Raw genomic sequence first — 55490 nt, forward strand, 5'->3', positions numbered from 1 at the left:
TGGCAGCGCATAGGCTGTGCGGCATCAGTCGGCCGCAGCCGTCGGCTGTCGGTAGCAAACAGTCAGCGACGCCATGCAGGGGGCAACCGCCATGACGACAGGTCGGCTCGGGCAGGACACCGCGCCACCGAACGCGGCCTACGCCGGGCAGGTCGTGCATTTCCCGGATCCGGTCCGTGCGTCCCGTCACCCCCGAGGGGTACGGGTGGACGAGTACGGCCACCCGGACTTCTCGCCGTACGCGCGCGCGGCGGCGGAGATCGCCGATCCGCCGGAGGGCTTCGGTGTCGACGAGCTGCGGCTGACGGACTACGTGTCGGCGAACGCGGCGCTCGCGGCGACCGGTCACGAGCTGTGGGACACGATCCCGTCGGTGGCGACCCCGCACGGCTGGACCTGGCACCACGTGGCGCGTTCGCGGCGGATGGAGCTGGTCCCGGTCGAGGTGAAGGCGTTGCTCCGCCACCACGGCGGGGTGGCGACGGCCGCCGTGGACCAGTCGAAGCGGGGGACGCGTCCGCTGCAGGAGACCCGGCCGGTGCACTTCGGGCTGCCGAAGGGCCGGGTGTCGGTGTCGGAGCAGCAGCTCCAGGGCGTGGAGGAGGACCTCGGCTACCGGCTGCCGGGGGCGTACCGCTCCTTCCTGAAGGCGGCGGGCGGCTGTGCTCCGGTGGGGGCGGCGCTCGACGCGGAGCTGGGGGTCCTGGTGGACCAGCCGTTCTTCACGGTGCGGGAGGAGGCGGGGGTCAACGACCTCGTCTACGTCAACAAGTGTCTCCGTGACCACCTGACGAAGGACTACCTGGGCGTCGCCTTCGTCCAGGGCGGTCTGATCGCGTTGAAGGTGCGGGGTGCGGCGGTCGGTTCGGTGTGGTTCTGCGCGTACGACGACGCGCGGGATTCCGGCGAGGTGGCGGCCGGTTGGACGGTGAACGAGCGGGTGGAGCGGCTGTTGCTGCCCTGCGGCGCGGACTTCGACGCGTTCCTCGGGCGTCTGGCGGGCAATCCGCCGGAGCTGGAGACGGTGGCGAACCTGATGGTGGACGGCGGCTTCGCGCGTGCCGTGCCCGTGGTCCCGGTGGGGGAGTGAGCTGGCTGTGGTGACGTTCGCGCAGGCGCAGGAGCGCGCCGAGGAGTGGATCAACGGCGATCTGCCGGGCTACCAGCACCGTGAGGTGCGGGTGCGGGAGTTCGAGCTGGGTTTCGTGGTGTGGGCGGAGGACCGCGAGGGCGGTCCGACGTCGGACGGCGGGCGGCAGCGGTTGGTGATCGCGCGGGACAGCGGTGAGGCGACGCTGTGGCCGGGGCTGCCGGTGGGCGAGGTGATCCGGCGGTACGAGGAGGAGTACGGGGCGACGGACGAGGTTCCGGCGCAGGCGGCGGTGCCGGCGGCGCGGATCGATCTGAACCAGACGTCCTTCCTGTTGAGTCCACCGGAGTGGTTGCAGGACGCGGCGGACAAGATCGGGTTGCCGAGGGAGGAGTCGCACGCCTCGCAGGAGAGCGCGAGCGCGTCGGCGCCGGTGGACGACACGTCGGACGCGGTGGGTGCGGGGGTGTCGGGGCCTTCGGCTTCGGTCGCGTCGTCGTCCTCCTCCGCTTCGGTGGACTCGTCGGCGTCGGAGGCGGTGACGGCTGCGGAGTCCGTACCGGACGCGGGGCCCGTTGCGGATCCGGCTCCGGTTCCGGCTTCGGCTCCGAGTCCGGCTCCGACTTCGGCTCCGAGTCCGGATCCGGCTCCGGCTTCGGAGGCCGACGCGTACGAGCCGACGGCGATGGACGGCGTCCCGGCGTCGAGCCCGGCGGCGACGCCCGCGCCGGTGGATTCCGCGCCCGTGGCCCCGCCCGTGGTCCCGCCGGCGGCCCCGCCGGTCGTGCCCCCGGCTCCGCCCGCCCCCACGCCCCCTCCCGCTCCCGCGCCGTCCGGTGCGTGGGTGGACGCGAACGCGAGCTCCGGTGGTGCGGACGGGGCGGTGCCGCTGCCCGCGACCGTCTTCGCGCCGCCGCTGTCGGGGACGGACGACGAGGACGCCCCGGCGCCGTCGGTGGGCGCGGACGCGCCGACCGCCCTGATGAAGGGCGGCAGCGCGCTGCCGCCGACCGCGATCGGCCCCCGTCTCGACCCGGCGGCCCCGGCCCCGGGCGCGGTTCCGCCGGCCCCGCCCGCGCCGCAGCCTTCGCCGGCCCCGGCGCAGGCCGGTCCGGGTGCGCCGTTTCCGCCGCCCGCGCCCTCGGCGCCGGGTGCCGGGGACATCGCGGACGCCGCGACCGGCAAGGCCGCCCCGTCGCCGAAGGCCGGGCGCGGTCCGACGCCCCCTCCGCCGCCGGGCGCCCCGGGTGTGCCGGGTGCCTCCTCGGGCGGCAACGCGTACATCCCCACGCAGTTGGTGTCGCAGCTCGGGCCCGAGGGGCTCCGGCCGCCCGGCCCGCCCGCGCAGCCGGGTCCGCCCGGTCCGCCGCCTCCGCCGTCCGCGCCGGGTCCCGTGACGCCGCCGCAGCCGGTGCACCACGCGGCGACGATGCTGGCGCATCCGAACCAGGGCGGTCCGGGTGCGCCTCCGCCGCCCCCGCCGCCGCCGGGTGTGCCGGGCGGTACGCCGGCGGGCGGCATCGCGCACGCCGCGACGATGCTGGCGCACCCCGGCCCGGGGGGTCCGCCGCCCCCGCCCGCTCCGGCGCCGCCGGTCGGCGGGCACACGCCGCCGTCCGCGCCCGGCCCCGTGCCCGGGGCGCCCGTGCCCCCGGCGTACGGCTATCCGCAGCCGACGGGTCAGCCGACGGTCGGCCCGGGCTACCAGGCGGTGCTGCGCTACCGGGCGCCGGACGGTTCGGAGGCGCAGATCATCCGGCGTTCGGCGCCGGGCACTCCGCATCCGGAGTGGCAGATCCTGCACGAGCTGCGCGCGCTGAACGTGCCGCCGCAGCAGGTGCTCGAACTCCACACGGAGCTGGAGTCCTGTGAGCTGCCGGGTGGTTACTGCGCGCGGATGATCCGGGAGACGTGGCCGCAGGCGCGGATCACGAGCATCGCCCCGTACGGCCGTGACCACGCGGGACGTCAGCAGGGCATGCGTCAACTCCTCACCCACCAGGGCGAGTTGCACCAGGTCGCGGACGGTCCGGCACGTCCGGCTCCGGTGCGGGCGCCGCTGCCGCAGGTGCAGCCGGCACCGCCGATCCCCCCGGAGGGGATCGCGCAGGAGCTGGCCGGGGCGTTCGGTCCGGGGATCCTCCGCTTCGACCAGCGGGCGGTGTCCCGACAGGGCGTGCCGGAGCTGGTCGCGCGCACGCTGGTGTGGGCGGGGCTGCCGGCGGACTTCGGTCCGTTCTTCTGGGCGCAGCCGGCGGTGCCGGTGGTGCCGACGCTGGCGGAGCTGGCGGCGCAGCGGCAGGTGCAGGCGGCGCCGGACGCGAGCTCGTACCTGGTGCTCGGTTCGGACTTCGGCCGGGCGATCTGTGTCCAGTACGGGACCGCGCACATCGTGGCGGTGCCGGTGGAGGCCGGGCCGGGCGGGCAGTCGGTGCCGCCGCAGTTCGTGAACACGGGGCTGCCGGAGTTCACGCGGTCGATGGCGCTGCTCGGCCGGATGTGGCGGCTGCGGTTCGGGTTGAACCCGGAGCAGGCGGGGCGCTGGACGGTCGATTTCCAGGCGCAGCTGGCGATGCTGGACCCGGCGGCGCTGGCGTCGCCGGAGAACTGGTGGTCGGTGCTGCTCGAACAGATGTGGGACGGCCTGCTGTAGCGCAGGAGTGTCGGAATGTGATGAAGGGCGCTCGACGTGTGGCCACGTTGGGCGCCTTTTGTCCGTTCTGATGCCGCATTCTTTACGGGTCGAGTTTTACGGGTCGGGACCAGGGAGAAGGGGCGTCAGGGATGAGTTTCGCCGTCGGGCGGGGGCGCGGATACCGCCCCGAGCAGGTCGACCGCCACCTCGCCGCACTCGCGGAGGAGCGCGACGCCGCCTGGGAGCGGGCGGCGCGGCTCACGGTCCTCGCGAAGGAGATGGAGACGGAGGCCGCCGGGCTCCGCCTGGCCGTCACGCAGCTCGCACCGCAGCGGTACGAGTCCCTCGGCGGGACCGCGCAGAAGATCCTGGAGCTGGCCGAGCAGGAGGACGAGCGGCTCGTCCGGGGCGCCGAGGCGGAGGCGCAGGCCCTCGCGGAGGCCGCCGAGCAGGCGGCCCGGGAGGCGACGGAGGCCGCCGCGGCGTACGCGGAGGAGGTCCGGGCGGCGGCGGACGAGGCGGCCCGGACGACCCTGGAGGAGGCCCGCGCGCGGGCCGAGGAGATGGGGCAGATCGCCCGCCGGGACGCCGAGGGCGCCGGGGAGGCCGCGCGGGAGGCCTTCGAGGAGACCCGGCACCGGGCGGAGGCGCTGCTCGCGGAGCAGCGGGAGGAGCAGCGGACCGCACGGGACGAGGCGGAGCGTGCGGCCGAGGCGGAGGCGGCGGCCCTGGACGCCCACCACCAGGAGCTGGTCGCGGCGGCGGAGGCCCGGCTCGCGGAGACGCAGCGGGCCCTGGCCGAGACGGAGGAGCAGGCCCGGCACGGCCAGGAGGACGCCGAGGCCCGCGCGGCGGAACTGCTCGCCGAGGCCAGGATGAAGGCGGAGCGGATCGAGCGCGAGACGGAGCGGGTGCTGCGGGAGCACGAGGAGGCGCGGGACGAGATCCACTCCCACATGGAGCACATCCGCAGTTCGCTGGCGGCGCTGACGGGCCGTCCGACCGCGCCGGAGAAGGCCGGGCCGCAGAAGGCCGGGGAGGAGCCCGGGCCGCAGAAGGCCGGGGAGGGGCCCGGGACGGAGAAGGCCGGGGAGGGGCCCGGGCCGGAGGAAGGGAAGGCCTTCGGGACCGCCGACTAGGCTGCCGCCCCATGATCATGAGACTGGCGGCGATCACGCTCGACTGCGCCGACCCCATGGCCCTGGCCGCCTTCTACCACCGGGCCACCGGGATCTCGCTCGCCGACCGGTCCGACGACGAGTTCGCCGGACTGCGCGGCGCGGACGGCCCCTTCCTCGGCTTCCAGCGCGTCGACGGCTACCGTCCCCCGTCCTGGCCGGGCCAGGAGGTCCCGCAGCAGCTGCACCTCGACTTCGACGTCGACGACCTGGACGGGGCCACGGCCCGCCTCGTGGAGTGGGGCGCGACCGTCCCGGACGCCCAGCCCCGTCCGGACCTGTGGCGGGTGCTCCTGGACCCGGCGGGCCACCCGTTCTGCCTGACGGTCCCGCGCCCGCCCCGGGAGGACCGGGACCCGTCTTCCGGATCCTGACCGGGGCGCCGGGAGGCGTGTCGGGGGCGAGGGCTAACGTCTTCCCCTCTAGGGGAGGGAAGACGTTGAAGCACGTACGCACATCCGGTCGTCGTCTCACGGCGGCGGCCGTCACCGCCGTCCTCGCGGTGACCGGCGGCACGATGGCCACGACCCCGGCGACGGCCGCGCCGGCCACGGGGATCACCCAGGCGGACCAGCAGACCACCACCGTGCCGTTCCCGCGCAACGCGGACGTCGTCGGCGCGGGCCCGAGCGGCTTCCTGTCGAAGACGCGCGGCACCACGCCGGAGTTCCGCTGGACCTGGTACGCGGACGGCTCGTCGGTCGTGCTGCCGGGGACCTACGCGATCGGCGGCGGCTCGGACCTCGTCGTCACCGGCGACGGGGCCACCGGCTACACCAGCCGACGGCTGAAGATCCACGACCTGTCGACGCCCGCCACGGCCGCCGCCGCGCCGGTGGAAGCCGATCTCGACGCGCTCGGCGGTCACCACCTCGCCGGCCTGGCCGGCGGCACCCTCCTCCTGGACAAGGAGGAGGGCGACACCTGGCGGCAGTACACCGGGACGATCGAGGACGGGGCGCTGAAGGTCCGATGGGTGCTCGGCGGGCCGCAGTTCGAGTGCTACTCGGGCGATGAGGGCTGGGCCGACACCGGTTCCGCGGTCTACGACTGCTGGGTCGGCGAGCCGGGCAGGTCCTCCAAGGTCGTCGTCGACTTCGGCGGGGGCGGCTCGTCCACGTACCTCCAGGACGACGACCAGTACGCCCAGCGGGGTGCCGTCTCCGCCACGCACGTGGCCTGGCGCGAGATGCGGCTGTCGGGGGACGGGATCGTCGCCCACCGGCGCGGCAAGTCCGAAGAGCGGTGGATCCCGTCGCCCTACCTGGGCGACCCGCTGTACCTGGTCGGCGGCTGGGTGGCGACCGGCCAGAAGGCCCACGTCGACGCCCCCGCCCCCGACGACGGCCACTACCACCCGACGGTGCGGCCGTTCACCGTCCAGTCGATCGACACCGGAGAGAAGGCGACTCTCCTCACCGCGTTCTCCTCCGCCGTCGCCGGCCCCGGCGGCAGCCTCCTGGTGCGCGGCGGCACCCCCGAGCAGGGCGAGGGGCTCTACCGGATCTCGCCGCGCGTCGACGGCGGCCGGCCGGACGTCGAACTCGTCGCGTCCACCGGCCAGTCGACCGTCGTCGCCCTCACCGGCTCCACCGTCCCGACGACCCTCACCGGCGACCAGCTCGCGGGCGGGGTCGACTTCGGCTGGGACCTGTCCCGGGGGGACGCGTCCGTACAGGTCACCCTGAAGCACGTCCGCAGCGGCCGGTCGGTCTCCACGACGCGCCCCGCCCCGGCCGACGCCGTCGACGGGGCACCGCGCCGCGTCACCTGGCACTGGGACGGCAAGGACCCGGAGCGCCCGGACGGGCTGCTGAGCCCGGCCCGCGCGGGCGAGTACGAGTGGAAGATCGTCGCCTCGCCCGAGGAGGGGATCGGCCCCGACCTCGTCACCACCGGACGGTTCACCGTGACCCGGCCCCAGGCGCCCCACGACTTCGACGAGGACGGCACCGCCGACCTCTTCGGCCGGGAACCCGGCGGCCTGCTGCGGCTCTTCCGGACCCAGCCCGTCGCGGTGGGCGGATCGGTCAAGAGCGCGGAGTGGGACGACGTCGGCGGCGGCTGGCAGGCCTACGACCGGATCGAGACCGCCGGGAACATCGCGGGTACGACCGCCCCCGACGTCCTCGCCCGGGACGGCTCCGGCGTCCTCTGGCTCTACCGGGGCACCGGGGACCGCGCCAAGCCCCTCTCCGCCCGCACCCGGATCGGCGGCGGCTGGCAGACGTACGACCGGATCGCGGCCGGCGGCGACGTCACCGGCGACGGCCGGCCCGACCTCCTCGCCACCGACAGGACCGGCGTCCTGTGGCTCTACCCCGGCACCGGGGACACGACCACGCCCTTCTCCGCCCGCAAGAAGGTCGGCGGCGGCTGGGGCGCCTACAACGAGATCGCCGCCGTGGGGAACCTCGCCGGCGGCCCCGCCGGTGACCTCCTGGCCCGGGACGGGGACGGCGCCCTCTGGCTGTACCTCGGCAAGGGCGACGGCACCTTCGCGGCCCGCACCCGGGTCGGCGGCGGCTGGGGAGGTTTCCTGAACCTCGTCGGCGTCGGCGACGCCAACGGCGACGGTCACGCCGACCTCATGGCCGCCGTCACTCCGAGCCCCACCGCCTCCGGCGTCACCTTCTACGCCGGTACGGGCGACTGGAAGGCGCCCCTGAAGCCCGGCGTGAAGACCAACGTCACGAGCTGGGCGCGGTACGACGTCGTGTTCTAGCCCGGCCCCTCAGGCGAGGGCGCACTCCGCCCACACCGTCTTCCCCGGCGCGCCGATCCTGGGGTACCAGCCCCAGCGGTCCGCGAGCCGCTCCACGAGCAGCAGCCCCCGGCCCCCGTCCGCGAGTTCCCCCTCCGGACGGGGGCCGGGACGCACCGGCAGCCGCTCGCCCCGCGTGTCGCCGACCTCGACCCGCGCGACGGCCGGAACCCCGTGCAGCAGACGCAGGAACAGCTGGAAGTCCCGCCCGGGCACGTGCCCGTGCCGCACCGCGTTCGCCGTCAGCTCGGCCGCGACCAGCACGACGGTCTCGTGCGCCTCGGTCCCGTACGGCACGCCCCACTCGTCCAGCCGGACGGCGACCAGCCGTCGCGCGAGCCGGGCCCCCCGGGCGGTCGACGTGAAGCGAAGGGTGAAGACCCCACGGCCCGAGTAAGGCGAGACATCAGCGGGTTGGGTGATGTCAGCGGGGTTGTCGATGTTGCTCGTCATGCCCTCCACGCTCCTCCCGGTCGCGTAGCGTGACTAGTGGTGACGCACTGACGCGACGGCCTTGTACGTGGGGTGTCGGTGCCGGTACGAGGGGCGGGGCGCGATGACGGAAGAGCAGGCGGGCGCGGCGGCGGACAGGTCCGGCCAGGGCGTGGTGGCGGCGTTCGGGCAGAGCCTGAAGACGCTGCGGCTGCGGGCGAGGATGGAACGCGAGGAGCTGGGCAAGCGCCTGGGCTACTCGGCGTCCACGATCGCCTCCTTCGAACAGGGCCGGAGGATCCCTCCGCCGCGCGCGATCGACCGGTCGGACGAGGTGCTGGACGCGGGCGGGCTCCTGACGGTCTGGAAGGACCAGCTGGAGCGGGCGCAGTACCCGGTGTTCTTCCAGGGGATGGCGCAGCTGGAGAAGCAGTCGATGGAGCTGCTGGCGTACGACACCTTGGTGGTCAACGGTCTGCTCCAGACCGAGGAGTACATGCGGGCACTGTTCGGCAATCGGCGTCCGCTGTTCGACGCGGAGACCGTCGAGCAGCGGGTGACCGCCCGGCTGGCCCGGCGCGACATCTTCGACCGACGCCCGGAACCGCTGCTGAGCTTCGTCATGTGCGAGTCGGTGCTGCGGCGGAAGTTCGGCGGCAGCGGGGTGCTTCGCGGACAACTGGAACAGCTCCTCCTCATCGGCCAGAGGAGAAACGTCGAGCTCCAGGTCATGCCACTCGACTGCGAGGACAACTCAGGGGTGGACGGACCGTTTACCGTCATCACGCGTGAGGACGGTAAGAGGTTCGTCTACTCCGAGGCCCAGGGCGCCAGCGCCCTGGAGACCGATCCCAAACAGGCCGTTCTCGGCGCCGCCCGCTATGGGATCATCCGGTCACAGGCTCTCACCCCGCGAGAGTCGCTGGCGTTCGTCGAGAAGTTGCTGGGAGAGCTATGAACAACACGGAATCCCTCGCCTGGTTCAAGAGCAGCTACAGCGGTGGCGAAGGCGGCCAGTGCGTCGAGGTCGCCACCGGCGCGGGAGCCGTCCACGTCCGGGACTCCAAGGACGTGGCCCGGCCGGCCCTCCGGGTCTCGCGCGAGGCGTGGGCCGGGTTCGTCGGGCTCGCCTCGGCGGAGTAGTACAGCCGCCGCTTGTACGCGGTACGCGGTCAGTCGTCGCCCCCCGTCGCCTCCCTCAACACCGGGAAGCGGCGGGGGCCACGGTCAGGAGGGCCAGGAGGGCGAGCACCGCCGCTGCCGCCGCGCCCAGGTAGACCCAGTCCACCGCCGCGTCCACCGCCCGGCGGGTCTCGTCGGTGGCGTCCAGGGAGCGGGCCAGGGAGTCGAGGTCCGTGTCGGCGCCGAGGCGGGCGGCGAGGACGCCGTTCGCGACGGCGCCGAAGAGCGCCGCGCCGACGCTCTGGCCGACCTGGCGGCAGAAGAGGACGGACGCGGTGGTCGTGCCGCGTTCCCCGTACGGGACGGTCGACTGCACGCCGACGATCAGGGGCAGTTGGAAGAGGCCGAGGGCCCCGCCGAGGAGCAGCATCAGGAGTGCGGGCTGCCAGGGTTCGCCGGGGAACGGCAGGAACGGGAACGCGAGCAGCAGGAGCAGGGCGAGCGAGATGCCCAGGATCGCGGTGAGGCGGAAGCCGATGCGGGTGTAGACCCGGTTCGAGAGCGCGGCGCTGATGGGCCAGCTCAGCGTCCACGAGGAGAGGACGAAGCCGGCGGCGATCGGGCCGAGGCCGAGGACGGACTGCGCGTACGTGGGCAGGAAGACCGTCGGGGCGACCATGAGCAGGCCGAGGGCCCCGAGGGAGAGGTTGACGGCGGCTATCGTGCGGCGGCGCCAGACCCAGCCGGGGATGATCGGTTCGGCCGCGCGCCGTTCGACGGCGACGGTCAGGGCGGCGAGGACGGCGGCCCCGCCGAGGAGGCCGAGGGACGGGGCGGAGAGCCAGGGCCAGGCGACGCCGCCCTGGACGAGCGCGGTGATGAGCGCGGCTCCGGTGGCGAAGATCGCGAGGGCCCCCGCCCAGTCGATGCGGACGCGTGCGCGCGGTGCGGTGCGGGCGGGTTCGAGGAGGTGGCGGCCGATGAGCCAGAGGGCGACCAGGCCGACGGGCACGTTGACGAGGAAGATCCAGCGCCAGTCGGCGTAGCCGGCGAGCAGGCCGCCGACGGCCGGTCCGGCGATGGACGAGGCGGCCCACACGGAGGACAGCTTCGCCTGGATCCTGGGGCGTTCCTTCAGGGGGTACAGGTCGGCGGCGATGGTCTGGACGGTGCCCTGGAGGGCGCCGCCGCCGAGGCCCTGGACGACGCGGAAGGCGATCAGGGAGGCCATGCTCCAGGCGGCGGCGCAGAGCAGGGAGCCGACGAGGAAGAGGACGGTGCCGGCGACGAGGACGGGCTTGCGGCCGAAGGTGTCGCTGAGCTTGCCGTACACGGGCAGGGTGACCGTGACGGCGAGCAGGTAGCCGGAGAACAGCCAGGAGAAGACGGAGAGTCCGCCGAGGTCGCCGACGATCTGGGGGACGGCGGTGGAGACGATCGTCCCGTCGAGGGCGGCGAGCCCCATGGCGAGCATGAGGGCGGCCACGACGGGGCCGCGGCGGTCGGCGGTGGGGGCGGTGACGGTCGTCGGGGCGGGGTCGGATCCGGCCCGGGTCGTCGACGGCTCTGTCACCGCGTCCTTCCTTTCTTCGTACACCTAAATATGCGCGAGTCAGGATCTCACCGGACGGGCGGCCCCGGATAGTCGTCGACGGTCACGGAGTCGTAGAGGCGGGCGCTCCTGGCGGTGAGGCGGACGAGGGCGCGGCCGGGTCCCGCGGGGAGGGCGGAGATCAGGCGGGCGCCCTGGGCCGGCCCCCACACGCCGAGGCGGGACGTGGGGATCGGGGCCCTCGCCGCGCCCGGCGCGGCCGCGCGGCTGCCGTGCACGTGCTCCGCCGCCATGGCCGGGTTCCGCGTCGGTGACCTGGAAGCGCTCCGGATGGTGCCGCACCCGGCCGTGACGCCGTTCCTGGAGTTCGGCGACGGCTCGCCCGTCCTCGACTGTGCCTCCGGGCAGCAGCGGGGATGCAGTCGTCGCCGGCCCCGGGCTCGGGACCGGAGGCGCGGTCCGGGCGCGGGGCGAGAACGTCGAGTGCGTGCAGGTCCGCCTGTCCCCGGTGATCGCCCGCGCGGTCCTGGGCGTCTCTCCCGCCGAGCTCGACGGCGCCGTCGTCCCCTGGGCGACCTGTGGGGCCGGGAGGCGTCCCGGATCCGCGAGCGGCTCGGCGACGTCCCGTCCCGGTAGGACCGTTTCGCGTGGACGGCCGCGCTGCTCGCCCGCCGGTGCGGGGCGGGGCCGCCGGTGGACCCGGAGGTGGCCCGGGCCTGGCGCCGGATCGTCGCCGGCCGCGGCCCGGCCCGGGTCGGCGGGCTCGGCGCCGGGGCCGGGTGGAGCCGCAAGCGGCTGTGGTCCCGGTTCCGGTCGCAGCTCGGCCTGCCGCCCAAGCACGCCGTGAGGCCGGTCCGCTTCGGCCATGCCGCCCTCCGCCCGGTCGCGGGCGAGAGCGCGGCCCGGGTCGCGGTCGACACCGGCTACGCCGACCAGTCCCCTCTGCACCGGGACGTCGTGGCGTTCACCGGGGCGGCCCCCGGGACCCCGGCCGGCGAGCCGTTCCTCGCCGTCGACGACCTCGCGTGGCCGGGCCGGGGGACGACCGCGGGCCCCTGAGGCCGTGTCGAGGCCGCGTGCGGAGAACCGTGCGCGGGTCCGGTCGAGTTCCCGCCCGGGGGCCGGTCTCCCGCCACGGGTGGAGGAGCCCCTAGGGGAATCTCCCCCATGCGGCCCAGGGGCCGTTCGTCCCGGCGGAGGAGGAGAAGTGCCGTGCCCGCTCCTTAACTTGAACTTACAAACCCACCCACTGCTCCAAGGAGAAATCCGTGACTTCGGCTGTGACCATCCCCCGGCACGGGGGTACGGGAGAGGGGACGGCCGTCGCGGCGCGGGCGCGGCAGGTCGTCAAGGCGTACGGCTCCGGGGAGACCCGGGTCGTGGCGCTGGACTCCGTCGACGTGGACATCGCCCGCGGCCGGTTCACCGCGATCATGGGACCCTCGGGTTCCGGCAAGTCGACCCTGATGCACTGCCTCGCCGGGCTCGACACCGTCACCAGCGGGCAGATCTTCCTCGACGAGACCGAGATCACCGGCCTCAAGGACAAGAGGCTCACCCGGCTGCGCCGGGACCGGATCGGCTTCGTCTTCCAGGCGTTCAACCTGCTGCCCACCCTGAACGCCCTGGAGAACATCACCCTGCCGATGGACATCGCCGGGCGGAAGCCGGACGCCGAGTGGCTGCGGCGGGTCGTCGACACGGTCGGGCTCGGGGAGCGCCTCAAGCACCGGCCGGGCCAGCTCTCCGGCGGTCAGCAGCAGCGCGTCGCCGTGGCCCGGGCGCTCGCCGCCCGGCCCGAGATCATCTTCGGCGACGAGCCGACCGGGAACCTCGACTCGCGGGCCGGCGCCGAGGTCCTCGGCTTCCTCCGGGCGTCCGTGGACGAGCTGGGGCAGACGATCGTCATGGTGACCCACGACCCCGTCGCCGCCTCCTACGCGGACCGGGTGCTCTACCTCGCCGACGGGCGGATCGTGGACGAGATGGAACGGCCCACCGCCGAAGCCGTCCTCGACCGCATGAAGGACTTCGACGCGCGCGGGCGGACGTCATGACCGTCCTCAGGACCTCGCTGCGCAACTTCTTCGCGCACAAGGGCCGCATGGCGCTCTCCGCCGTCGCCGTCCTGCTCTCCGTCGCCTTCGTCAGTGGGACGCTCGTCTTCACCGACACCATGAACACGACGTTCGACAAGCTCTTCGCGTCGACCGCCTCCGACGTCACCGTCAGCCCGAAGGGCGCGGCGGCCGACGACGAGGTCCCGCAGGCCGGGCGCCCCGAGTCCCTGCCCGCCTCGCTCGTCGAGCGGGTGCGGAAGGTCGAGGGCGTCAAGGACGCGCAGGGCTCGGTCACCTCCCTGAGCGTGACCGTCGTCGACGCGAGGAATGAGAACGTCGGCCCGACCGGCGGCGCGCCGACCATCGCCGTCAACTGGAGCCCCTACGAGCTGCGTTCGGTCGAGCTGGTCTCCGGCCGTGAACCGCGCGGGCCCACCGACGTCGTCGTCGACGCCGGCACCGCGGAGAAGCACCACCTGAGGATCGGCGACACCCTGCGCACGATCGCCGTCACCGGCGACCTCACCGCGAAGATCTCCGGCATCGTCGAGTTCAAGGTCACCAACCCCGGCGCCACCGTCGTCTACTTCGACACCGCCACCGCGCAGCGCGGACTCCTCGGCGGTGAGGGCCTGTTCACCCAGGTCATGGTCGACGCCGAGCCCGGCGTCGGCGACGACGCCCTCAAGGCGGACGTGGCCGCCGCCCTCGGCGCCGACGCCGAGGGCTACAAGCTGAGCACCGCCGCCGAGGTCGCCGACGCGGGCCGCGAGGACGTCGCCGGCTTCCTCGACGTCATGAAGTACGCCATGCTCGGTTTCGCCGGGATCGCCTTCCTCGTCGGCATCTTCCTCATCGTCAACACCTTCTCCATGCTGGTCGCCCAGCGGACCCGCGAGATCGGCCTCATGCGGGCCGTCGGCGCCGACCGCGGGCAGGTGAACCGTTCCGTCCTCGTCGAGGCGCTCCTCCTCGGCCTCGTCGGCTCGGTCGCCGGTGTCGCGGCGGGCGTCGGCCTCGCCGTCGGGCTCATGAAGATCATGTCCTCGATGGGCATGGAGCTCTCCACCCGGGACCTCACCGTGGCGTGGACGACGCCGGTCGTCGGCCTCGCCCTCGGCGTCGTCGTCACCGTCCTCGCCGCGTACGTCCCCGCCCGCCGCGCCGGGAAGGTCTCCCCGATGGCGGCTCTCCGCGACGCGGGCACTCCCGCCGACGGCGGGGCCGGTCGGGTACGGGGCGTGATCGGGATCGTCCTCACCGGCGCCGGAGCGGCCGCCCTGGTCGCGGCGGCCCGCGCCGAAGAGGCGGGTCCCGGCTCCCTCTGGCTCGGCCTCGGCGTCGTCCTCTCCCTCCTCGGCTTCGTCGTCGTCGGCCCGCTCCTCGCCGGCGGGGTCGTGCGCGCCCTCGGAGTCGTCGTCCTGCGGGTCTTCGGTCCCGTCGGCCGCATGGCCGAGCGCAACGCGCTGCGCAACCCGCGCCGCACCGGCGCCACCGCCGCCGCCCTGATGATCGGCCTCGCGCTCGTCGCAGGCCTCTCGGTGGTCGGCTCCTCGATGGTCGCCTCGGCCACCGAGGAACTGGACCGGTCCGTCGGCGCCGACTTCATCGTGCAGTCCGGTACGGGACAGCCGATCGTGCCGCAGGCGCAGGCCGCCCTGGAGAAGACGCCCGGCCTGGACCACGTCACCTCGTACAGGTGGGTCGACGCGGAGGTCACCGACACGCGCGGGAGGACCACGAAGGCCGACCTGGCCGCCACCGACCCGACGTACGTGAAGGACCTGCGCCGCGAGACCACCGCCGGCACCCTCGCCGACGCGTACGGTCCGGGCGCGATGTCCGTCGGCAGCGACTACGCCACCGAGCACGGCGTCGGGGTCGGCGACGTCCTCGCCGTCGCCTTCAAGGGCGGCGACACGGCGAGGCTGAGGGTCGCGGCGATCACGGCGGACGTCGGCCAGGTCGACAAGGGCGCGATGTACACGAACGTCTCCACCGTCGCCCGCCACCTGCCCGCCGAGCGGATGCCGAAGAGCCTGCTCGTCCTGGCCGGTGCGGAGGACGGTCAGGAGACCGCCGCCTATGAGGCGCTCAAGGCCGCGCTCGCGCCGTACCCGCAGTACAAGGTCAGGAACCAGGCCGACTACAAGGAGGAGCTCCGGAACCAGGTCGGGCAGCTGCTCGACATCGTGTACGGGCTCCTCGCGCTGGCGATCGTCGTCGCCGTCCTCGGCGTCGTGAACACCCTCGCCCTCTCGGTGGTGGAGCGGACCCGCGAGATCGGCCTCATGCGGGCCATCGGCCTCTCCCGCCGGCAGCTGCGCCGCATGATCCGCCTGGAGTCGGTGGTCATCGCCCTCTTCGGGGCGCTCCTCGGCCTCGGCCTGGGCATGGGCTGGGGCACCGCCGCACAGAAGCTCCTGGCGCTGGAGGGCCTCGGGGTCCTGGAGATCCCCTGGCCCACGATCGTGACGGTCTTCATCGGCTCGGCCTTCGTGGGGCTCCTGGCGGCACTGGTCCCGGCGTTCCGGGCGGGGCGGATGAACGTACTGGGGGCGATCGCGAGCGAGTAGCTCCACCGGGACCCGCCCGTCGCGGACCGCACCCGCCCACCCCCGTTGTGGGCAATCGTTCCGCTGGGGCGGCGCCCCCGCACCCCCGTTGTGGGCAATCGTTCCGCTCGAGCAGGGGGGACCCCCTCGCCCAGCGGGACGATTGCCCACACGGGCAGGGGGCGGGGGGCACCGCCCGTGAGGCGGGCCCACACGGGGTGGTGGAAGCGCACCGTCCCGCGGGGCGTAGCGAGCGCGGGTGGTCGGGGCACGTCGTAGGCTGGGGGCGACCGGGTCGTCCGTGCCCGGGACCACCCGGCCCGTGCGACGTGTCGGGCTGTTCGCGTTGCCCGCCGCCGTCGTCCGAATCCGGGATGGAAACCCCATGAGTCTGCACGGTCTGCTCGATGTCGTCGTCAAGGACGCCGCCCTCGCCGAGGCGGTGAAGGCCGCCGCCGACGGGAACCGCCCGCACGTGGACCTGGTCGGACCGGCGGCCGCGCGGCCGTTCGCCGTGGCGGCGCTCGCCCGGGACTCGGGGCGGCCGGTGCTCGCGGTGACCGCGACCGGCCGGGAGGCCGAGGACCTCGCCGCCGCGCTGCGGTCCCTGCTCGACCCGGACACGGTCGTCGAGTACCCCTCCTGGGAGACCCTGCCGCACGAGCGGCTCTCCCCCCGTTCCGACACCGTCGGGCGTCGGCTCGCCGTGCTCCGGCGCCTTGCGCACCCCCGGGACGACGACCCCGCCGCCGGGCCCGTCTCCGTCGTCGTCGCGCCCGTCCGGTCCGTGCTCCAGCCGCAGGTCAAGGGGTTGGGGGACCTGGAGCCGGTGGCGCTCCGGTCCGGCCGGACCGCCGATCTGAACGAGGTCGTCGAGGGGCTCGCGGCCGCCGCGTACTCCCGGGTGGAGCTGGTCGAGAAGCGCGGCGAGTTCGCGGTGCGCGGCGGCATCCTGGACGTCTTCCCGCCGACCGAGGAGCATCCGCTCCGGATCGAGTTCTGGGGCGACGAGGTCGAGGAGATCCGCTACTTCAAGGTCGCCGACCAGCGGTCCCTCGAAATCGCCGAGCACGGGCTGTGGGCGCCGCCCTGCCGGGAGCTGCTGCTGACGGACGAGGTGCGCGAGCGGGCGGCGGCGCTCGCCGAGGAGCACCCCGAGCTGGGCGAGCTGCTGGGCAAGATCGCCGAGGGGATCGCGGTGGAGGGCATGGAGTCCCTCGCGCCGGTCCTCGTCGACGACATGGAGCTGCTGCTCGACGTGCTGCCCGGGGGCTCGATGGCCGTGGTCTGCGACCCCGAGCGGGTGCGGACCCGGGCCGCCGATCTGGTGGCCACCAGCCAGGAGTTCCTCCAGGCCTCCTGGGCCGCGACCGCCGGCGGCGGCGAGGCCCCGATCGACGTGGGCGCGGCCTCGCTGTGGGGGATCGCGGACGTACGGGACCGGGCGGCCGAGCTGGGCATGGCCTGGTGGTCGGTGTCGCCGTTCGCGGCGGACGTCGACGAGGACGCCGACACGCTCACCCTCGGCATGCACGCCCCCGAGTCGTACCGGGGGGACACCGCCCGCGCCCTGGCGGACACCAAGGGCTGGCTGGCCGACGGCTGGCGCGCGGTGTACGTGACGGAGGCGCACGGTCCGGCGTCCCGTACGGTCGAGGTCCTCGGCGGCGAGGGCATCGCCGCCCGCCTCGACGCGGACCTGTCCGAGATCTCGCCGTCCGTGGTGCACGTGGCGTGCGGCTCCATCGACTACGGCTTCGTCGACCCGGCGCTGAAGCTGGCGGTGCTGACCGAGACGGACCTGTCGGGGCAGAAGGCGGCCGGCAAGGACGGGCAGCGGATGCCCGCCAAGCGCCGCAAGACGATCGACCCGCTGACCCTGGAGGTCGGCGACTACATCGTGCACGAGCAGCACGGCGTCGGCCGCTACGTCGAGATGGTGCAGCGGACCGTGCAGGGCGCGACCCGCGAGTACCTCCTCGTCGAGTACGCGCCCGCGAAGCGCGGCCAGCCCGGGGACCGCCTCTACATCCCGACCGACCAGCTGGAGCAGGTCACCAAGTACGTGGGCGGCGAGGCGCCGACCCTGCACCGGCTCGGCGGCGCGGACTGGACGAAGACGAAGCAGCGCGCGAAGAAGGCCGTCAAGGAGATCGCGGCCGACCTGATCAAGCTGTACAGCGCCCGCATGGCGGCGCCCGGCCACGCCTTCGGCCCGGACACGCCCTGGCAGCGGGAGTTGGAGGACGCCTTCCCGTACGTGGAGACGCCCGACCAGCTGTCCACCATCGCCGAGGTGAAGGAGGACATGGAGAAGACGGTCCCCATGGACCGTCTGATCTGCGGCGACGTCGGCTACGGCAAGACGGAGATCGCGGTGCGGGCGGCCTTCAAGGCCGTCCAGGACGGCAAGCAGGTCGCGGTGCTCGTGCCGACGACGCTGCTGGTGCAGCAGCACTTCGGCACGTTCAGCGAGCGGTACTCGCAGTTCCCGGTGAAGGTGCGGGCGTTGTCCCGGTTCCAGACGGAGACCGAGTCGAAGGCGACCATGGAGGGGCTGCGGGAGGGCTCGGTCGACGTCGTCATCGGCACCCACCGCCTCTTCTCCTCCGAGACGAAGTTCAAGGACCTGGGCCTGGTCATCGTCGACGAGGAGCAGCGCTTCGGCGTCGAGCACAAGGAGCAGCTGAAGAAGCTCCGGGCGAACGTCGACGTCCTGACGATGTCGGCCACCCCGATCCCGCGCACGCTGGAGATGGCGGTGACGGGCATCCGCGAGATGTCGACGATCACCACCCCGCCGGAGGAGCGGCACCCGGTGCTCACCTTCGTCGGGCCGTACGAGGAGAAGCAGATCGGCGCCGCGATCCGGCGCGAACTCCTGCGCGAGGGGCAGGTCTTCTACATCCACAACCGGGTGGACTCGATCGACCGGGCGGCGGCGCGGCTGCGCGAGATCGTCCCGGAGGCGCGGATCGCGACGGCCCACGGCCAGATGTCGGAGCAGGCCCTCGAACAGGTCGTGGTCGACTTCTGGGAGAAGAAGTTCGACGTGCTCGTCTCGACGACGATCGTCGAGTCCGGCATCGACATCTCCAACGCCAACACGCTGATCGTCGAGCGCGGTGACAACTTCGGTTTGTCGCAGCTCCACCAGCTGCGCGGCCGTGTCGGCCGGGGCCGCGAGCGGGGCTACGCGTACTTCCTGTACCCGCCGGAGAAGCCGCTCACGGAGACCGCGCACGAGCGGCTCGCGACGATCGCCCAGCACACCGAGATGGGCGCCGGCATGTACGTCGCCATGAAGGACCTGGAGATCCGCGGCGCGGGCAACCTGCTGGGCGGCGAGCAGTCCGGTCACATCGCGGGCGTCGGCTTCGACCTGTACGTGCGGATGGTCGGCGAGGCCGTGGCCGACTACCGGGCCTCCCTGGAGGGCGGGGTCGAGGAGGAGCCGCCGCTGGAGGTGAAGATCGAGCTCCCGGTCGACGCCCACATGCCGCACGACTACGCGCCGGGGGAGCGGCTGCGGCTCCAGGCCTACCGCTCGATCGCCTCCGCGAACTCGGAGGAGGACATCAGGGCCGTGCGCGAGGAGCTCACCGACCGGTACGGCAAGCTGCCCGAGCCGGTGGAGAACCTGCTCCTGGTGGCGGGCCTGCGGATGCTGGCGCGCGCGTGCGGCGTGGGCGAGATCGTCCTCCAGGGCTCCAACATCCGCTTCGCCCCGGTGGAGTTGCGCGAGTCGCAGGAGCTGCGGCTCAAGCGCCTCCACCCGCGCACGGTCATCAAGCCGGCCGTCCACCAGATCCTGGTGCCGCGACCGACGAGCGGGAAGATCGGCGGGAAGCCGGTGGTCGGCCGTGAACTCCTCGCGTGGACGGGCGAGTTCCTGACGACGATCCTCGGCGGCTGAGACCCGGCGGCGCCCCGTTCCGGCAGGACGGGCCGGGACGGGGTGCGGACGCCGTCCGTCCCGACCCGGTGGGCGGACGGCCCCCGGGGTCAGAGCGCGTCGAGGTCCAGGGCCCGGGCCATCGCCCGGTAGCCCGCGTCGCCCGGGTGGATGTGGTCGCCCGAGTCGTAGGCGGGGAGGATGCGGTCCGGGTCGGCCGGGTCGGCGACGGCGCGGTCGAAGTCGACGACGGCGTCGTACGCGCCCGAGGTGCGGACCCAGGCGTTGAAGGCCTCCCGCTTGGCCTCGTTCTCCGGGGTGTCGTAGAAGGAGCCCTTGATCGGGGTGAGGGTGGCGCCGACGACCTTCAGGCCGTGGGCGCGGGCCTGCCGGACGAGGGTGCGGTGGCCCTCGACGAGTTGGTTCACCGACACCTCGGGGGTCGGGCCGCCCGGGAAGGCCGGGCCGCTGCCGCCGATGTCGTTGATGCCCTCCAGGAGGATCACCGTGCCCACGCCCCGCTCGGTGAGCACGTCCTTCCGGAACCGGGAGAGGGCCTTCTCGCCCGCCCAGGTGGTGTCGTTGACGACCTCGTTGCCGCCGATGCCGTGGTTGAGGACGGCGCGGTTCCGGCCGGTGGCGGCGAGGCGCTCGGCGAGCTCGTCGGGGTAGCGGTTGTCGGCGTCCGTCGTGGAGCCGACGCCGTCGGTGATGGAGTCGCCGAAGGTGACGATGCCGTCGCGGCGGGCGGTGTCGCGGCCGCCGGTGACCTCGACGCCGGAGAGGAAGTACCAGGAGGTGTCGGTCTCCCGGAAGGCGGCGCCGGAGAGGTCGGCGCGGTGGTCGCCCTCGGCGCGGTAGCTGGTGGCCGAGGCGGCGGAGTGGAAGGTCGCGGGGCCGGTCGGGCCCGCGAGGTAGAGGGTGACGGTCAGCTGCTCGAAGGCCTTGACGGGGAGGCCGACGGCGTCGCTGAGGAGGGTCTCGCCGGCCGGGATCGTCACGGACGGGCGGTGGCCGAAGCGGAGCGTGCGCACGGAGCCGGGTTCTGTTGCGCTTCCGGCGGCCTTGCCGGCGGCTCCGGCCGCGGTGCGGGCGACGGTCGCGCCGGTGATCCGCAGCGGGCCGGTGCCGTAACGGTTCGTCAGCTCGATGCGGGTCCGGGTGCCGGCGGCGGTGACGCGGACGACCTGGCGGACCGTCTGGTCGTCGAAGCCCTGCTGCGACCAGTTGGGGCCGAACGGCGCGGACGCCGACTGCGGGGACGCGGCCCAGGCGCCGCGCCAGGCCGGGCCGTGGGAGCCGGTGTCGGCGAGGGCGGTGGGAGCCAGGGCGAGGGTGCCGGTGGTGAGGAGGGCGAGGGCGGCGCGGCGGAGGGTGTTCGAGGTTCGCATGCCGTGATCAATTGCCGACCGGTGCGGGCTATTCCCCTGCCGGTCGTGGGAGTTGGGCGCCGAAGAGCAGTCCGGCCAGGGAGCGGAAGTACTCCTCGGGGTCCTGGTCGCCCGTCGCGTCCCGCACGTTGTGGGTGAGGAGCAGCGTCGCGAAGCCGTGGGCGAGCGACCAGGCGGCGATGCCGGCCTGCCGGGCGTCGGGGACGTCCGGGCGGAGCTCCGCGACGCCCGCGCGGAGTTCGGCGGAGGCGCGCTCCTTGGCGGCGAGGAGGTCCGGGTCGTCGGCGCGCAGCAGCTCGGGCCGGAACATGACCTGGAAGTGCGCGGGGTGGGTGACGGCGAACCGGACGTAGCGCACGCCGCGTTCGCGCAGTTCGGGCGCGTCCGCCAGGGCCTCCGCGAGAAGGCCGTAGCCCTCGGCGGCGATGGCCGTGAGCAGTCCGGCGCGGTCCTTGAAGTGGTGGGCGGGGGCGGCGTGCGAGACGCCCGCGCGGCGGGCGAGGTCGCGCAGGCTGAGCCCGCCGGGCCCGTCGGCGGCGATCGCGTCGAGTGCGGCGGCGAGGACGGCCTGCCGCAGGTCGCCGTGGTGGTAGGTGCTCCGGCTCGTCATGGTCGCAGCCTAGCCGCTGTCTAGTCATTGACAAGTTCGCCGGGCGGGCGCAATCTTGTCAGTGTCAAGTCGAGGGCGACACGAAGAGAGGCCCCGTGGAAACCGCTCGCGTACGTCAGATGTGGCACCTGCTCGAACCCCTGCACGCCGTGCTCTACTACGCCCCCGAGGCCTTCGACGAGGCCGCCGCCCTCGGCTACGACACGGCCGACCGCTGGCCCTCCTACTTCGCCTGGCGCGCCGCCGCCCTCGGCCCCGTCGGGCCGGTCCGCGTCACCTCCGCCTTCTACGGCTTCAGCCCCGAGAAGGTCGCCCGGCACGTCCCCGCCGCCTGGGAGGTCGCCGCCCCCGCCGACGTGCTCGCCGCCCGGCTCCGCGCCGTCGACCGGACCTACCGGGCCGTCCTCGGCGAGGACGTCGTCGCGGGCCCCGAACTCGCCGGGGCCGCGGCCCTCGCCCGCCGCGCCGCCGGGGCGGCCGGCCTCGAAGGCCGCCCGCTCGCCGCCGCCCACGCCGAACTGCCCTGGCCGGACGCCCCGCACCTCGTCCTGTGGCAGGCGGCGACGATCCTGCGCGAGCACCGGGGCGACGGCCACGTCGCCGCCCTGGTCGCCGCCGGCCTCGACCCGGCCGAGTCGCTCGTCTCCTTCGCGGCCGTCGGAGCCGCGCCGGAACCGGTCTTCGAGAGCCGGGGCTGGAGCGCGCACGCGTGGAACGCCGCGCGCGAGCGCCTGGCGGCCCGGGGGCTCCTGGACGCGGACGGCGTCGCCACGGACGCGGGCCGCGCCCTGCGCGCGGAGGTGGAACGGCGGACGGACGAACTGGCCGCCGGGCCGTGGGACGCCCTCGGCCCCGAGGACACCGCCCGGCTCGCCGACCTCCTGGGCGGACCGTGGCTGACCGTCGTCGGCTCCGGCCTGCTGCCCGCCGTGAGCACCCTCGGCATCGGCAAGGTGTGACCCGGGGGCCCCGGTCCGGCCGGTCCGGGGCCGGCGAAAGGCGCGACCCGGTGCGGCGAAAGGCGCGACCCGGGCCCTCGGCCGCCCGGCGCACGACCATCGGTACGAAGCGGGCACAACCGTCCGCCTAGGATTTCAGGATGCTGACGTACCGAAGGACCCTCGCCGCCTCGTCGTTCGTCGTCTCCGTGCTCCTCACCGCCGCCTGCTCGCCCGGGGCCGACGTCCCGGGAGGCGTCGGCGGCACGTCCGCCGCGCGGGGGACGGCGCTCGCCGCCGTGGACACCCTCACGGTCAAGGGCCGCGCCCCGAAGACCGGTTACGAGCGGGAGAAGTTCGGCCGCGCCTGGGTGGACGTCGACGGCAACGGCTGCGGCACCCGTGACGACGTGCTCAAGCGGGACCTGACCGGCGTCCGCTTCACGGACGGCCACTGCAAGGTCGCCTCCGGCACCCTCGCCGACGACCCGTACACCGGCACCACCGTCCGCTACGTCCGGGGTCGCTCCAAGGTCGACATCGACCACGTCGTCGCGCTCTCCGACGCCTGGCAGAAGGGGGCGCAGACGTGGGACGGCGCGACCCGGCGCCGCTTCGCCAACGACCCGCTCAACCTCCTCGCCGTCGACGCCGCGACCAACCGCCGCAAGTCCGACGGCGACGCCGCCACCTGGCTGCCGCCGAACCGGGCGTACCGCTGCACGTACGTCGCCCGGCAGATCGCGGTGAAGAAGAAGTACGGGGTGTGGGTGACGGCGGGGGAGCGGGACGCGATGAAGCGGGTCCTCGACACCTGCCCGCAGCAGAGGCTCCCGTAGCGCCGGGCCGCCACGAAAAAACGTTTGGGCGGCCGGGTGGGCCATCCTTAGCCTGGCCGCATGGACCTGAACGTCACCACCCTCGCCGAACGGCCCGAGCTCGAAGGGGCGATGTGGTCCATGAAGGACCTGTGGCCCGAGTTCATGATGTACGACCCGGTCGGCTGGGCCAACATGGGCCGGATCGTCCGGGAGTTCCCGGAGTACGTGCTCGTCGCCACCGACGCCGGGGGCGCGGTCGTCGCCCGTGGCTTCAGCGTGCCCTTCCGGCTCGACGCGGAGGGCCGCCGCGAGCTGCCCGCCCGGGGCTGGGACGAGGTCCTCAACTGGGCCTTCTCCGACCTGCGGCACGGCCGGGAGGCCGACACCGTGAGCGCGATCGAGATCACCGTCGACCTCGACCACCTCGGCAGGGGCCTCTCGCACCGGATGCTCGCCGCCATGCGGGAGAACGCCGGCGGACGGGGCTTCGCCGAGCTGGTCGCCCCGGTCCGGCCCAACGGCAAGCACCTGGAGGCCGAGGCCCCCATCCACGAGTACGCCTTCCGCACGCGCGAGGCCGACGGCCTGCCGCACGACCCGTGGCTCCGCGTCCACGTGCGCGCGGGCGGTGTGATCGAGTCCGTGGCCCCGGCCTCGATGACGGTCTCCGGCTCCGTCGAGCAGTGGCGGAAGTGGACCGGCCTCCCCTTCGACGCGGACGGCCCGGTCGAGGTCCCGGGCGCGCTGGTCCCGGTCCACTGCGAGGCCACGCGGGGCTACGCGGTGTACGTGGAGCCCAACGTGTGGGTCCGGCACCGGATCCGACCCGTCCGACCCCTGCGCGTGAGGGGGGCCGTCACCGAGTGACGGCCCCCCTCACGCGTGTCCGTCACTCGGTGTCGACGACGTCCTTCGCCGCCGGGGCCGTCGCCTCGACCGGCCTGCCGTACCGCGAGAAGGTGATCGTCCCCGGCTCCTCGCCGCCCTCGGCGACGATCCGCAGGACGTACGGGATGCCTTCCGCGGCCACGTAGACCGTGCTGCTCTCGCCGCCGACGCCCGGCTCCGTCAGGGCCAGCGCCTTCCGGCCGCCGACGGTGGTCTCCGCGCCCTTCACGACCCCGCTCGCGCCCTGCTCGAACCCGTCGAGCAGCTGCTTCAGGTCGCAGAGTTCCAGCACGGCCCTGTTGTCGGGGTCGGAGGCGGGGCCCTTCACCCAGCGGCCCCTGAGCTCCTCGAGCATCGCCTTCCGCGTCTCGGGGTCCTCGTCCTCGACCTGCTCGCGCAGGGAGGCCTCGTCGAAGCGCATGTACACGTTCTCGTGGTCCGGTTTGATCAGCTCGACCGTGCCGGTCGTGCCCGTGGTCAGCGTTCCGGCGCAGCGTCCCCGGGCGTCGAGGGACAGATAGGCCTCGATCGGCTCGGCGGCCTCCCGCTCGTCGACGTCCACGCTCAGCGCCTTCGCGCCCTTCGTCGCGGCGAAGGCCTCGTCGACGATCTGCGAACCGCTCAGCTCCCCGAAGGGCCCGGCCGGCTTCGCGCCGTCCGGGGACGGGCCGCAGGCGGTGGCGCCGAGGGTGAGGGCGGCGCACAGCAGGGCCGTGGCGGCGGTGCGGCGGGGGGCGGCATGCACGGTGGTGTCTCCGGGGGGCGTACGGGGGCGGGGCCCCGAAGGGCCCCGGTTCCTTGGCGGTGCGGTGGTGCGAGGTGCGAGGTGCGAGGTGCGAAGTGGGGGTGCGGCGGTGGGGGCGCGGCGGTGCGGCGGGGGCGTCCGGCCCGGTCAGCCGACCTTCAGCTCCCACTGCGAGGCGTTGTAGTCGAAGCCGGGGTGGACCTCGACGGTCAGGTTCTTGGCGTCCTTGGGGGCGTCGAAGGCGACGGTGACGGTGGCCTTCTTGCCGGGCATGATGCTGCCCTGGAAGCCCGCTCCGACCTTCTCGTCGAAGATCTGCTCGGCCGTGACGCCGTTCTTGCCGGCCCGTCCGGACAGGGTGACGAGCGTGGCGTCGAACTTCTTCTTGCCGCCGTTCTCGATGACGACGGTCACCTGGTAGGCCTTGTTGCCCTCGGTGTGGCCGGCCGCGAACTCGCTCGGGGAGTACGCCTTCGGGTCCGAGACCGTGACCTTGAGGTCGTCGTCGTAGACCGAGCTGTCGCCGTCCGCCAGGTTCTTCGCCGCCGGGTCCTTCGGGGCCGAGTCCTTGACCGCCTTGTCGATCTCCTCGACCGCGTCGCTGACGGCCGTGAAGGTGATGACCGCGCCGACGACCGAGAGGACCAGGGCCGCGAGGCCCAGGATCGCGCCGGTGAGCGCCACGCCCTTGTTGTTCGCCTCGCCGCGCTTCACCCGGCCCTTGCCGACCAGGCCCAGGATCAGCGCGATCAGGCCGAGGATGCCGGCCAGCCAGAAGAAGAGCGGGATGAGCCCGGAGAGCGTGCCGATGATGCCGAGGATCAGGGCCGCGGTGCCGAGGCCGTTGCGCATGACCCGCGGGGCGGCGGGCGGGACCTGGGTGTCGTACGACATGGGTGTGTCCTCCCGGACGGAGACGATGTCTGGTGCGATGGGTCAATCACAGCAGAGCCTGTGAACCGAGTCAACACGGTTCACAGAAAATGCATCGACTCACACTGTGAAGTGGTGTGGCGGACGTTCGTCGCTAGGATTGGTGTCACAGCCAGAAGGGCGAGCCAGGGGAGTTGGGTCACGTGCCGGAGAACGCAGCAGAGGCGGGCGCGGAGCGGGCGGGCGCCGGAGCGGAGGCGACCGGGGCCGAGGCCGGGACCGCGGAGGTGACCGCCGCCGGGATCGCCCGGCTCGCCGGCGTCGGCCGGGCCGCCGTCAGCAACTGGCGGCGCCGCCACCCCGACTTCCCCAAGCCCGTCGGCGGTACGGAGACGAGCCCGTCCTTCGCCCTCGCGGAGGTCGAGCAATGGCTCCGCGCCCAGGGCAAGCTGGCCGAGGTCCCGCTCAAGGAGCGCGTCTGGCAGCAGATCGCGGGCCATCCGGCCGGGGCCGTCACCGCCCTCGTCCACGCGGGCTGCGCCCTCCTCCTCGTCCGGGACCGGTCCGCGGCCTGGCCCTCGCTCGCCGAACTCCCCGACGGGCGGCTCGCCGAAGTGCTGCCCGTCGCCCTGGAGGAGACGCTCACCGAGCGGCTCGGCCCGGAGCGGGCGGTCCTCACCCCCACCGCCTCCGCGCTCGCCGCCTCCCTCCCGCTCCTGCGCGGGGCCGCCGAGCTCGCGGCCGAGACCGGCGTCCGCGCGGCCTTCGAGTTCCTGCTCGGGCGTCACCTCGACGCCAACCCCCGGCAGTACACGCTCACCCCGCCCGGCCCCGCCGCCCTCATGGCGGCGCTCGCGGCGACCCCGAGGACGGGGCGCGACGGCGTCCCGCTCACCGTCCTCGACCCCGCCTCCGGGACCGGCGGCCTGCTGAGCGCGGTCGAGGGGCCCGGTGCCGTCTGCGGACAGGACGCCGACCACGACCTCGCCGCGCTGACCGCCCTGCGCCTGGCGCTCGCCACCGACGCCGACATCCGCGTCCGGTCCGGCGACAGCCTGCGCGCCGACGCCTTCCCGACGCTGGCGGCGGACGCCGTCCTGTGCCACCCGCCCTTCAACGAGCGGAACTGGGGCCACGACGAACTGGCCTACGACCCGCGCTGGGAGTACGGCTTCCCGGCCCGCACCGAGTCCGAACTCGCCTGGGTCCAGCACGCCCTGGCCCGTCTGCGCCCCGGCGGCACCGCCGTCCTCCTCATGCCGCCCGCCGCCGCCTCCCGCCGCTCCGGCCGCCGCATCAGGGCCGACCTGCTCCGCCGGGGCGCCCTGCGCGCGGTCGTCGCCCTCCCGGCCGGCGCCGCGCCGCCGTACGGCGTCCCGCTCCACCTCTGGGTGCTGCGCAGGCCCGTCCAGGGCGGGCGGCCCGCCGCCGAACTCCTCCTCGTCGACGCCGCCGCCGAGCAGACCGGGCCGGGCCGGGAGGGCCGCGACCGGCTCGACTGGCCGGCCGTCCACTCCGCCGTCATGGACGCCTGGACGCCCTTCGACCGGGACGGGACCCTGGTCGGGACCCCGGGCGCGAGCCGCTCCGTGCCGGTCATCGAGCTCCTCGACGACGACGTCGACCTCGCCCCCGCCCGGCACCTCCCGCCGGCCACCGCCGCCGAGGGCGCCGCCCAGCTGGCCGGGGTCCGCGAGCGGCTGACCGAGACGCTGCACCGCACCCGGGAACTGACCCCGCCGCCCGTGACCGACCCGGCCCCCGGCGGTGCCGGGCTCGGCCGACCCACGACCACCGTCGGCGAACTCGCCCGCGCCGGGGCCCTGTCCCTGCGCGCGGGCGGCGTGGGCACGGCCCCCGCCGACGCCCCGGTCGCCGTCCTCACCGACCACGACGTGCTCGCCGCCCAGCCGCCCTCCGGGACGCTGCCCGACGGCCCGCCCGAGGAGCCGGTCCTCCTCGCCGCCGGGGACGTCGTCGTCCCGGTCCTCGGCGGCGGCGCGGCCGTCCGGGTCGTCGACGCCGCCGCCGAGGGCGCCGCGCTCGGCCGCAACCTCCAGCTGCTCCGCCCCGATCCGGCGGCCCTCGACCCCTGGTTCCTGGCCGGTTTCCTGCGGGCCACCGCCAACACCCGGCAGGCCAGCAGCTACGCCTCCACCGCGACCCGGCTCGACGTGCGCCGCCTCCAGCTGCCGCGCCTGCCCCTGGCCGAACAGCGTCGGTTCGGGGAGCGGTTCCGGGCGCTCGCCGCGTTCGAGGAGTCGCTGCGGCTGGCCGCGCGCCTCGGCGACCAGTTGGTCCAGGGTCTGTACGACGGTCTGGCGGACGGCACCGTCGCCCCCTGAGGGCGTCCCGCCCGGGCTCGCTTCGACAACGGTTCCGGGTATCCCGGAACCGTTGTCCGCGGGGGTGTATACGCTCGTCCCCGCACCCCGATCCGTCCGAGCAGGAGCAGCAGGATGTACGGCCCCCCGCAGGCCCCGCAGGTTCCGCAGCCGCCGAAGAGCCCCGCCTCCGGCGGCCGGGTCGCGCTGCTCGTCCTCTTCTCCGCCCTCGCGCTGCTCAGCTGCGGTTTCCTGGCCTGGGCGCCGCTGCTGCGGCTCGCGGTCGTCACCCGCAGGGCGGGGGACTGGGCGCTGTTCGCCGCGGCGTTCCTGCTGGCGGCGGGCCTCTTCACGTACGCGGGCGTCACCGCCGACGAGGAGCCCACCACCGCGGAGTCCCTCGTCGCCGTCGGCCTCATGGCGGTCCTGGTGGTGGGCTCGATCACGTACTACCTGGTGACCGAGATCCGTCGCCTGGACCGGTCCGGCGTCGCGGCTCCCGCGCTCCGCCCGCCGGGGTACGACCCCGGCTCCGCCGTCACGGTCCCGAGCCCGGGCGGGCACCCGAACCCGTACGCCCGCCCGGTCGCCGTGCCCCCGGCCCACCAGCCGCCCGCCGCGCACGGGCCCCGCATCGACCAGGTCCGGGCCGAGCTCGACGAGCTGAGCGACCTGCTCAGGAAGGACCCCGGGCACACCGGGGAAGGCGAAGGCGGCAGGTGAACGGGCGGGTCATCGGCGGGCGTTACGAGCTCGCCACCGTCATCGGCCAGGGCGGGATGGGGCAGGTCTGGACGGCGTACGACGGGCGCCTCGACCGCCGGGTCGCGGTGAAGCTGCTCCGGCCGGCCGTCATGACGGGCCCCGCCACCGCCGCGGAGGAGCTGCGGCGCCGCTTCGTGCGCGAGTGCCGGGTGACCGCGCAGGTCGACCACCCGGGCCTGGTGACCGTGCACGACGCGGGCAGCGACGGCGACGACCTCTACCTCGTCATGCAGTACGTGGAGGGCGCGGACCTCGCCGACCACCTCGCCGAGCACGACCCGTACCCCTGGGAGTGGGCGGTCAGCGTCGCCGCCCAGCTGTGCGCGGTGCTCGCCGCCGTGCACGCGGTGCCGATCGTGCACCGCGACCTCAAGCCGCGGAACGTGATGGTCCGTCCGGACGGCACCGTGACCGTCCTCGACCTGGGCGTCGCCTCCGTCCTGGACACCGACACCACCCGGCTCACGCAGACCGGCTCGCCCATCGGCAGCCCGGCGTACATGGCGCCGGAGCAGGCCATGGGCGGCGCCGTCGGCCCGTCCACCGACCTGTACGCGCTGGGGGTGCTGCTCCACGAACTCCTCAGCGGGAACGTGCCGTTCGCGGGCTCCACCGCGCTCGGCGTGCTGCACCGGCACCTGTACGAGCCGCCCGCGCCGCTCCGGCAGCTGCGCCCCGAGATCCCCGAGGCGCTCGAAGCGCTGGTCCTGCGGCTGCTCGCCAAGGATCCGCAGGCCCGGCCGTCCGGCGCGCACGAGACGTACGAGCACCTGCTGCCGCTGCTCCCGGCGCGCGGCGCCCCGACGGGGCCGATGGACCCGACCCGGCCGTTCCTGCGCCCGCACGCGCCCTGGCCGGACCGGGCGACGGCGAGGCCCGTGCCGATCCCGCCGGTCCCGGTGGCGCCCCCGCGCCCGCGGGCCGATCCCCGCGCCGACCCCCGGGTGTACGGGAGCGGGCCGCAGCCCGCGCGTCCCGACGTGGCCGCGGCCGTCGACGAGGTGAAGCGGCTGCTCGCGGAGGGTTCGCTCACCCAGGCCGTGGACGTGCTCGGCGCCATCCTGCCCGCGGCGGCGGCCGAACACGGCGAGCGGTCGCCGGTCGTCCGGATCCTGCGCAAGCAGTACGCGTCGACGCTCATGGACGACGGCCAGTACCGGCGCGCGCTGCCGGAGCTGCGTCGGCTCGCGGAGGACCGCGGCGCGGAGGCGGGCCCGGCGGACCCGCAGTTCCTCCAGTTCCGCTACGACGCGGCCCTCTGTCTGGAGCAGCTGGGGGAGGCGGCCGCCGCGCTCGGGGAGTTCCGCGCGGTCCTGCCGTACTACGAGCGGGACCTGGCGCGGGCCTTCGGCATCCGGCAGCGGATCGGGCTGCTGCTCCTGGCGGCGGGCGAGCACGCGGCCGGTCAGGAGGAGCTCCAGCGGCTGCTGTTCGACGCGGAGCGCGCCTACGGCCCGTACCACCCGCTTCCGGTGGACCTGCGGCGGGCGCTCGACCACCAGCGGCAGCTGGGACGACGGGCCTGAGGGGTCCTGGCGGTGGCCGGGCGGTGTCTCCGACGGGGCGACAGGGTCACGACTCGGCATCTGATCACGCGGTGGATCTTCATGATCCTTTTTGCCGGTTTTGATACATGTAACGTTCGCGTCTGATCATGTCCGCGTCCCCAAGGAATCCCACATGACGACGCCGTCCGCTCCCGTCGCCCCCGAGCAGCAGCCCGCCGCCCCCGCCCCGGCGAAGAAGGGCTCCGCGTTCCTCAAGAAGGTCGGCGGCTTCGTCGTCCTCCTCGTCGTGGGCCTCGCGGTGAAGCTGGGCATTCCGTACCTCACGGGCGACGCCCCGGTGCGCGCCGAGGTCGGCGAGTGCGTCACCGTCACGGGCCCCGACGACGCCCCCGAGGTCGACACCGTCGACTGCTCCTCCGGCAAGGCCAACCTGTACAAGGTCGCCAAGGTCGTCGACAACACCTTCGACGTCAACAAGTGCGGCGAGGTCGGCGAGCTCGCGCTCGCGCAGGAGTGGGACGCGGACAAGTTCGTCCTCTGCCTGAACGGGGTCGCCGCGAAGTAGTCGCGCGCACCGCTGACGGCGAGGGGCCGGAACCCACGGGGGGTTCCGGCCCTTCCCCGTACCCCTCACGGGGACTCCACCGGCCGGGGCGACGCCACGGACGGGGCGGACGGCGGATCCGGGGCCGGGGTGGGCACCGGGGGCGTGCCGACACGGGCGGGGGTACGGGCCGGCGGGACCGGGTCCGGGCCCCCCGGCCCGTCCGGGATCAGCACCAGGACGCACACGGCGGCCACGGCGGCGGCCGTCCCGAGGACGGTGAGCGCGATCGCGCGGATCCGGTGCGTCCCCCGGCGGCGCCCCTGTGGAGGAGGGGCCCGACGCAGGTCGCGCGGGGTCACGAGGGCGGCGCGGGCGGCCAGGGCGGCGCGCAGCCGTTCCTCCACGGAAGGGTTCGCGGGAGGGTTCATCGATCGGCCTCCGTCCTCTTCCGCAGCTTTCCCTCCAGGGCGTCGAGGGCGCGGCTCGCGGTGGACTTCACCGTGCCGCGCGACAGCCCGAGCGTCCGCGCGATCTGCTCCTCGGTCAGCTCCGACCAGTAGCGCAGCACGAGCACCTCGCGCTGTCGGCGCGTCAGCTCCGCCAGCGCGTCGAGCACGTGCCGGTGCTCCTCGGCGAGCAGCAGCCGCTCGTCGACGGGCGCCCCGGAGCCCGGGTGGGGCGGGGTGTACGCGCGCGCGGTACGGCGCCGGCGCAGCACGGAGCGGGCCGCGTTGACGACGGCGGTGTGCAGGTACGCCCCCGGGTCCTGGAGTCCGTCCAGGGAGGTCCCGTGGGCGCGGCACACGGCGGCGAACGCGTCCTGCACGACGTCCTCGGCGGTCGGCAGGTCGTCGACCAGGAAGACCGCGAGCCGCACCATGTCGAGCCGCCGGGCCAGGTACAGCTCGGTGAGGGTGGGAGCGGGGCCGTCGCCGCCGTACGGGGTGCCGACGACGCGCGGACGGCGTTCCCGCACCGGCGCGTTCCGGTCACGGGCCGCCCGGGACACGCGCGCGAGCAGCCGGGACCACCAGGGCGGCGCCAGGGGCAGGGGGAGGGCGTACGGCATGGGCCTCGATCCGTCGGGGGCGGGAGGGGCGCGGGCGGGCGGGGCCGGATGACCGGCCCCGCCCGCCGGGCACCGCTACTTGCCGGGCGCGGGCGCGGGCGCGGGCACGGGCGCGGTGACGGGTGCGGGTGCGGGCGCGGGTGCGGCGACGGGCTTCGGGGCGGCGGGCGCCGGGACCGGCGCGGGCACGGCGGGCTTCGGGGCGACCGGCGCGGGGGCGGGCCGGGGGGCCGTCTCCCGGCGCGGCGCGGGCGCGGGCCTCGGCGCGGTCACGCCCTCGGGCGCGGCGACCGGCTTCGGCGCGGCGGGGGCGGCGGCCGGAACGTCCGGGACGTCCGGGGCGGCGGGGGCCGGGGCCGGCTTCGAGCCGGCGTCGGCGACGGCCTGCGCGGCGAAGCCGCCGCCGAGGAGCAGCGCGACACCGGCGACGACGCCCAGGACCCGGGGACGGGGGCGGTGACTCCGCTTGACGTGGCTGGACATGGGATTCTCCCGAGGAAGGTCGGAAACACGGTCTGGAACATGAGCTGAAGGGCGCCTTCAACCCACCAGACGTGCGGCGCCGCCCGAGGTTGCGAACCGGATCCGAGAAATTTCCCCGACAGGCCGGACGAGCCGGACGAGCCGGACGAGCCGGCCAAGGAAGAAGCGGGGAAGAAGCGAGAGGGAAGCACCCACCTCTCGCACTTTCAACCTATAGCGCACAGGGGGGCTTGCGGCAAGGCCCCCTCCGTGGCGCAGAATCGCTCCTCGTAACCCCAGACGATGTGAAAACGGGAGCTTTACGACGTGACGTCTCTTCTTGCCGGTGTGTTCGACCTCTCCGGCAACCTCGCCCCCAAGGCCGACCCGGCGCTCATCGCCGCGGACGAGCGGCACTTCGCGGCCATCGCGCGGTGCCTCGACGAGACGGTCGCCGAACTGTCGGCGCGCCTCGACGCCGAGCGGAAGGCGCCCGGCGGGATCGGCCGGGAGGCGATGGACCGGGACGCGGAGATCCACCGGCTCTCCGGCCGCCTGCGGACGCTGCGCCGCTTCGGCCTGGACCTCTGCCTGGGCCGCGTGGTCGGCGCGGACGACCCCGAGCCCCTCTACGTCGGGCGCCTCGGCCTCACCGACAGCACCGGCCGCCGCCTGCTCGTCGACTGGCGCTCCCCCGCGGCGGAGCCGTTCTTCGCGGCCACGCACGCCACCCCCATGGGCCTGGCGAGCCGCCGCCGCTACCGCTGGACCGGCGGCCGGATCACGGACTACTGGGACGAGGTCTTCACCGCCGAGGGCCTCGAAGGGCACGCCGCGCTCGACGACCAGTCCGCCTTCATCGCCAGCCTGGGCGGCAACCGCTCCTCCCGCATGAGGGACGTGCTCGCCACCATCCAGTCCGACCAGGACGCCATCATCCGCGCCGGCTCGCGCGGCGCCCTCGTCGTCGACGGCGGCCCCGGCACCGGAAAGACGGTCGTCGCCCTGCACCGCACCGCGCACCTGCTCTACTCCGACCCGCGCCTCGGGCACCGCCGGGGCGGCGTGCTCTTCGTCGGCCCGCACCAGCCCTACCTGAACTACGTCGCCGACGTCCTGCCGAGCCTCGGCGAGGAGGGCGTACGGACCTGCACCGTGCGCGACCTGGTCGCCGAGGGCGCGAGGGCGACGGTCGAGACCGACCCGGAGGCGGCCCGCCTGAAGTCCTCCCGGGACATGGTCGCGGCCATCGAGAAGGCCGTCGCGTTCTACGAGGAGCCGCCCACCGAGGGCATGACCGTCTCCACCCACTGGTCGGACATCCGGCTGACCGCCGCCGACTGGGCGGAGGCCTTCGACGCGGTGGAGCCGGGGACCCCGCACAACGAGGCCCGCGAGCAGATCTGGGAGCACCTGGTCTCCCTCCTGTTCGACAAGTACGACGGCGAGGAGGTCCCGGAGGCGCAGTTCCGGAAGTCGCTACGCCAGGACCGGGAGCTGACCGGCGCCCTCCACCGCGCCTGGCCGATGCTGGAGGCGGCCGACCTCGTCGGCGACCTGTGGACGGTCCCCGCGTACCTGCGGATGTGCGCGCCCTGGCTGACCCCCGACGAGGTGAGGCGGCTGCGGCGCGCGGACGCCCAGGCGTGGACGGTCTCGGACCTGCCGCTCCTGGACGCGGCCCGGCAGCGGCTCGGCGACCCGGCGACGGCCCGGCTCAACCTCCGGCGCAAGGCCACCGTGGCCGCCGAACGCGAGCGCATGGCCGGCGTCATCGACAGCATCGTCGCGGCCGACGCCGACGGCGAGGGCGCGGTCACGATGCTGCGGGGCAAGGACCTCCAGGACAGCCTGATCGACGAGGACGCCCTGCCGACCGCCGAACTGGAGCCGCTCGACGGCCCGTTCGCGCACATCGTGGTGGACGAGGCGCAGGAGCTGACCGACGCGGAATGGCAGATGCTGCTCCTGCGCTGCCCGTCGAAGAGCTTCACGATCGTCGGCGACCGCGCCCAGGCCCGGCACGGCTTCGTCGAGTCGTGGCGGGAGCGCCTGGAGCGGGTCGGCTTCGACCGCATCGAGACGACGTCCCTGAGCATCAACTACCGCACGCCGGAGGAGGTCATGGCGGAGGCCGAGCCGGTCATCCGCGCCGCGCTCCCGGACGCCAACGTGCCGACGTCCATCCGCGGCAACGGCATCCCGGTCACCCACGCCCCGGTCACCGACCTGGACGCGATCCTCGACACCTGGCTCACCGAGAACGCCGAAGGCGTCGCCTGCGTCATCGGCTCCCCGACGTTCGCGGAGCGCCCCCGGGTCCGCTCGCTCACCCCGACGCTGTCGAAGGGCCTGGAGTTCGACCTGGTCGTCCTCGTCGACCCGGAGTCCTTCGGCGAGGGCGTCGAGGGCGCGGTCGACCGCTACGTGGCGATGACCCGCGCGACCCGGCGCCTGGTGGTCCTGACCAGTGCCGCGACCCACGGGTCCTGAAAAGGACGTGAGGGGCGCGGGCCCTCCTTGTTACGGTGCCCGGATGGCATCGATCAAGGAGTTCCAGGTCACGTTCGACTGTGCGGAGCCCGTGCGACTCGCCGCCTTCTGGTGCGAGGTCCTGGGGTACGTCCTGCCGCCGGCCCCGGAGGGGTTCGCGACCTGGGAGGAGTACGACCGTTCGACGCCGACCGAGGAGCAGGACCGTTACTTCGCGTGCTCCGACCCCACGGGGGTGCGCCCGCGCCTGCTCTTCCAGCGCGTTCCCGAGGGCAAGGCCGTCAAGAACCGGGTGCACCTCGACGTGCGGGCCGGCACCGGGCTGGTGGGCGAGGAGCGCCTGGCCGTCCTGGAGGCCGAGTGCGCCCGCCTGGTGGAGCTCGGCGCGACCCACCTGAAGACGCTGTACGCGGACGAGGAGAACGAGTCCTGCATCAACATGCAGGACATCGAGGGCAACGAGTTCTGCCTCGACTGAGCGTCCTCCGCACGTCCTCCGCGACGGCACGAAGCGGCCTCCGCCCCCCCCGCCGGGGAGGAGGCCGCTTCGGCGTGCCGGGTCCCGGGGTGCCAGGATCCGGGCGTCAGGGAACCGAACTTCCTCGTGGGTCCGACCGGTGACGACTCCGGAAGGCGTCGGAGCGGTCGCTCGTCGTGGACCGGGTCGGGCGGCGCCACGATCCGGGACGCGCCGACGTCCTTTCAAGTACCGGGGTAAGTACCCACCCCACCCCACCCGTTCTGAGTGGTCACGGCTGGGGGCGCGCGTCGCGCGAGGGCGTCACCCACACGAGGGAACTGTGCCAACTCGGGTGGATTTCACGGTGGTTGCCTGGCATATGCTCCGGGCTGACCGAACTGAAAATGCTCGGCCCCCGACGGGAGTCGCAATCCCGGCGGGGGCCTGGCCATCGAGGAAGCAAGACCTTCCCCATGGATACCCAGCACCTTAGCGCGCCCGTTCCCGGCGCGGGCGTCATCCACGTCAACGTCACCCACACGACGCGCTACATCGTCGTCGGCAACCACCTCTCGCAGCACGGGCACCTCTCGCTCACCGCGATCGGTCTCGCCGTCCACATCCAGTCGCTGCCCGCCGGCACCCGCATCGGCGTCAAGTCCCTCGCCGAGCAGTTCCCCGAGGGCGAGATCCGCATCGCCGCCGCCCTCCGCGAGCTGGAGACCCACGGCTACCTGGCCCGCATCCGCGAGCGCCTCCCGAACGGGCGGATCGTGACGCGTACGTTCTCGTACAACAACCCGGGCGCGATCGAGCCGCCGGAGCCGGAGCCGGAGCCGGACTCCGACCCGGACCCCGACCCGGACCCCGACCCGGAGCCGTCGCGGGAGCCGGTACGGGACGAGGCTCCCGCCGTCCCCCGGAACCCGGCCACCGAACTGCTGCTCGACCTCCGTCGCCACGACGCCCGCTTCCTGCTCTCCGCACGGGACATCCGGCACCTGGCCCCGGCCGTCGACGCCTGGTTCGCGAGGGGCGCGACCTCCGACGCCGTCCGCCGCACCCTGCTGGCCGACCTCCCGGACCCCCTCAGACACCCGGCGGGCCTCCTCTCCCACCGCCTGAACGCCCTCCTCCCACCGCCGCTCCCCGCCGTGCCCCGGGTCCAGGGCCCGCCCCCGATCCAGACCTGCGTCACGTGCGAGGAGGTCGCCTTCCGGGCCTGGGAACCGGGCCGCTGCCCCGACTGCGAGGCGGACGCGGACGCGGATGCGGCCGAGGCGGCGGCGAGGGCCTGGCTCGCCGCCGACGCGGCCTAGGGCCCGTCCGGCGGCTCGGGGCCGGACGGGCCCTGGTGCGGCACCGGTCTTCGTCGTGATGGTCCGGACGGGTCGTTCGCCGGTCTGCTCAGGGACCGGTGCACTCCCACCGGCGGGCGGGCGCGCCGTTGTCCGTGCGCCAGTCGGCGATCTCCGGGTACGTGCCGCTGTTGGCGTTCTGGAGCGTCCATCCGCTTGCGGCGCTCGCGCTCGGCACCTGGACGGTCGTGACCAGCGCGCCCGCTGCCAGGGCGGCCCCGACCAGGCGCATGACGGCAGTCTTCTGCATGAGCAGTCCCCCGTTGTTTCCCGGGCCGCCGTGTGGCCGGCGGCCTGTTCGCCACGGAAGTGAGCACGACCATCAAGGCCCCACCGTGCGCGCTCGGGTGGCGACTCGTTCCGCCAACTCCCCGGCAGGGCCTGGACCGAGGGGGAAGGCCCGTCCTTCCCCGCCGCCCCAGATCCTCGTGCCGAGCACGACGGGGAGCGCCGCCCCAGGCGGTCGGACGGTTCAGGCGCTGAGCTGCCCGCCCTTGACCCCGGCGACGAAGGACGCCCAGGCGCCGTTCCCGAAGACGAGCGCGGGGCCGGCGGGGTTCTTGGAGTCGCGGACGGGGGTGTGGGGGAGGCGGTCGGCGACTTCGAGGCACTCGCCGCCGTCCTGGTTGCTGTACGAGCTCTTGCGCCACATGAGGGTGCTCAGATCGACGGCTCGCACGATGCTTCCTCCAACATCCACATGATGAACTTCCGTGAATCTACCGGGGAAAGGGCCAGATCACGGACCAGATCGTATCGGACCTGGAGTCTCTCGACGGCGGCCGAATCCTCCACCAACTCGCCTGAATAGCCGGTCTCCACCCAGGCCACGGGGCGCCCGTCCGCAAGCCGCAGGAACATCGTGTGGGTGTTCGTCAGCGCGTGTGGCCCGATCGAATTCAGCAGGACCTGGATCGTGATGTTCCGGTGGTCGCTCATCTCCAGCAGGTACTCCAGCTGCTCCCGCCACTCGCCGAGGTCGGGCAGCGGTGTGCGCAGGACCGTCTCGGACAAGATCGTGTGGAACGGTGGTGCATCCTCTCCCGCCAGCAGCTCGCGACGGCCTATCCGCGCTTCGACCTGGGTGGTCAGCTCGTCCCCGTGCATGCCGCCTGCGGCGAGCAGGGTACGGGCGTAGCCCGGTGTCTGGAGGAGGCCCGGTGGTGCCGTCACCGCGTAGTGCCACAGGCTGATCGCCTCCGCCTCCAGCGTCATGTACCTGCGGTACCGCTCCTTGAACTGCGTGGGGTCCCCCACCGCCAGCTCCCACAGCGCCAGCAGCATCCGCCCCGTCCCGTAGTACTGGTCCAACGCCTGGACCACCTCCGGGCCGCCGAGCGTCTCGCCCTTCTCCATCTTCGAGAACAGCGACCAGTCCCAGCCCGCCACCTCGCCCAGCTTCCGCAGGCTCAGGCCCCGCTCGGTCCGCAGTGACTTCAGCTCCTCCGCGAACCGCTTCCTCGGCTCCTGGCTGCGGCCCGTCACCACCCGTCTCGTCGGCATCGCGCGCACTCCCTTGTGGAAGATGTGGAACTACCCGCGCGACCTGGGGAAGTACAGCCCGACACCGCTCCGGGTCCTCTGTCTCCCGGGCCATGCTCGTAGTGCCGGGATCACAGAGGGTAGTCCACCGGAGGGAGCGGCATCCATGGAACTCGGAGCTTGGGTCTACGACCAAGTGGCCGGTGTGGTCGGTGAGTTCAAGGGGGTTGCCGGGCCCTACGCGATGCTCCGGCCGGTCGGCGGCGGGCGCGAGTGGCAGGCGGATCCCGCCGGTCTGCGTCCGGCCACGCCCGCCGAGCGGCTGAGCGCCGGCGTGCGGGCGGCCAACGAGCGGGCCAGGGCCGGGACGGCGGAGCCCGTACCCGACCTGAGCCGCCCGCCGGAGCCCGTACCGCACTGCGTCGCGTGCGCGCTGCTCGTACGGGACCGGCGGGAGGCCCGGAAGCGGTTCGACCACAGTGCGGTGACGGACGCGAACGTGCTGCTCCGGCGCCACCTGTGGCAGGACCATCCCCAGGGCCTGTCCTGAGGGGCGAAACGGCCCTGTGGGCGAGGGGCCGTGGACGGCCCGCCCCTCATCCCGGTCCTCAAGGGGATCAGGGAGTGGCGGGGGCCGGCCACCCGCTACGACAAGACAGTCGCGCCGGACGCGTCCGGGGGTCGGCCCGCCCGGATCCCGCCTCGGGACCCGGGCGTCGAGCCCTGCCCGGGCGGCCTCACTTCCACGGGTCGGCGAAGGACCGGCCCGGCACCGGCTTGGCGATGAGCGCCACGGCGATGAAGAAGTTGACCTGGCCGATCGCGAACATCAGCGTGGCCAGCGCCTTCGCCTCGTAGTGCTCGGCTGCCCGTGCGTACAGCTCGTCGGAGACCCTCTCGCCGTCCGCGGACGGCTGGAGCACGGCGTCCACGAGTGCCAGCGCGGCACGCTCCGCACCGGTGAAGTACGGCGAGTCCTGCCAGGACGCCACCGACGTGATCCGCTCCTCCGACTCCCCCGCCTTGCGCAGGAAACCCGTGTGCAGAACGGTCAGGTAGGTGCTGCCGACGATCTGACCCGCGCGCAGCTGGACCAGGCTGATCGTGGAGCGCGGTACCGAACCGTTGCCGGTGACCTTGAACAGCGCCGCCGAGACCTCCGCCAGCTCGGGGACGAGCTCCGCGGGGTCCTCGGCCATCCGCGGAACCATCGGGACCTCTGCCGTGATCGAACGCGTTTCCATCGCCGTCTCCTTCGGGCTTCGTGTCGATGTCACTGCCCTGACGGAGCGCGGCCGGGAGGTGTGACACGGAAGCCACCCCCTAGTAGCCCTCGGATCATGCCGCGGTATCAGGGGACGCACGAATCAGCCGAGGACCGCCTCGAGCAGCTTCACGAAAGCGAGGTAGGCCAAGAGTGAGAAGGGAACGGCGGTGACGAGGGTCAGTGCGCGTTCCCTGTGAGTACGGCCCATGAGCAGCGCCACGAGGACCATGGCGGAGAGGCAGGCCCATGCCTGGGACGCGTAGTGCAGGCCCCACGCGTAGTGGACGGCCTCCATGCCGAAGACGCCCGCGAGGGCGGCGAGGCCGACAACGCGGTGGCGCGGGTCGTCGCCTCGCCACCAAGATCCCGCGATGCCGAAGAGGGGGCCGGCGATGAATGCCATGCCCAGCCAGACGAGGGGAGCGAACAGAGATCCCATTCCATCGCGCACGACCTCTGCGTAGCCGTAGTAACCGACGACGAGGCCGGACTCGGCGCACAGGCCCACGACGGCGGCCGCGGGCCGGCTGACCTGCCGGGCCCACAGCGCGCCCGCGGCGAAGGCGGCGACGGACCAGACGGCGCCGGAGTTGGCGATCTGGTTCCAGGCCCCCGGAAGCCAGCCCTGGGCCAGGTTGGTCAGTACGCCGAGAAGAATGCCTCCGGCCGATGCCGATACCGTCGCGAGGGCCCGGACTCTTCCGCTCGTGCCGGGCGCCGAGATGGCGACAGGGGACGGGTTCATGGTGGAGCTCACTTCTGTTTCCGAGGACGCGAGGTTCACGCCCCGTGGTGCAGTCATGAGGATGCGCGGAACGATGAGTGCGTTCCCTTGATCTGCGGACTGGGCCTCGCGAGCCCTGGCTGCTGTACCCGCTCCGAGCCCCGCCTCGCGCAGCCGCTCCCGTTCGGCACCTGTCGCGTCACCCCGTCCCGCGACCGCGAAGCCGTGATCGCCGGCCTCGCCCTTCCCTGGAACTTCCGGGGCCCGGAGGTGTCCTGGGTTCTGTCTGACAAACGATCTCGATCGGGTTCGCGGAGCCGGACATCGGACAGGCCCTAGGCGCGGGGCTCCCGCTTCATGGACCACAGGACCGGGCCGCCGCCCGGGAGTGCGAACTCGTCGCGGACGACGAAGCCGAAGTGCTCGTAGACCGGCAGGTTGTCCGGCTTGGAGGACTCCAGGTAGACCGGCAGGCCGTCCGCGTCGGCCTTCGCGAGGCCGGAGCGGAGGAGGGCGGAGCCGTGGCCCCGGCCCCGGGCGGCGGGGTCGGCGCCGATGACGGCGAGGTACCAGTGGGGTTCGGTGGGTCCGTGTCCGGCGGCCGCCGTGACGGCCTCCTGGAAGGCCGGGGCGCGGTCGCCGAGGATCTCGACGAGCTCCTGGACGGTCTCCGCGTCCGGGACGGCCTTGTCCGCGCCCTCGGGCGACACCCAGAAGGCGGCGGCCGAATCGGTCCGCTCGCAGACGCCGTGGAGGCCGTACTGCCGGGTGAAGAGGGTCGTGAAGTAGCGGCCGAGGCCCGCCTCGCGGGTGGTGGCGTCGGGGAAGAACCAGCGCATCATCGGGTCGTCGCCGAAGGCGGAGGCCAGGGTGCGGCCGACCATGCGGGCGTCATCGATCGTGGCCGTTTTCGGTGTGTTCGCCAGGGTCATGCGGGTCATTCTGCACCCGTGATGATCTTGGTCGGACGAGGGGGTGGTCCCTCCGGGTCCCACCCCCGGTCAGGCCGCCCCGGGCCGGGCGCGGAGCAGGCGCACCGCCGCCGTGGCCGGCAGGGCGATGCCCAGGACGAGGAGGGCGAACAGTTCCGTCGGGCCGACGCGGGCGGCCAGGAGGAAGGCGCCGAGGAGGACCACGATCGGGGTCGTGAGGGTGAGGGCGGTCGCGACGGTCTTGGTGCGCTGCTCCCACGCGTCGGACGTCCACAGCAGGCCGAGGCCCGCGAGGAGGACGGCCAGGCCGGCCAGGGGGGAGGTGAACGTGGCGACTCCGCTGACGCCGAGCAGGACGGCGGTGGTCACGCTCCGGGACCTGGGCCGCGCCTTGGGCTCGGCCTCCGGTGCCTCCGGCTCCTCCGCGCGGGCGGCCGCGACGATGGCGGAGGGACTGCCGAGCCGTTCGAGCGCCGTGCGGACGGCCTCCGGGTCCTGCTCCTCCCCGACGGCGACCGCGAGGTGTTCGCGCAGGTCGGCGAGGAGCTCCTCGCGGCGCCCGGCGGGCAGGAAGGACGCCTCCCGCTCGATCGTGGCGAGGTAGTCGGTCACGAGGGGGTGTTCGGTGCCGGTCATGCGGAGCCTCCGTGGGGTGCGGTCAGGAAGTGGTCGACGCCGTCGCGGAAGCGCGGCCAGCTCTCGGCGAACTCGGCGAGCGCGGTCCTGCCGGGCGCGGTGAGCGTGTAGTAGCGGCGGGCGGGGCCGGTGGCCGACTCGCGCAGCTCGGTGTCGACGAGCCCGTCGCGGCGGAGCCGGGACAGCAGGGGGTAGATCGTGCCCTGGCTGGTGGTCATGACGCTGACGGCGGCCAGCTCGTCGAGGACCTCGACGCCGTAGCGCGGACCGTCGCGCAGCAGGGCGAGGACGCAGTACTCCAGCACCCCCTTGCGCAGCTGACTGGCGACCCTTCCGGACGCCTCTGATCTTGCTTCGCCAGGAACCATGCAATGCAAGATACCCCCCGAAGTGCCGTCGATCAACGGAGAACCGCGAGGGGACGGTGCGTGCGACGATGCCAGGGTGCGAGAACCGCGTGGACTGAGCGAACTGACCGAGGTCGAGGACCCGGCGTGGCCGCTGCTCGAAGCGGAGCTGCGGGCGGCGGAGGTGCCCGTCGAGCTGCTGGACGCCGACCCCGCGCGAGGAGCGGCCACGCTCCTCCAGACCCAGGTCACCGTCCGCTCGTACCTGGGCGCGTTCCTCTTCCGCACCGGCGGGGCGCTCGTCGACGACGGCTGGCTGCGGCTGTACGGCAGCCCGGCCGTCCACAACGACCGGCGCCTGCCCGGCCTCGCCCGGGTCAACGGCTACCCCGCCGAGCCCGACCCCGCCTGGCGGCCCGCCGCCGGACTCGTCGTCGCGCACGACGTGCTCGGCGGGGCCTTCGCGATCCAGGGCGGTACGGAGGAGGAGACCGGACTGCCGGGCAGCCCGGGCGAGATGGTCTACTTCGCGCCCGACTCGCTGCGCTGGGACGCGATCGGCGCCGGATACGGGGCCTGGCTGTCGTGGGTGCTCGCCGGGGGCGCCGAGGAGTTCTACGAGGGGCTGCGCTGGCCCGGCTGGCGGGACGAGGTGCCCGGTCTCACCGGTGGCGAGGGCCTCAGCCTCTACCCGCCCCTGTGGTCCGCCGAGGCGCACCGGGACCTGGCCGCGACCAGCCGCGCGGTCGTCCCCCTGGGGCAGCTGCTCGGACTCGGACGCGAGACGGCCGTGCAACTCGACGGAACGGACCCCGGCTTCCTGGGGGAGGACGTGTAGGACCGGGTCCGGCCCCCGGCGGCGGGCTCCGGGTGCCGGGCCTCGACGACGTCGACGGCCACCGACGTCCGCGGCGGAAGGAAGGACGACCATGACCGGGGACAACGGCCGAGGGATCCGGGACGTCGACGCGTGAAGCAGGAACGACAGGAACGACAGGAACGACAGGAACGACAGGAACAAGGAGAGGGAGGGGGCGGGGGAGACCTCGCCCGCACGACCGTACGGACGGGGCGGCTCGACCTCGTGCCGCTCGCCGTCGCGCACGCCGAGGAGATGGCCGGGGTCCTCGCCGACCCCGCCCTCCACGCCTTCATCGGCGGCACCCCGCTCACCGCGCCCGAACTGCGCGCCCGGTACGAGCGGCTGGTCGCCGGATCGCCCGACCCGGCGGTCGTCTGGTGCAACTGGGCGGTGCGGCTCCGGGCGGAGGACCGGCTCGCCGGGACCGTGCAGGCGACGGTCACCGACGGCGGGCGGACCGCCGAGGTCGCCTGGGTCGTCGGGACGGACTGGCAGGGGCGGGGGATCGCCCGCGAGGCCGCCGGGGGGCTCGTCGGACTGCTCGTGGAGCGGGGCGTCCGGACCGTCGTCGCCCACGTCCACCCCGACCACGCGGCCTCCGCCGCCGTCGCCCGCGCGGCCGGTCTCGCGCCGACGGACGAGACGCAGGACGGCGAGGTCCGCTGGGAGGCCGTGTGCGGCGGGGCGGTCGGGTGAACCGTGCCGCCGGCGACCGTCGCCCGCGCGGTTCCGGCGAGCCGGCCCCCCGGGACGGGGCGCCCGTCGTCCCCGCCGGGGGCGTCCCCGTCGTGGGCGCGGCCGTCACCGGGGCGATCGTCCGCCCCCGACGCGCCCGCCCCCGACGCGCCCGCCCCTGACGCGCGCCACGACCACCCCCGCGAGCCCCAGCGCCGCCAGTGCCCCCGCCGCCAGGCCCGCCCGCAGGCCCGGTGGGCGGAACGTGCAGGAGAGTTCGCCGCGCCCGGCCGGGACGGCGAGGAGGCCGCCGTACGAGGTCGGTTCGGCGCCGTCGCAGTGCCAGCCCGCGATGCGGGGCGTCGCCACGACCGCCGTGCCCGCGCCCGCCGGGAGCGTGGCCCGGACGCCGTCCGGGGTGACGCGGATCGAGGTCGCCGCGCGGGCGCGCAGGACCGTCACCGCCGCGCGGAGGCGGTCGTGGTCCAGACAGCCCAGCTCGCCCGGCCCCGGCAGGACCGGCTTCAGGCCGGGGACCCGCTGGACGCCCAGGGACGTCAGGGCCGCGCGGCGCTTCGGGGTGCCGCCGAGGAGGCGGACCGGGGCGTTCCCGCCGAGGCGGGCCGTGCCCGTGGCGTCGGGGGCCCAGAGGAAGACCTCCGTACCGACCCGGCACGCGCCCGCGTGCGGAGCCCCGTACACCCGGGCGCCGAGCAGGAGTTCCTGGTTGCGGAAGGGCGAGGGGCCGTAGACCGGGGGCGGGCCCGGGGGCCGTACCGTCACCAGCGGCAGGTACGCGTCCGCACGGACGACCTCGCCGTCCCGCCACCGCGCGCCCACCCCGAACAGCGCGTCCGTCACCGGACCGTCCAGGCTCAGCAGGTTCCGGCCGCGCGAGGTCCAGCCGCCGCCCAGCGCGGCCAGGGTCGCCGTCAGGACCGCCGGGGTGTGGCTGCTGTAGTACGCGGCGCCCTGGCCGCCCAGGAGCAGCGGGTCGTTGCCCGCGACCCGGGGAAGGCCGGAGTCCGTGCGGTACGCGGGCCAGCCGTCGGCCGCCGCGAGCGCCGCCGCCCGCCGCGCGTGCTCCGCGCCCCACGGCGGGTAGTCGTCGAGCCGGGCGAGCCGCTCCCGGTCCGCGTACGCCGTGGTCGCCGCCGCCTGGCCGAGGAGCGTCCCGGTCACGAGGAGCGCGGCGAGGAGTCCGTACCGGCCCCGGCGGGGGAGGAGGAGCGCGGCCGCCACCGCCGCCAGGCCCGCGCCCGCGAGGAGCAGCGCCCAGGAGGTGAGGAGCGGGCTCGGCAGGGCCCCGGCGGTCAGGGCCAGGACGACCGCCGTCCCGCCGAGCAGCGCCCTGCGGTCCGGGAGGCCGTGGGCGAGGCCCGTCCAGGCGGCGAGCACGAGGACGCCGGACAGGACGAAGGTCTGGCGGTACGGGCTGCCGTTCGGGGTGGCGAAGACGTGCCAGACGAGGTGCGTCGGGCCCCACTGCATCGACACCGCGACCGCCGCGCACAGGCCGCCCCACAGCCACCGCTCCCGGCCCGGCGCGTCCCGGCGGAAGAGCAGCGCCCCCGCGAGCAGCGGCACCGCCGTGCAGACGAAGGCCGCCGGGGTCGCGAAGCTGTAGGTCACCGGCAGCAGCCGGGCCAGCACGTCCGTGCCGGCCGCCGGGGCGAAGTCCCGGACGACGCCCGGGTGGGCGTGCCGGGAGCCGAGGAAGACCGGCACCAGGACGGGGGCCGCGAGACCGACGCCGAGGGCCGTCGTCACCGCCGCCCGGAGCAGCGTCCGCCACCGGAAGGAGTCCGTGGCCGCCAGGCGGACCAGGAGCACCAGGGCGGCGCCGAGGGTGGCCATGTACGCCGTGTAGAAGTTCGCGAGCCAGCAGACCGCCACCACCAGGGGCCCCAGGAGCGGCCGGCGGCCCTCCCGCGCCCACTCGCCCACCAGGCAGAGCAGCGGGAGGGCGATCAGGCCGTCCAGCCACATCGGGTTGTACGCGCCCTCCGCGAGCGACCACCCGCACAGCGCGTACGAGGCGCCCAGCACCGCCGCCCACCACCAGGTGCCGTCCGGCCCGATCCGCCGCAGCAGGAACGTCATCGCCGCCGCCGCGACCGCCGTCTTCAGGACGGTGATCCCGTACACCGCGTACTCGATGTCGCCGCGCGGGAAGAGCGCGACCAGCGGGGCGAAGGGGCTCGACAGGTAGGTGCCGTAGTCGGGCAGGAAGCTCGTGCCCCAGCCGGCCTGCCAGTCCAGCAGCAGCCCGCCGTCCGCCCGGCCGCGCAGCAGGTCCCACAGGTGCGCGTGGAACGGCACGAACTGGTTGGCGAGGTCGTTGACGGCCCGGTGGCGCGGACCGAAGGGGAAGACCCGGGCGACGGCGTCCCCGCCGCAGACGGCGACGACGGCGAGGACGCCGGCGAGCACCGGGGCGAGCCGCCCGGCGGGGTCCCCGGCGAGCGACGGGGCGAGCGGCCCGGCGGGGCGGACGGAGGGCGACGGGGAGCGCGTGGCGTTCTGCATGACCGTTCGAATATGCCAGCGTCCCCCCGGGAAGGAGCGGGCCCGCGAGGCCAGTTCACGCGATGGTCGTCTGGAGGTCATCCACCCGGCCCGGCCGGGTCACCGGGCTCCGTTGTCGTGGTCCGCGTGCTGCTCTCGATCGTCGTCCCGTGCTTCAACGAGGAGGCCGTCCTCGCCCGCTTCCACGATCACGTGACCGCCGAACTCTCGCGCCTCGACGGTGAGTTCGAGCTCGTCTACGTGGACGACGGAAGCCGGGACGGAACCCTCCCGCTGCTCCGGGAGCTCGCCGGCCGCGACCCGGACCGGGTCCGCTACCTCTCCTTCAGCCGCAACTTCGGCAAGGAGGCCGCGATGCTCGCCGGACTCCGGAGCGCCGCCGGGGACGCCGTCGTGATCATGGACGCCGACCTCCAGCACCCGCCGGAGCTCGTGCACCGCATGGTCGCCCTGCACGCCGACGGGTACGACCAGGTCGTCGCCCGCCGCACCCGCGAGGGCGACCGGGTCACCCGCACCCTCACCGCCCGCCTCTACTACCGGGCGATCAACCGGCTCGTCGACGTCGAGCTCGTCGACGGCGTCGGCGACTTCCGGCTCCTGTCGCGGCGCACCGTCGACGCCGTCCTCGAACTCGGCGAGTACAACCGCTTCTCCAAGGGACTCTTCTCCTGGGTCGGCTTCCGCACCACGACCTTCTCCTACGAGAACGCCGTCCGCGAGCAGGGCCGCTCCAAGTGGACCTTCGGCAAACTCCTCAACTACGGCCTCGACGGCCTCCTCTCCTTCAACAACAAGCCCCTGCGGGCCGCCGTCCACCTCGGGCTCCTCCTCACCGTCGTCGCCCTCGGCTACGCGGCCTGGATCGTCGGCGACGCCCTCGTCAACGGCGTCGACACCCCCGGCTACGTCACCCTCCTCGTCACCGTCACCGCCCTCGCCGGCGTGCAGATGGTGATGGCCGGGCTGATCGGCGAGTACGTCGGACGGATCTACTACGAGGTGAAGCGGCGGCCGCACTACCTCCTGAAGGAGACGAGCAGTGCTCCGGAAGCGGCCGACACCCGGGTGACGGGTGAGTCGTTGTGGGAAACAGTCGCTCCGAAGTAGTGGCTCCGGCCCCGGCGACTCCCTACCATCGATCACCGCAAGGTCGTTCAACTGACGCACGACCAGCCCGGGAGGCTCCTTTGCACCGCCGCACTGCGCTCACCGTCTCCGCCGCGCTCCTCGCCGCGGCCCCGCTGCTCACCGCCTGCGGCAGTGATGCCCATCCAGGAGCGGCGGCCGTCGTCGGCGGCGAGCGGATCGAGGTCTCCAGCCTCCAGGCACAGGTCGCGGACGTGCGGGCCGCGCAGGCGGCCTCGCCGCAGTCCGCGCAGCTCGTCGCGGCCACCGGCGACCTCGGCCGCCGCAAGCTCAACGTGATGATCTTCGACCGGGTCGTCGACGAGGTCGCCCGGGACCACGGCGTCACCGCCACCCGCGCCGAACTCCAGCAGGCCAGGACCTCCTTCGTCCGCCAGAGCGGCGGCGAGAACCGGCTCGCGGCCGTCCTCCTCCAGGAGCAGGGCGTGGCGCCCGACCAGATCGACGCGTTCGTCCGCCGCAACGTCCTCATGAACGAGATCGCCCAGAAGCTGGGCGTCACCGAGAGCCCCGAGGGCCAGAAGAAGCTGACGGACGTCTTCTCCGCCGCCTCCAAGGAGCTCGGCATCGACGTGAACCCGCGCTACGGCCGCTGGGACGACGCCCAGGTCCGGCTCTCCGACACCACGGCCCCCTGGCTCCGCCAGATCAGCCGGGACCCGGCCGCCGTCCCGTCCGGGGCCTGAGTCCGGGTAGGTTCGAGGGGTGACTTCTGAGAGCCCCGGCCGCATCGTCCTGCTCACCGCCAGCCACCGCGTGGCGCCCGGACTGCTGTCCTGGCCCGCCTGGCAGGCGCTGCACGGGGCCGACCGGGTGCTCTGCCCCGACGAGGACCACCCCCAGCTGCCCTACCTGCGGGAGGCCGGCGTCGCCGTCGAGCACGTCCGGCCCACCGCCGAGGAGCTCGTCGAGGCCTGCGCCGGAGGCCGTACGGTCCTGCTGCTGCCCTCCGGCGAGGGGGACCGGGCGCTGACCGACGGCCTCGCCCGGCTCGCCGGCTCCGGCCGCGTGTCCGTGCCCGACCTGGAGCTGCTGCCCGGCTCGTACGACCTGCCCGGCGCCCGCCTCCTCGACCTCGTGCAGATCATGGACCGCATCCGCCGCGAGTGCCCCTGGACCTCGCGGCAGACCCACCGGGGGCTCGCCAAGTACGCCATCGAGGAGGCGTACGAGCTCGTCGAGGCGATCGAGGAGGGCGACCGGCGGGAGCTGCGCGAGGAGCTCGGGGACGTGCTGCTCCAGGTCGTCTTCCACGCCCGGATCGCCGAGGAGGACGCCGAGGAGCCGTTCTCCGTGGACGACGTCGCCGGGACGCTCGTCGAGAAGCTGATCCACCGGCACCCGCACGTCTTCGGGGACGCCACCGCCGAGACCCCCGAGGACGTCCACGCGCACTGGCTGCGCACCAAGGCCGTCGAGAAGCAGCGGGAGTCCGTCACCGACGGGGTGCCGCTCGGGCAGCCGGGGCTCGCGCTCGCCGCGAAGCTCGCGGGCCGGGTCCGCGCGGCGGGCCTCGACGTCGGGCTCCCGGCGGGCGAGGGCGTCGGCTACGAGCTGCTCGCGCTCGCGGCCCGCGCCGACGCGGCCGGGGTGGACCCGGAGGCGGCCCTGCGGGCGGCGGCCCGGACCTACCGCGACGCGATCCGCGCGGCGGAGGGGCTGAAGGAGGCCCCCTAGGTTCTGTCGTCGCCTTCCCGTCGTCGCCTTCCCGTCGTCGCCTTCCCGTCGTCGCGGGGCGGACGGGAAGGCGACGACGGGCCCCGGGGGCGCCGGGGCACCGCTTCTCCGCGTCTGCTCCTCCGGGGCCGCCCTGTACGGTCGTGCCGTGAGTACGACCCCCGGTCCCGTCCCCGCGCCCGAGCTCTTCACCTGGGAGTTCGCCGGCGATCCGTACCCCGCCTACGCCTGGCTGCGGGAGCACGCGCCCGTCCACCGGACGACGCTGCCCAGCGGGGTCGAGGCCTGGCTCGTGACCCGGTACGCGGACGCCCGTCAGGCCCTCGCCGACCAGCGGTTGTCCAAGAACCCCGCGCACCACGACGAGTCCCCGCACGCCAAGGGGAAGACCGGCATCCCCGGCGAGCGCAAGGCCGAGCTGATGACGCACCTGCTCAACATCGACCCGCCGGACCACACCCGGCTGCGGCGGCTCGTCTCGAAGGCCTTCACCCCGCGCCGGGTCGCCGAGTTCGCCCCGCGCGTGCAGGAGCTCACGGACCGGCTCATCGACGCCTTCGCGGAGAAGGGGAGCGCCGACCTCATCCACGAGTTCGCCTTTCCTCTCCCCATCTACGCGATCTGCGACCTGCTCGGCGTGCCGCCGGAGGACCAGGACGACTTCCGGGACTGGGCCGGGATGATGATCCGGCACGGCGGGGGGCCGCGCGGCGGGGTCGCCCGGTCGGTGAAGAAGATGCGCGGCTACCTCGCCGAGCTGATCCACCGCAAGCGCGAGGAACCGGGCGACGACCTCATCTCGGGGCTCATCAAGGCCTCCGACCACGGCGAGCACCTCACCGAGAACGAGGCCGCCGCCATGGCCTTCATCCTGCTGTTCGCCGGCTTCGAGACGACCGTCAACCTCATCGGCAACGGCGTGTACCAGCTGCTGCGCCACCCCGAGCAGCGCGCGCGGCTCCAGGCCTCGCTCGCCGCCGGGGAGACCGGCCTCCTGGAGACCGGCGTGGAGGAGCTGCTGCGGTACGACGGGCCCGTGGAGATGGCGACCTGGCGGTACGCGACGCGGGCGCTGACCGTCGGCGGGCAGGAGATCCCGGCGGGCGACCCGGTGCTCGTGGTGCTCGCCGCCGCCGACCGGGACCCGGAGCGGTTCGACGGGCCGGACGCGCTCGACCTCGCCCGGCGCGACAACCAGCACCTCGGCTACGGGCACGGCATCCACTACTGCCTGGGCGCGCCGCTCGCCCGCCTCGAAGGACAGACGGCGCTCGCGACCCTGCTGACCCGGCTGCCGGACCTGCGACTCGCCGCCGATCCGGCCGAACTGCGGTGGCGCGGTGGGCTCATCATGCGTGGTTTGCGCACGCTTCCGGTGGAGTTCTCCCCTTCCGTACCGGTCCCGTCCACTGATGCGCCATCAGAAATGTGATCTTCGTGTGATCGTGGCGCCATCGACTTGTGACGGACGTTCGAATGCCGCTACGTTTCCCGGCAGTCTCAGCCGTCACGCGAAAGGCGCTCCTATGCGTTCCGGGAACGGACGACACCGTCGCCCCCGTCAGGCCCCCGCCCTCGTCGTCGCCGCAGGCGTGACCGGATCCGCCATGGCGCTGCCGCTGCTCGCCACCGGATCCGCCTCCGCCGCCGACGCCGCCACCTGGGACCGGGTCGCCGAGTGCGAGTCCGGCGGCCAGTGGAGCGCCAACTTCGGCAACGGGATGTACGGCGGCCTCCAGTTCACCCAGGACAGCTGGGAGCGGCACGGCGGCCTCGCGTACGCGCCCAGCCCCGACCTGGCCAGCCGCGCCCAGCAGATCGCGGTCGCCGAGAAGGCGCTCGCCAAGGGCAGCACCGAGTGGGCCACCTGCGCGCCGATCGCGGGTCTGAGAAACGACGGGGAGCCCACCGGGGTGAACCCCGGCCCGGCCGCCCTCCCGAAGGCGCCCACCGGCCCCCTCCCCGAGTCCGACCGCACCGCCGGTGCGCCGGCGGCTCCCGCGGGGGCGGCGGGCCGGTCCGCCACGCCCGCGACCCCCTCCGCGCCGGCCGCGTCGACCGCTCCGGCGACCTCCGTCACGCCGTCCGCGCCGGCCACGTCCACCGCGCCCGCCGCGCCGACGACCCCGGGCACCTCCGATGCGTCCGTTACGCCCGGTACGCCGGATTCGACCGGTACGCCGAAGGGTGACGCGCCGTCGGCCGCGCCCGGCACCGGCAAGCACCGGGGCGGAGCCGCGCCGGAGGAATCCGGCAAGCCGGACAGCTCGCCCGAATCCGGGCGACACGCTTCGAGCAAGGACAAGGCGGGGGAGAGGATCGACGCCGAGCCCGCGACTGACGAGGCGAAGGATTCGGGCACAACGGACAGTCAGGACACTCCGGACGAGTACACCGTACGACCGGGCGACAGCCTGTCCGGCATTGCGCAGGAGAACGAACTCCCCGGGGGCTGGACCGCCCTCTACGACGCCAACCGGCGCACGGTGGGCATCGATCCGGACCTCATCCTGCCTGGTCAGAGCCTTGACCTGACGGCGGGTTCGACGACGGCGGCCGGTTAGTTCGCGGGGTTATGTCCACTTCTGGGCAAGTGAGACATGGGTCTCTTCGTCCCAACTGGCGTGTCGCGTCCGCAAACTTCGCTTCCGTCACCTCTCACCTGCGCAAACGACACCCCCGAAAGGGCGAACAGGGGCGATTTCTCCCCGATGTGCCTCTTTGAACTTCCGGGGGGTCTGTGTCTACGGTCGTCTCCGCTCGCCACCGCGGGCCCCGTCGACCGAAACGCCGAATCCTGCCGTCGGCCGACGGGAACAGTCGTCGCGCAAGCGCCGAAGGCAGGAGTGGGGGACCCAAGGTAAGTGCCGGTCCCGGCCGTTGAGACAGACGGCCGACGACCGGCTTGGGGTGAAGCCGCGTGCAAGGACACGCGGCCGGGCAACTTTCCGGCCCGAACCCGACAGCTCACCTCACAGGCGTCGGTGAGGAGAATTCCCATGCTGTTTTCCGTCAAGGGCAAACACCGTCGTCCCTCCAAGGCCGCCCAGGTCGCCACGCTCGTCGGCGTCACCGGTGTCGCCGTCGCCGCCCCGCTGCTGACCGCGGGCACCGCCTCGGCCGCCACCTCCGCCGAGTGGGACACCGTCGCCCAGTGCGAGTCCGGCGGCAACTGGTCCATCAACACCGGTAACGGCTTCTACGGCGGCCTGCAGTTCACCAACTCCACCTGGGCCGCGTTCGGTGGCACCGCCTACGCCCCGCGCGCCGACCTGGCGTCGAAGTCCCAGCAGATCGCCGTCGCCGAGAAGGTCCTCGCGGGCCAGGGCAAGGGCGCGTGGCCGAACTGCGGCGTCGGCCTCTCCGGTGCCTCCTACGACGGCGGCGCCGCCGAGAGCGCCCCGCAGCAGAGCGAGCCCCAGCAGGCCGCCCCGAAGCAGCAGGCCGCCCCGAAGCAGCAGGAGCGTCGCGCCGAGCAGCCGACCACCCGCAGCGAGCAGCGCAAGGCCCCCAAGACCGTCACCACGCCGACCGGCGAGAAGGTCGAGAAGGGCGACGGCGAGTACAAGGTCGTCACCGGCGACACCCTCAGCAAGATCGCCCAGGCGCACGGCGTCAAGGGCGGCTGGGCCAAGCTCTTCGAGCTGAACAAGGGCGTCGTCGAGCACGCCGACCTCATCTACCCGGGTCAGCAGCTCCACCTGAAGTGAGCCCGGCGGCTCGCGTGAGTCCGGCGGCTCACGCGGCCCCGACGACCCTCCCGCGGTGACCACCCCGGTCCGGCGCGCCCTTCCCCCGTGCGCGCCGGACCGGGGTTCCCCCGTGAGGGGCCCGGGTGCCGGTGGTTACCGCCCAGTAGATACGGGGTCCTTCGTCCCGGGATGCATGCCCTTGGGTCCTTTTTCGTCCCAGCGGGCGGGCGCCCGGCCGGCCGGAGCCCCCGAGCCGGTTAGGCTCTTGCCGCAAGGCCAAGCGACCCTGCACCGACCTTGCGTCACATCCAGCGTCACATCCCAGAAGGAGATGCTCGTGCCGTCCATCGACGTCGTCGTAGCCCGGGAAATCCTGGACTCCCGAGGCAACCCCACGGTCGAGGTCGAGGTCGGCCTCGACGACGGCAGCACCGGCCGTGCTGCCGTTCCGTCCGGTGCCTCCACCGGTGCCTTCGAGGCCATCGAGCTCCGCGACGGTGACCCCAACCGTTACCAGGGCAAGGGCGTCGAGAAGGCCGTCCTCGCCGTCATCGAGCAGATCGGCCCGGAGCTCGTCGGCTACGACGCCACCGAGCAGCGCCTGATCGACCAGGCCATGTTCGACCTGGACGCGACCGAGAACAAGGGCTCGCTCGGCGCCAACGCCATCCTCGGCGTCTCCCTCGCCGTCGCGCACGCCGCCTCCGAGGCCAGCGACCTCCCGCTCTTCCGCTACCTGGGCGGCCCGAACGCGCACCTGCTGCCCGTTCCGATGATGAACATCCTCAACGGCGGTTCGCACGCGGACTCCAACGTGGACATCCAGGAGTTCATGATCGCCCCGATCGGCGCGGAGTCCTTCTCCGAGGCCCTTCGCTGGGGTGCGGAGATCTACCACACCCTCAAGGGCGTCCTGAAGCGCAAGGGCCTCTCCACCGGCCTCGGCGACGAGGGCGGCTTCGCCCCGAACCTGGAGTCCAACCGCGCCGCCCTCGACCTCATCGTCGAGGCCATCAAGGAGGCCGGCTACACCCCGGGCACCGACGTCGCGCTCGCCCTCGACGTCGCCGCGTCCGAGTTCTACAAGGACGGCGCCTACGAGTTCGAGGGCAAGTCCCGCTCGGCCGCCGAGATGACCGACTACTACGCCGAGCTGGTCGCCGCGTACCCGCTGGTCTCCATCGAGGACCCGCTGTTCGAGGACGACTGGGCCGGCTGGAAGGTCATCACCGAGAAGCTGGGCGACAAGGTCCAGATCGTCGGCGACGACCTCTTCGTCACCAACCCGGAGCGCCTGGCCCGCGGCATCGAGGAGGGCACCGCCAACGCCCTCCTGGTCAAGGTCAACCAGATCGGCTCGCTGACCGAGACCCTCGACGCCGTCGAGCTCGCCCAGCGCAACGGCTTCAAGTGCATGATGTCCCACCGCTCCGGCGAGACCGAGGACGTCACCATCGCCGACCTCGCCGTCGCGGTGAACTGCGGCCAGATCAAGACCGGCGCCCCGGCCCGCTCGGACCGCGTCGCCAAGTACAACCAGCTGCTGCGCATCGAGGAGATCCTCGACGACGCCGCGGTCTACGCCGGCCGCAGCGCCTTCCCGCGCTTCAAGGCCTGACCCTCTCCGTAGGGCGGCTTCCGTACGTCCCCGTACTCGGTCCCGTACCGTGTGCGGGGACGTACGCGTGAACAGGGGAGGCGACACGACATGGCCGCGAAGGACCGGGACCGGTTCTCGACCGCGACCCGGATCAGACTGCTCGGCGAGCAGACCGCCGCCCGTGTCTACCGCTCCCAGACCCGCCGTCAGGCCCGCCGCTCCCGGCTCACCGGCCGCGCGGCCTTCCTCGCCCTCGTGGTCTGCTCCCTCGTCGTGGCGCTCGCCTACCCGATGCGGAGCTACGTCTCCCAGCAGGGCGAGATCGCCGAACAGGAGCGCCGGGCCGCCGAGGCCGCCCGGCGGGTCGAGGAGCTGAGGGACGAGAAGGCCCGCCTCCAGGACCCGGCCTACGTCCGCCGCCTCGCCCGCGAGCACCTCCACTACGTGCTCCCCGGTGAGACCGGCTTCACCGTGAACGACCCCGACGCGGAGCGACGGCCCCGCGCCGACCAGGGCGCGGCCGACCGCCCCTGGTACGACAACCTCTGGGACGGCGTCGACCACGCCGACCGTCCCTGACCACTCCTCCGCGACACACGAGCAAGGCAGACATGGAAACGCCCCCTCCGCAGACCGAACGCACCGAGCCCACCGGGACGGACATCGCCGCCTTCGAGCTCCAGCTCGGCCGCCCGCCCCGCGGCCTGCGCGCGATCGCGCACCGCTGCCCGTGCGGCAACCCGGACGTCGTCGAGACCGCGCCCCGGCTCCCCGACGGCACGCCGTTCCCCACCACGTACTACCTGACCTGCCCCCGGGCGGCCTCGGCCATCGGCACCCTGGAGGCCAACGGGGTCATGAAGGAGATGCAGGCCCGGCTCGCCACCGACCCGGAACTCGCCGCCGCCTACCGGGCCGCGCACGAGGACTACATCGCCCGGCGCGACGCCATCGAGGTCCTGGAGGGCTTCCCGAGCGCCGGCGGCATGCCGGACCGGGTCAAGTGCCTGCACGTCCTCGTCGGCCACTCGCTGGCCGCGGGCCCGGGCGTGAACCCGTTCGGCGACGAGGCGCTCGCGATGCTGCCGGAGTGGTGGGCGAAGGGCCCCTGCGTGAACCCGTGCACCGACGAAGGGAAGTCCTCGGAATGACCCGGGTCGCCGGAATCGACTGCGGTACGAACTCCATCCGCCTCCTCGTCGCCGACGTCCACCCCGAGACGGGCGAGCTCGTCGAGCTGGACCGGCGGATGACGATCGTCCGGCTCGGCCAGGGCGTCGACAAGACCGGCCGGCTCGCCCCCGAGGCCCTGGAGCGGACCTTCGCGGCCTGCCGCGAGTACGCCGGGATCATCGAGGAACTGGGCGCCGAGCGGCTCCGCTT

At 73.9% G+C, this 55490-nt stretch carries 51 protein-coding genes, 2 pseudogenes and 1 riboswitch (1 of these 54 cut by a window edge); of the genes and pseudogenes, 34 read left to right on the forward strand and 19 right to left on the reverse strand.

Annotated features, from left to right (window positions below; all coding sequences use genetic code 11):
• Nucleotides 1-91 precede the first annotated feature (91 nt).
• From ACZ66Z_RS16970 to ACZ66Z_RS16990, 5 genes are all read left to right on the forward strand, one after another.
• Nucleotides 92-1090, forward strand: a complete 999-nt coding sequence (locus ACZ66Z_RS16970) for an SMI1/KNR4 family protein (protein ID WP_469934744.1) — start codon at nt 92-94, stop codon at nt 1088-1090.
• 7 nt (nt 1091-1097) lie between these two features.
• Nucleotides 1098-3743, forward strand: coding sequence for an SUKH-4 family immunity protein (locus tag ACZ66Z_RS16975; protein ID WP_469934745.1), 2646 nt, complete (start codon nt 1098-1100; stop codon nt 3741-3743).
• A gap of 131 nt (nt 3744-3874) precedes the next feature.
• On the forward strand, nt 3875-4864 hold the full coding sequence (locus tag ACZ66Z_RS16980) for a cellulose-binding protein (protein ID WP_469934746.1): 990 nt from the start codon (nt 3875-3877) through the stop codon (nt 4862-4864).
• 11 nt (nt 4865-4875) lie between these two features.
• Nucleotides 4876-5277: a VOC family protein gene (locus tag ACZ66Z_RS16985; protein WP_469934747.1), complete on the forward strand. Its 402-nt coding sequence runs from the start codon at nt 4876-4878 to the stop codon at nt 5275-5277.
• Nucleotides 5278-5342: 65 nt separating this feature from the next.
• Nucleotides 5343-7628, forward strand: a complete 2286-nt coding sequence (locus ACZ66Z_RS16990; protein WP_469934748.1) for an FG-GAP-like repeat-containing protein — start codon at nt 5343-5345, stop codon at nt 7626-7628.
• A 9-nt stretch (nt 7629-7637) separates the two neighbouring features.
• Here ACZ66Z_RS16990 and ACZ66Z_RS16995 read toward each other — a convergent pair whose 3' ends face one another.
• Nucleotides 7638-8120: an ATP-binding protein gene (locus ACZ66Z_RS16995; protein ID WP_469934749.1), complete on the reverse strand. Its 483-nt coding sequence runs from the start codon at nt 8118-8120 to the stop codon at nt 7638-7640.
• 103 nt (nt 8121-8223) lie between these two features.
• Here ACZ66Z_RS16995 and ACZ66Z_RS17000 point away from each other — a divergent pair, with 103 nt between their 5' ends.
• Both ACZ66Z_RS17000 and ACZ66Z_RS17005 read left to right on the forward strand, forming a co-directional pair.
• A complete protein-coding gene (locus ACZ66Z_RS17000; protein WP_469934750.1) occupies nt 8224-9057 on the forward strand; it encodes a helix-turn-helix domain-containing protein in 834 nt (277 codons plus the stop codon).
• A complete protein-coding gene (locus ACZ66Z_RS17005; protein WP_469934751.1) occupies nt 9054-9242 on the forward strand; it encodes a DUF397 domain-containing protein in 189 nt (62 codons plus the stop codon). The genes ACZ66Z_RS17000 and ACZ66Z_RS17005 overlap by 4 nt, the downstream gene beginning before the upstream one ends.
• Nucleotides 9243-9271: 29 nt before the next feature.
• On the opposite strand, the pseudogene ACZ66Z_RS17010 reads toward ACZ66Z_RS17005, so the two are convergent.
• Both ACZ66Z_RS17010 and ACZ66Z_RS17015 read right to left on the reverse strand, forming a co-directional pair.
• Nucleotides 9272-10818: pseudogene (locus tag ACZ66Z_RS17010) on the reverse strand (MFS transporter).
• Nucleotides 10819-10841: 23 nt separating this feature from the next.
• Nucleotides 10842-11066, reverse strand: a complete 225-nt coding sequence (locus ACZ66Z_RS17015) for a hypothetical protein (protein ID WP_469934752.1) — start codon at nt 11064-11066, stop codon at nt 10842-10844.
• On the opposite strand from ACZ66Z_RS17015, the pseudogene ACZ66Z_RS17020 reads away from it, so the two are divergent.
• The 4 genes and pseudogenes from ACZ66Z_RS17020 to mfd all read left to right on the forward strand — a co-directional run bounded on the left by ACZ66Z_RS17020 (nt 11065) and on the right by mfd (nt 19304).
• Nucleotides 11065-11832: pseudogene (locus tag ACZ66Z_RS17020) on the forward strand (AraC family transcriptional regulator). The gene ACZ66Z_RS17015 and the pseudogene ACZ66Z_RS17020 sit on opposite strands and share 2 nt — an antisense overlap.
• Before the next feature lie 209 nt (nt 11833-12041).
• The gene (locus ACZ66Z_RS17025; RefSeq protein WP_469934753.1) at nt 12042-12830 is read left to right on the forward strand and encodes an ABC transporter ATP-binding protein; all 789 of its coding nucleotides are present in this window, start codon (nt 12042-12044) and stop codon (nt 12828-12830) included.
• Nucleotides 12827-15409: an ABC transporter permease gene (locus tag ACZ66Z_RS17030; RefSeq protein WP_469934754.1), complete on the forward strand. Its 2583-nt coding sequence runs from the start codon at nt 12827-12829 to the stop codon at nt 15407-15409. The genes ACZ66Z_RS17025 and ACZ66Z_RS17030 overlap by 4 nt, the downstream gene beginning before the upstream one ends.
• Nucleotides 15410-15773: 364 nt before the next feature.
• Nucleotides 15774-19304, forward strand: coding sequence for a transcription-repair coupling factor (gene mfd, locus ACZ66Z_RS17035; RefSeq protein WP_469934755.1), 3531 nt, complete (start codon nt 15774-15776; stop codon nt 19302-19304).
• A gap of 89 nt (nt 19305-19393) precedes the next feature.
• Here mfd and ACZ66Z_RS17040 read toward each other — a convergent pair whose 3' ends face one another.
• Complete coding sequence (locus tag ACZ66Z_RS17040; RefSeq protein ID WP_469934756.1) at nt 19394-20674, reverse strand: SGNH/GDSL hydrolase family protein; 1281 nt, start codon at nt 20672-20674, stop codon at nt 19394-19396.
• Between the two features lie 28 nt (nt 20675-20702).
• Entirely contained in the window at nt 20703-21284 is a 582-nt protein-coding gene (locus ACZ66Z_RS17045) for a TetR/AcrR family transcriptional regulator (protein WP_469934757.1), read from the reverse strand.
• A gap of 119 nt (nt 21285-21403) precedes the next feature.
• Here ACZ66Z_RS17045 and ACZ66Z_RS17050 point away from each other — a divergent pair, with 119 nt between their 5' ends.
• The 3 genes from ACZ66Z_RS17050 to ACZ66Z_RS17060 all read left to right on the forward strand — a co-directional run bounded on the left by ACZ66Z_RS17050 (nt 21404) and on the right by ACZ66Z_RS17060 (nt 23910).
• Entirely contained in the window at nt 21404-22243 is an 840-nt protein-coding gene (locus ACZ66Z_RS17050) for an SCO6745 family protein (RefSeq protein WP_469934847.1), read from the forward strand.
• A 140-nt stretch (nt 22244-22383) separates the two neighbouring features.
• Complete coding sequence (locus ACZ66Z_RS17055; protein WP_469934758.1) at nt 22384-23061, forward strand: HNH endonuclease family protein; 678 nt, start codon at nt 22384-22386, stop codon at nt 23059-23061.
• A 60-nt stretch (nt 23062-23121) separates the two neighbouring features.
• Nucleotides 23122-23910: an N-acetyltransferase gene (locus ACZ66Z_RS17060; protein WP_469934759.1), complete on the forward strand. Its 789-nt coding sequence runs from the start codon at nt 23122-23124 to the stop codon at nt 23908-23910.
• 22 nt (nt 23911-23932) lie between these two features.
• On the opposite strand, the gene ACZ66Z_RS17065 is transcribed toward ACZ66Z_RS17060, so the two are convergent.
• Nucleotides 23933-24676 (reverse strand): hypothetical protein, encoded by a 744-nt coding sequence (locus tag ACZ66Z_RS17065; RefSeq protein WP_469934760.1) that lies wholly within the window; start codon nt 24674-24676, stop codon nt 23933-23935.
• Between the two features lie 147 nt (nt 24677-24823).
• Nucleotides 24824-25570 carry a DUF4190 domain-containing protein gene (locus ACZ66Z_RS17070; protein WP_469934761.1) on the reverse strand — a complete coding sequence of 249 codons (747 nt, stop codon included), beginning with the start codon at nt 25568-25570 and terminating at the stop codon, nt 24824-24826.
• Nucleotides 25571-25836: 266 nt separating this feature from the next.
• On the opposite strand from ACZ66Z_RS17070, the gene ACZ66Z_RS17075 reads away from it, so the two are divergent.
• From ACZ66Z_RS17075 to ACZ66Z_RS17090, 4 genes are all read left to right on the forward strand, one after another.
• On the forward strand, nt 25837-27894 hold the full coding sequence (locus ACZ66Z_RS17075) for an N-6 DNA methylase (RefSeq protein WP_469934848.1): 2058 nt from the start codon (nt 25837-25839) through the stop codon (nt 27892-27894).
• A 114-nt stretch (nt 27895-28008) separates the two neighbouring features.
• A complete protein-coding gene (locus ACZ66Z_RS17080; RefSeq protein ID WP_469934762.1) occupies nt 28009-28596 on the forward strand; it encodes a hypothetical protein in 588 nt (195 codons plus the stop codon).
• Nucleotides 28593-30164, forward strand: coding sequence for a protein kinase domain-containing protein (locus ACZ66Z_RS17085; RefSeq protein ID WP_469934763.1), 1572 nt, complete (start codon nt 28593-28595; stop codon nt 30162-30164). The genes ACZ66Z_RS17080 and ACZ66Z_RS17085 overlap by 4 nt, the downstream gene beginning before the upstream one ends.
• Nucleotides 30165-30318: 154 nt before the next feature.
• Nucleotides 30319-30711 (forward strand): LppU/SCO3897 family protein, encoded by a 393-nt coding sequence (locus tag ACZ66Z_RS17090; RefSeq protein ID WP_469934764.1) that lies wholly within the window; start codon nt 30319-30321, stop codon nt 30709-30711.
• A 65-nt stretch (nt 30712-30776) separates the two neighbouring features.
• Here the strand turns inward: ACZ66Z_RS17090 and ACZ66Z_RS17095 are convergent, their stop codons facing one another.
• The 3 genes from ACZ66Z_RS17095 to ACZ66Z_RS17105 form a co-directional block, all read right to left on the reverse strand.
• Nucleotides 30777-31121, reverse strand: a complete 345-nt coding sequence (locus tag ACZ66Z_RS17095; RefSeq protein ID WP_469934765.1) for a hypothetical protein — start codon at nt 31119-31121, stop codon at nt 30777-30779.
• Entirely contained in the window at nt 31118-31762 is a 645-nt protein-coding gene (locus ACZ66Z_RS17100; RefSeq protein WP_469934766.1) for an RNA polymerase sigma factor, read from the reverse strand. The genes ACZ66Z_RS17095 and ACZ66Z_RS17100 overlap by 4 nt, the downstream gene beginning before the upstream one ends.
• Nucleotides 31763-31837: 75 nt before the next feature.
• Complete coding sequence (locus tag ACZ66Z_RS17105) at nt 31838-32245, reverse strand: hypothetical protein (protein ID WP_469934767.1); 408 nt, start codon at nt 32243-32245, stop codon at nt 31838-31840.
• A gap of 306 nt (nt 32246-32551) precedes the next feature.
• Between ACZ66Z_RS17105 and helR the strand changes: the two genes are divergently transcribed.
• The 3 genes from helR to ACZ66Z_RS17120 all read left to right on the forward strand — a co-directional run bounded on the left by helR (nt 32552) and on the right by ACZ66Z_RS17120 (nt 36496).
• On the forward strand, nt 32552-34717 hold the full coding sequence (gene helR, locus ACZ66Z_RS17110; RefSeq protein WP_469934768.1) for an RNA polymerase recycling motor ATPase HelR: 2166 nt from the start codon (nt 32552-32554) through the stop codon (nt 34715-34717).
• A gap of 43 nt (nt 34718-34760) precedes the next feature.
• Nucleotides 34761-35195: a VOC family protein gene (locus ACZ66Z_RS17115; RefSeq protein WP_469934769.1), complete on the forward strand. Its 435-nt coding sequence runs from the start codon at nt 34761-34763 to the stop codon at nt 35193-35195.
• A gap of 455 nt (nt 35196-35650) precedes the next feature.
• Nucleotides 35651-36496, forward strand: a complete 846-nt coding sequence (locus ACZ66Z_RS17120) for a helix-turn-helix domain-containing protein (protein ID WP_469934770.1) — start codon at nt 35651-35653, stop codon at nt 36494-36496.
• Nucleotides 36497-36584: 88 nt separating this feature from the next.
• Here the strand turns inward: ACZ66Z_RS17120 and ACZ66Z_RS17125 are convergent, their stop codons facing one another.
• The 3 genes from ACZ66Z_RS17125 to ACZ66Z_RS17135 all read right to left on the reverse strand — a co-directional run bounded on the left by ACZ66Z_RS17125 (nt 36585) and on the right by ACZ66Z_RS17135 (nt 38038).
• Complete coding sequence (locus ACZ66Z_RS17125; RefSeq protein WP_469934771.1) at nt 36585-36785, reverse strand: hypothetical protein; 201 nt, start codon at nt 36783-36785, stop codon at nt 36585-36587.
• 222 nt (nt 36786-37007) lie between these two features.
• Entirely contained in the window at nt 37008-37214 is a 207-nt protein-coding gene (locus ACZ66Z_RS17130) for a DUF397 domain-containing protein (protein ID WP_469934772.1), read from the reverse strand.
• A complete protein-coding gene (locus ACZ66Z_RS17135) occupies nt 37196-38038 on the reverse strand; it encodes a helix-turn-helix domain-containing protein (protein WP_469934773.1) in 843 nt (280 codons plus the stop codon). Before ACZ66Z_RS17135 ends, ACZ66Z_RS17130 begins: the two co-directional genes overlap by 19 nt.
• A 145-nt stretch (nt 38039-38183) precedes the next feature.
• Between ACZ66Z_RS17135 and ACZ66Z_RS17140 the strand changes: the two genes are divergently transcribed.
• A complete protein-coding gene (locus ACZ66Z_RS17140) occupies nt 38184-38567 on the forward strand; it encodes a hypothetical protein (protein ID WP_469934774.1) in 384 nt (127 codons plus the stop codon).
• 187 nt (nt 38568-38754) lie between these two features.
• Here the strand turns inward: ACZ66Z_RS17140 and ACZ66Z_RS17145 are convergent, their stop codons facing one another.
• From ACZ66Z_RS17145 to ACZ66Z_RS17165, 5 genes are all read right to left on the reverse strand, one after another.
• Complete coding sequence (locus ACZ66Z_RS17145; RefSeq protein ID WP_469934775.1) at nt 38755-39261, reverse strand: carboxymuconolactone decarboxylase family protein; 507 nt, start codon at nt 39259-39261, stop codon at nt 38755-38757.
• A 123-nt stretch (nt 39262-39384) separates the two neighbouring features.
• Nucleotides 39385-40029 carry a DUF6518 family protein gene (locus ACZ66Z_RS17150; RefSeq protein WP_469934776.1) on the reverse strand — a complete coding sequence of 215 codons (645 nt, stop codon included), beginning with the start codon at nt 40027-40029 and terminating at the stop codon, nt 39385-39387.
• Nucleotides 40030-40343: 314 nt separating this feature from the next.
• Complete coding sequence (locus ACZ66Z_RS17155) at nt 40344-40949, reverse strand: GNAT family N-acetyltransferase (protein ID WP_469934777.1); 606 nt, start codon at nt 40947-40949, stop codon at nt 40344-40346.
• 60 nt (nt 40950-41009) lie between these two features.
• Nucleotides 41010-41576, reverse strand: a complete 567-nt coding sequence (locus tag ACZ66Z_RS17160) for an HAAS signaling domain-containing protein (protein ID WP_469934778.1) — start codon at nt 41574-41576, stop codon at nt 41010-41012.
• Nucleotides 41573-41944: a PadR family transcriptional regulator gene (locus ACZ66Z_RS17165; RefSeq protein WP_469934779.1), complete on the reverse strand. Its 372-nt coding sequence runs from the start codon at nt 41942-41944 to the stop codon at nt 41573-41575. The genes ACZ66Z_RS17160 and ACZ66Z_RS17165 overlap by 4 nt, the downstream gene beginning before the upstream one ends.
• Nucleotides 41945-42020: 76 nt before the next feature.
• Between ACZ66Z_RS17165 and ACZ66Z_RS17170 the strand changes: the two genes are divergently transcribed.
• Together ACZ66Z_RS17170 and ACZ66Z_RS17175 are read left to right on the forward strand one after the other, a co-directional pair.
• Nucleotides 42021-42761 carry a DUF2625 domain-containing protein gene (locus ACZ66Z_RS17170; RefSeq protein WP_469934780.1) on the forward strand — a complete coding sequence of 247 codons (741 nt, stop codon included), beginning with the start codon at nt 42021-42023 and terminating at the stop codon, nt 42759-42761.
• A 246-nt stretch (nt 42762-43007) separates the two neighbouring features.
• Nucleotides 43008-43481: a GNAT family N-acetyltransferase gene (locus tag ACZ66Z_RS17175; protein ID WP_469934849.1), complete on the forward strand. Its 474-nt coding sequence runs from the start codon at nt 43008-43010 to the stop codon at nt 43479-43481.
• A gap of 105 nt (nt 43482-43586) precedes the next feature.
• Here ACZ66Z_RS17175 and ACZ66Z_RS17180 read toward each other — a convergent pair whose 3' ends face one another.
• Entirely contained in the window at nt 43587-45989 is a 2403-nt protein-coding gene (locus ACZ66Z_RS17180; RefSeq protein WP_469934781.1) for a YfhO family protein, read from the reverse strand.
• Nucleotides 45990-46115: 126 nt separating this feature from the next.
• Here ACZ66Z_RS17180 and ACZ66Z_RS17185 point away from each other — a divergent pair, with 126 nt between their 5' ends.
• From ACZ66Z_RS17185 to ACZ66Z_RS17230, 10 genes are all read left to right on the forward strand, one after another.
• Nucleotides 46116-47099, forward strand: coding sequence for a glycosyltransferase family 2 protein (locus tag ACZ66Z_RS17185; protein WP_469934782.1), 984 nt, complete (start codon nt 46116-46118; stop codon nt 47097-47099).
• A gap of 80 nt (nt 47100-47179) precedes the next feature.
• Nucleotides 47180-47824, forward strand: a complete 645-nt coding sequence (locus tag ACZ66Z_RS17190) for a SurA N-terminal domain-containing protein (protein ID WP_469934783.1) — start codon at nt 47180-47182, stop codon at nt 47822-47824.
• A gap of 19 nt (nt 47825-47843) precedes the next feature.
• Nucleotides 47844-48815: a nucleoside triphosphate pyrophosphohydrolase gene (locus tag ACZ66Z_RS17195; protein ID WP_469934784.1), complete on the forward strand. Its 972-nt coding sequence runs from the start codon at nt 47844-47846 to the stop codon at nt 48813-48815.
• Between the two features lie 148 nt (nt 48816-48963).
• Complete coding sequence (locus tag ACZ66Z_RS17200) at nt 48964-50247, forward strand: cytochrome P450 family protein (RefSeq protein ID WP_469934785.1); 1284 nt, start codon at nt 48964-48966, stop codon at nt 50245-50247.
• 94 nt (nt 50248-50341) lie between these two features.
• Nucleotides 50342-51379: a transglycosylase family protein gene (locus ACZ66Z_RS17205; protein ID WP_469934786.1), complete on the forward strand. Its 1038-nt coding sequence runs from the start codon at nt 50342-50344 to the stop codon at nt 51377-51379.
• Nucleotides 51380-51637: 258 nt separating this feature from the next.
• Nucleotides 51638-51811: riboswitch (cyclic di-AMP (ydaO/yuaA leader) on the forward strand.
• Between the two features lie 3 nt (nt 51812-51814).
• Nucleotides 51815-52525: a transglycosylase family protein gene (locus ACZ66Z_RS17210; protein WP_469934787.1), complete on the forward strand. Its 711-nt coding sequence runs from the start codon at nt 51815-51817 to the stop codon at nt 52523-52525.
• Nucleotides 52526-52838: 313 nt separating this feature from the next.
• On the forward strand, nt 52839-54125 hold the full coding sequence (gene eno / locus ACZ66Z_RS17215) for a phosphopyruvate hydratase (RefSeq protein ID WP_469934788.1): 1287 nt from the start codon (nt 52839-52841) through the stop codon (nt 54123-54125).
• Between the two features lie 90 nt (nt 54126-54215).
• On the forward strand, nt 54216-54686 hold the full coding sequence (locus ACZ66Z_RS17220; RefSeq protein WP_469934789.1) for an FtsB family cell division protein: 471 nt from the start codon (nt 54216-54218) through the stop codon (nt 54684-54686).
• 32 nt (nt 54687-54718) lie between these two features.
• Nucleotides 54719-55258, forward strand: coding sequence for a DUF501 domain-containing protein (locus ACZ66Z_RS17225; protein WP_030690348.1), 540 nt, complete (start codon nt 54719-54721; stop codon nt 55256-55258).
• Nucleotides 55255-55490, forward strand: partial view of a Ppx/GppA phosphatase family protein gene (locus ACZ66Z_RS17230; RefSeq protein ID WP_469934790.1) — the 5' portion only. Its footprint extends 679 nt past the window's final position; 236 of the gene's 915 nt are visible here — the first part of the coding sequence; it begins with the start codon at nt 55255-55257; its stop codon lies beyond the right edge, outside the window. Before ACZ66Z_RS17225 ends, ACZ66Z_RS17230 begins: the two co-directional genes overlap by 4 nt.

The sequence above is a fragment of the Streptomyces sp. NPDC107498 genome (assembly GCF_055582805.1).

What these genes read in the sequence shown, in the direction of transcription:
- ACZ66Z_RS17080 (WP_469934762.1), top strand. Translation starts at nt 28,009, where the DNA reads ATGTACGGCCCCCCGCAGGCCCCGCAGGTTCCGCAGCCGCCGAAGAGC.
- ACZ66Z_RS17210 (WP_469934787.1), top strand. Translation starts at nt 51,815, where the DNA reads ATGCTGTTTTCCGTCAAGGGCAAACACCGTCGTCCCTCCAAGGCCGCC.
- ACZ66Z_RS17105 (WP_469934767.1), bottom strand. Translation starts at nt 32,245, where the DNA reads ATGTCCAGCCACGTCAAGCGGAGTCACCGCCCCCGTCCCCGGGTCCTG.
- ACZ66Z_RS17015 (WP_469934752.1), bottom strand. Translation starts at nt 11,066, where the DNA reads ATGGCGGCGGAGCACGTGCACGGCAGCCGCGCGGCCGCGCCGGGCGCG.
- ACZ66Z_RS17005 (WP_469934751.1), top strand. Translation starts at nt 9,054, where the DNA reads ATGAACAACACGGAATCCCTCGCCTGGTTCAAGAGCAGCTACAGCGGT.
- ACZ66Z_RS17040 (WP_469934756.1), bottom strand. Translation starts at nt 20,674, where the DNA reads ATGCGAACCTCGAACACCCTCCGCCGCGCCGCCCTCGCCCTCCTCACC.
- ACZ66Z_RS17045 (WP_469934757.1), bottom strand. Translation starts at nt 21,284, where the DNA reads ATGACGAGCCGGAGCACCTACCACCACGGCGACCTGCGGCAGGCCGTC.
- ACZ66Z_RS17090 (WP_469934764.1), top strand. Translation starts at nt 30,319, where the DNA reads ATGACGACGCCGTCCGCTCCCGTCGCCCCCGAGCAGCAGCCCGCCGCC.
- ACZ66Z_RS17030 (WP_469934754.1), top strand. Translation starts at nt 12,827, where the DNA reads ATGACCGTCCTCAGGACCTCGCTGCGCAACTTCTTCGCGCACAAGGGC.
- ACZ66Z_RS17150 (WP_469934776.1), bottom strand. Translation starts at nt 40,029, where the DNA reads ATGAACCCGTCCCCTGTCGCCATCTCGGCGCCCGGCACGAGCGGAAGA.
- ACZ66Z_RS16970 (WP_469934744.1), top strand. Translation starts at nt 92, where the DNA reads ATGACGACAGGTCGGCTCGGGCAGGACACCGCGCCACCGAACGCGGCC.
- ACZ66Z_RS16995 (WP_469934749.1), bottom strand. Translation starts at nt 8,120, where the DNA reads ATGACGAGCAACATCGACAACCCCGCTGACATCACCCAACCCGCTGAT.
- ACZ66Z_RS17125 (WP_469934771.1), bottom strand. Translation starts at nt 36,785, where the DNA reads ATGCAGAAGACTGCCGTCATGCGCCTGGTCGGGGCCGCCCTGGCAGCG.
- ACZ66Z_RS17220 (WP_469934789.1), top strand. Translation starts at nt 54,216, where the DNA reads ATGGCCGCGAAGGACCGGGACCGGTTCTCGACCGCGACCCGGATCAGA.
- ACZ66Z_RS17160 (WP_469934778.1), bottom strand. Translation starts at nt 41,576, where the DNA reads ATGACCGGCACCGAACACCCCCTCGTGACCGACTACCTCGCCACGATC.
- ACZ66Z_RS17100 (WP_469934766.1), bottom strand. Translation starts at nt 31,762, where the DNA reads ATGCCGTACGCCCTCCCCCTGCCCCTGGCGCCGCCCTGGTGGTCCCGG.
- ACZ66Z_RS17060 (WP_469934759.1), top strand. Translation starts at nt 23,122, where the DNA reads ATGGACCTGAACGTCACCACCCTCGCCGAACGGCCCGAGCTCGAAGGG.
- ACZ66Z_RS17155 (WP_469934777.1), bottom strand. Translation starts at nt 40,949, where the DNA reads ATGACCCGCATGACCCTGGCGAACACACCGAAAACGGCCACGATCGAT.
- ACZ66Z_RS17000 (WP_469934750.1), top strand. Translation starts at nt 8,224, where the DNA reads ATGACGGAAGAGCAGGCGGGCGCGGCGGCGGACAGGTCCGGCCAGGGC.
- ACZ66Z_RS17050 (WP_469934847.1), top strand. Translation starts at nt 21,404, where the DNA reads ATGTGGCACCTGCTCGAACCCCTGCACGCCGTGCTCTACTACGCCCCC.
- ACZ66Z_RS17205 (WP_469934786.1), top strand. Translation starts at nt 50,342, where the DNA reads ATGCGTTCCGGGAACGGACGACACCGTCGCCCCCGTCAGGCCCCCGCC.
- ACZ66Z_RS17070 (WP_469934761.1), bottom strand. Translation starts at nt 25,570, where the DNA reads ATGTCGTACGACACCCAGGTCCCGCCCGCCGCCCCGCGGGTCATGCGC.
- ACZ66Z_RS17165 (WP_469934779.1), bottom strand. Translation starts at nt 41,944, where the DNA reads ATGGTTCCTGGCGAAGCAAGATCAGAGGCGTCCGGAAGGGTCGCCAGT.
- ACZ66Z_RS16985 (WP_469934747.1), top strand. Translation starts at nt 4,876, where the DNA reads ATGATCATGAGACTGGCGGCGATCACGCTCGACTGCGCCGACCCCATG.
- ACZ66Z_RS17225 (WP_030690348.1), top strand. Translation starts at nt 54,719, where the DNA reads ATGGAAACGCCCCCTCCGCAGACCGAACGCACCGAGCCCACCGGGACG.
- ACZ66Z_RS17145 (WP_469934775.1), bottom strand. Translation starts at nt 39,261, where the DNA reads ATGGAAACGCGTTCGATCACGGCAGAGGTCCCGATGGTTCCGCGGATG.
- eno (WP_469934788.1), top strand. Translation starts at nt 52,839, where the DNA reads ATGCTCGTGCCGTCCATCGACGTCGTCGTAGCCCGGGAAATCCTGGAC.
- ACZ66Z_RS17135 (WP_469934773.1), bottom strand. Translation starts at nt 38,038, where the DNA reads ATGCCGACGAGACGGGTGGTGACGGGCCGCAGCCAGGAGCCGAGGAAG.
- ACZ66Z_RS16980 (WP_469934746.1), top strand. Translation starts at nt 3,875, where the DNA reads ATGAGTTTCGCCGTCGGGCGGGGGCGCGGATACCGCCCCGAGCAGGTC.
- ACZ66Z_RS17180 (WP_469934781.1), bottom strand. Translation starts at nt 45,989, where the DNA reads ATGCAGAACGCCACGCGCTCCCCGTCGCCCTCCGTCCGCCCCGCCGGG.
- ACZ66Z_RS17120 (WP_469934770.1), top strand. Translation starts at nt 35,651, where the DNA reads ATGGATACCCAGCACCTTAGCGCGCCCGTTCCCGGCGCGGGCGTCATC.
- ACZ66Z_RS17055 (WP_469934758.1), top strand. Translation starts at nt 22,384, where the DNA reads ATGCTGACGTACCGAAGGACCCTCGCCGCCTCGTCGTTCGTCGTCTCC.
- ACZ66Z_RS17095 (WP_469934765.1), bottom strand. Translation starts at nt 31,121, where the DNA reads ATGAACCCTCCCGCGAACCCTTCCGTGGAGGAACGGCTGCGCGCCGCC.
- ACZ66Z_RS17140 (WP_469934774.1), top strand. Translation starts at nt 38,184, where the DNA reads ATGGAACTCGGAGCTTGGGTCTACGACCAAGTGGCCGGTGTGGTCGGT.
- mfd (WP_469934755.1), top strand. Translation starts at nt 15,774, where the DNA reads ATGAGTCTGCACGGTCTGCTCGATGTCGTCGTCAAGGACGCCGCCCTC.
- ACZ66Z_RS17115 (WP_469934769.1), top strand. Translation starts at nt 34,761, where the DNA reads ATGGCATCGATCAAGGAGTTCCAGGTCACGTTCGACTGTGCGGAGCCC.